55 protein-coding genes (1 of these 55 only partly in view) are annotated in these 57,671 nt (G+C 70.9%); 46 read left to right on the plus strand and 9 right to left on the minus strand.

Translation table 11 applies throughout. The features are described from left to right. From OG730_RS33145 to OG730_RS33210, 14 genes are all read left to right on the plus strand, one after another. Window positions 1-489, plus strand: partial view of a phosphatidylinositol mannoside acyltransferase gene (locus tag OG730_RS33145; RefSeq protein ID WP_327307673.1) — the 3' portion only. 444 nt of this gene lie to the left of the window's left edge; only the last 489 of its 933 coding nucleotides appear in the window; the start codon falls outside the window, past its left edge; the stop codon is at window positions 487-489. Then, window positions 486-1,649: a glycosyltransferase family 4 protein gene (locus tag OG730_RS33150; protein WP_327307674.1), complete on the plus strand. Its 1,164-nt coding sequence runs from the start codon at window positions 486-488 to the stop codon at window positions 1,647-1,649. The genes OG730_RS33145 and OG730_RS33150 overlap by 4 nt, the downstream gene beginning before the upstream one ends. Before the next feature lie 506 nt (window positions 1,650-2,155). Next, on the plus strand, window positions 2,156-2,695 hold the full coding sequence (locus OG730_RS33155) for a LemA family protein (protein ID WP_327307675.1): 540 nt from the start codon (window positions 2,156-2,158) through the stop codon (window positions 2,693-2,695). A 165-nt stretch (window positions 2,696-2,860) separates the two neighbouring features. After that, entirely contained in the window at window positions 2,861-3,778 is a 918-nt protein-coding gene (pdxS, locus tag OG730_RS33160; RefSeq protein WP_030294529.1) for a pyridoxal 5'-phosphate synthase lyase subunit PdxS, read from the plus strand. 7 nt (window positions 3,779-3,785) lie between these two features. After that, window positions 3,786-4,379, plus strand: a complete 594-nt coding sequence (gene pdxT / locus OG730_RS33165) for a pyridoxal 5'-phosphate synthase glutaminase subunit PdxT (protein WP_327307676.1) — start codon at window positions 3,786-3,788, stop codon at window positions 4,377-4,379. 57 nt (window positions 4,380-4,436) lie between these two features. Next, window positions 4,437-5,189, plus strand: coding sequence for a YebC/PmpR family DNA-binding transcriptional regulator (locus tag OG730_RS33170; protein ID WP_266876542.1), 753 nt, complete (start codon window positions 4,437-4,439; stop codon window positions 5,187-5,189). Window positions 5,190-5,321: 132 nt separating this feature from the next. Further along, window positions 5,322-5,858, plus strand: coding sequence for a crossover junction endodeoxyribonuclease RuvC (gene ruvC, locus OG730_RS33175; RefSeq protein WP_327307677.1), 537 nt, complete (start codon window positions 5,322-5,324; stop codon window positions 5,856-5,858). Beyond that, on the plus strand, window positions 5,855-6,487 hold the full coding sequence (gene ruvA / locus OG730_RS33180) for a Holliday junction branch migration protein RuvA (protein ID WP_327307678.1): 633 nt from the start codon (window positions 5,855-5,857) through the stop codon (window positions 6,485-6,487). Before ruvC ends, ruvA begins: the two co-directional genes overlap by 4 nt. Before the next feature lie 72 nt (window positions 6,488-6,559). Further along, complete coding sequence (ruvB, locus tag OG730_RS33185) at window positions 6,560-7,621, plus strand: Holliday junction branch migration DNA helicase RuvB (protein ID WP_327251803.1); 1,062 nt, start codon at window positions 6,560-6,562, stop codon at window positions 7,619-7,621. Window positions 7,622-7,786: 165 nt separating this feature from the next. After that, on the plus strand, window positions 7,787-8,254 hold the full coding sequence (gene yajC, locus OG730_RS33190; RefSeq protein ID WP_327307679.1) for a preprotein translocase subunit YajC: 468 nt from the start codon (window positions 7,787-7,789) through the stop codon (window positions 8,252-8,254). A gap of 153 nt (window positions 8,255-8,407) precedes the next feature. After that, window positions 8,408-10,195: a protein translocase subunit SecD gene (secD, locus tag OG730_RS33195; RefSeq protein WP_327307680.1), complete on the plus strand. Its 1,788-nt coding sequence runs from the start codon at window positions 8,408-8,410 to the stop codon at window positions 10,193-10,195. A 3-nt stretch (window positions 10,196-10,198) separates the two neighbouring features. Next, complete coding sequence (secF, locus tag OG730_RS33200; protein WP_327307681.1) at window positions 10,199-11,251, plus strand: protein translocase subunit SecF; 1,053 nt, start codon at window positions 10,199-10,201, stop codon at window positions 11,249-11,251. Then, complete coding sequence (locus OG730_RS33205; RefSeq protein ID WP_327307682.1) at window positions 11,248-11,802, plus strand: adenine phosphoribosyltransferase; 555 nt, start codon at window positions 11,248-11,250, stop codon at window positions 11,800-11,802. Before secF ends, OG730_RS33205 begins: the two co-directional genes overlap by 4 nt. Before the next feature lie 284 nt (window positions 11,803-12,086). After that, window positions 12,087-14,522 (plus strand): RelA/SpoT family protein, encoded by a 2,436-nt coding sequence (locus tag OG730_RS33210; protein WP_327307683.1) that lies wholly within the window; start codon window positions 12,087-12,089, stop codon window positions 14,520-14,522. 154 nt (window positions 14,523-14,676) lie between these two features. On the opposite strand, the gene OG730_RS33215 is transcribed toward OG730_RS33210, so the two are convergent. Then, on the minus strand, window positions 14,677-15,906 hold the full coding sequence (locus OG730_RS33215; protein ID WP_327307684.1) for a DUF349 domain-containing protein: 1,230 nt from the start codon (window positions 15,904-15,906) through the stop codon (window positions 14,677-14,679). 206 nt (window positions 15,907-16,112) lie between these two features. Continuing rightward, window positions 16,113-16,907 carry a peptidylprolyl isomerase gene (locus OG730_RS33220; RefSeq protein ID WP_327307685.1) on the minus strand — a complete coding sequence of 265 codons (795 nt, stop codon included), beginning with the start codon at window positions 16,905-16,907 and terminating at the stop codon, window positions 16,113-16,115. Window positions 16,908-17,061: 154 nt separating this feature from the next. Between OG730_RS33220 and OG730_RS33225 the strand changes: the two genes are divergently transcribed. Together OG730_RS33225 and hisS are read left to right on the plus strand one after the other, a co-directional pair. Next, window positions 17,062-17,772, plus strand: coding sequence for an MBL fold metallo-hydrolase (locus OG730_RS33225; RefSeq protein ID WP_327307686.1), 711 nt, complete (start codon window positions 17,062-17,064; stop codon window positions 17,770-17,772). Between the two features lie 10 nt (window positions 17,773-17,782). Next, complete coding sequence (gene hisS / locus OG730_RS33230) at window positions 17,783-19,042, plus strand: histidine--tRNA ligase (RefSeq protein WP_327307687.1); 1,260 nt, start codon at window positions 17,783-17,785, stop codon at window positions 19,040-19,042. Window positions 19,043-19,277: 235 nt separating this feature from the next. Here the strand turns inward: hisS and OG730_RS33235 are convergent, their stop codons facing one another. From OG730_RS33235 to OG730_RS33250, 4 genes are read right to left on the minus strand one after another with little or no spacing between them, the layout of a single operon-like run. Continuing rightward, window positions 19,278-19,910 (minus strand): response regulator, encoded by a 633-nt coding sequence (locus OG730_RS33235; RefSeq protein ID WP_327307688.1) that lies wholly within the window; start codon window positions 19,908-19,910, stop codon window positions 19,278-19,280. Between the two features lie 13 nt (window positions 19,911-19,923). Continuing rightward, on the minus strand, window positions 19,924-21,162 hold the full coding sequence (locus tag OG730_RS33240) for a sensor histidine kinase (RefSeq protein ID WP_327307689.1): 1,239 nt from the start codon (window positions 21,160-21,162) through the stop codon (window positions 19,924-19,926). Beyond that, window positions 21,120-21,995, minus strand: coding sequence for an ABC transporter permease (locus tag OG730_RS33245; protein ID WP_327307690.1), 876 nt, complete (start codon window positions 21,993-21,995; stop codon window positions 21,120-21,122). The genes OG730_RS33240 and OG730_RS33245 overlap by 43 nt, the downstream gene beginning before the upstream one ends. Then, window positions 21,992-22,870 carry an ABC transporter ATP-binding protein gene (locus tag OG730_RS33250; protein ID WP_327307691.1) on the minus strand — a complete coding sequence of 293 codons (879 nt, stop codon included), beginning with the start codon at window positions 22,868-22,870 and terminating at the stop codon, window positions 21,992-21,994. The genes OG730_RS33245 and OG730_RS33250 overlap by 4 nt, the downstream gene beginning before the upstream one ends. A 138-nt stretch (window positions 22,871-23,008) precedes the next feature. On the opposite strand from OG730_RS33250, the gene OG730_RS33255 reads away from it, so the two are divergent. From OG730_RS33255 to OG730_RS33265, 3 genes are all read left to right on the plus strand, one after another. Continuing rightward, window positions 23,009-23,629, plus strand: coding sequence for a vitamin K epoxide reductase family protein (locus OG730_RS33255; protein ID WP_327307692.1), 621 nt, complete (start codon window positions 23,009-23,011; stop codon window positions 23,627-23,629). A 53-nt stretch (window positions 23,630-23,682) separates the two neighbouring features. Further along, entirely contained in the window at window positions 23,683-25,038 is a 1,356-nt protein-coding gene (locus OG730_RS33260; protein WP_327307693.1) for a replication-associated recombination protein A, read from the plus strand. An 87-nt stretch (window positions 25,039-25,125) separates the two neighbouring features. Then, on the plus strand, window positions 25,126-25,806 hold the full coding sequence (locus tag OG730_RS33265; RefSeq protein WP_327307695.1) for an HNH endonuclease family protein: 681 nt from the start codon (window positions 25,126-25,128) through the stop codon (window positions 25,804-25,806). A 4-nt stretch (window positions 25,807-25,810) separates the two neighbouring features. Here OG730_RS33265 and OG730_RS33270 read toward each other — a convergent pair whose 3' ends face one another. Then, window positions 25,811-26,479 carry a DUF2470 domain-containing protein gene (locus OG730_RS33270; protein WP_327307696.1) on the minus strand — a complete coding sequence of 223 codons (669 nt, stop codon included), beginning with the start codon at window positions 26,477-26,479 and terminating at the stop codon, window positions 25,811-25,813. A gap of 295 nt (window positions 26,480-26,774) precedes the next feature. Between OG730_RS33270 and rpsD the strand changes: the two genes are divergently transcribed. Then, window positions 26,775-27,386 carry a 30S ribosomal protein S4 gene (gene rpsD, locus OG730_RS33275; protein ID WP_008740451.1) on the plus strand — a complete coding sequence of 204 codons (612 nt, stop codon included), beginning with the start codon at window positions 26,775-26,777 and terminating at the stop codon, window positions 27,384-27,386. A 37-nt stretch (window positions 27,387-27,423) separates the two neighbouring features. Here rpsD and OG730_RS33280 read toward each other — a convergent pair whose 3' ends face one another. Beyond that, window positions 27,424-29,709, minus strand: a complete 2,286-nt coding sequence (locus tag OG730_RS33280) for an ATP-binding protein (protein ID WP_327307697.1) — start codon at window positions 29,707-29,709, stop codon at window positions 27,424-27,426. 169 nt (window positions 29,710-29,878) lie between these two features. Between OG730_RS33280 and OG730_RS33285 the strand changes: the two genes are divergently transcribed. From OG730_RS33285 to nusB, 13 genes are all read left to right on the plus strand, one after another. Further along, window positions 29,879-30,319 (plus strand): DUF948 domain-containing protein, encoded by a 441-nt coding sequence (locus OG730_RS33285; RefSeq protein WP_327307698.1) that lies wholly within the window; start codon window positions 29,879-29,881, stop codon window positions 30,317-30,319. A gap of 8 nt (window positions 30,320-30,327) precedes the next feature. Then, the gene (locus OG730_RS33290) at window positions 30,328-30,675 is read left to right on the plus strand and encodes a DUF6167 family protein (protein ID WP_327307699.1); all 348 of its coding nucleotides are present in this window, start codon (window positions 30,328-30,330) and stop codon (window positions 30,673-30,675) included. Next, window positions 30,675-33,344 (plus strand): alanine--tRNA ligase, encoded by a 2,670-nt coding sequence (gene alaS, locus OG730_RS33295; protein ID WP_327307700.1) that lies wholly within the window; start codon window positions 30,675-30,677, stop codon window positions 33,342-33,344. Before OG730_RS33290 ends, alaS begins: the two co-directional genes overlap by 1 nt. A 2-nt stretch (window positions 33,345-33,346) precedes the next feature. Then, a complete protein-coding gene (gene ruvX / locus OG730_RS33300) occupies window positions 33,347-33,817 on the plus strand; it encodes a Holliday junction resolvase RuvX (RefSeq protein WP_243334308.1) in 471 nt (156 codons plus the stop codon). Between the two features lie 127 nt (window positions 33,818-33,944). Then, window positions 33,945-35,726: an endolytic transglycosylase MltG gene (gene mltG / locus OG730_RS33305; RefSeq protein ID WP_327307701.1), complete on the plus strand. Its 1,782-nt coding sequence runs from the start codon at window positions 33,945-33,947 to the stop codon at window positions 35,724-35,726. A 6-nt stretch (window positions 35,727-35,732) separates the two neighbouring features. Beyond that, on the plus strand, window positions 35,733-36,560 hold the full coding sequence (locus OG730_RS33310) for a shikimate dehydrogenase (RefSeq protein WP_327307702.1): 828 nt from the start codon (window positions 35,733-35,735) through the stop codon (window positions 36,558-36,560). A 179-nt stretch (window positions 36,561-36,739) separates the two neighbouring features. Next, a complete protein-coding gene (aroC, locus tag OG730_RS33315) occupies window positions 36,740-37,924 on the plus strand; it encodes a chorismate synthase (RefSeq protein ID WP_327307703.1) in 1,185 nt (394 codons plus the stop codon). 44 nt (window positions 37,925-37,968) lie between these two features. Continuing rightward, window positions 37,969-38,451, plus strand: coding sequence for a shikimate kinase (locus OG730_RS33320; protein ID WP_327309528.1), 483 nt, complete (start codon window positions 37,969-37,971; stop codon window positions 38,449-38,451). Next, complete coding sequence (aroB, locus tag OG730_RS33325; RefSeq protein WP_327307704.1) at window positions 38,448-39,539, plus strand: 3-dehydroquinate synthase; 1,092 nt, start codon at window positions 38,448-38,450, stop codon at window positions 39,537-39,539. The genes OG730_RS33320 and aroB overlap by 4 nt, the downstream gene beginning before the upstream one ends. Window positions 39,540-39,679: 140 nt before the next feature. Beyond that, window positions 39,680-40,447 (plus strand): AAA family ATPase, encoded by a 768-nt coding sequence (locus OG730_RS33330; protein ID WP_327307705.1) that lies wholly within the window; start codon window positions 39,680-39,682, stop codon window positions 40,445-40,447. A 116-nt stretch (window positions 40,448-40,563) separates the two neighbouring features. Beyond that, entirely contained in the window at window positions 40,564-41,673 is a 1,110-nt protein-coding gene (locus OG730_RS33335) for an aminopeptidase P family protein (protein WP_327307706.1), read from the plus strand. 57 nt (window positions 41,674-41,730) lie between these two features. Continuing rightward, on the plus strand, window positions 41,731-42,297 hold the full coding sequence (efp, locus tag OG730_RS33340; protein ID WP_243334327.1) for an elongation factor P: 567 nt from the start codon (window positions 41,731-41,733) through the stop codon (window positions 42,295-42,297). A gap of 2 nt (window positions 42,298-42,299) precedes the next feature. Next, complete coding sequence (nusB, locus tag OG730_RS33345) at window positions 42,300-42,737, plus strand: transcription antitermination factor NusB (RefSeq protein ID WP_266876512.1); 438 nt, start codon at window positions 42,300-42,302, stop codon at window positions 42,735-42,737. 205 nt (window positions 42,738-42,942) lie between these two features. Here the strand turns inward: nusB and bldD are convergent, their stop codons facing one another. Next, the gene (gene bldD / locus OG730_RS33350; RefSeq protein ID WP_069929708.1) at window positions 42,943-43,443 is read right to left on the minus strand and encodes a transcriptional regulator BldD; all 501 of its coding nucleotides are present in this window, start codon (window positions 43,441-43,443) and stop codon (window positions 42,943-42,945) included. 240 nt (window positions 43,444-43,683) lie between these two features. Between bldD and pyrR the strand changes: the two genes are divergently transcribed. The 13 genes from pyrR to rpoZ all read left to right on the plus strand — a co-directional run bounded on the left by pyrR (window position 43,684) and on the right by rpoZ (window position 57,605). Next, window positions 43,684-44,292, plus strand: a complete 609-nt coding sequence (gene pyrR, locus OG730_RS33355) for a bifunctional pyr operon transcriptional regulator/uracil phosphoribosyltransferase PyrR (RefSeq protein WP_327307708.1) — start codon at window positions 43,684-43,686, stop codon at window positions 44,290-44,292. Between the two features lie 201 nt (window positions 44,293-44,493). Next, window positions 44,494-45,483 carry an aspartate carbamoyltransferase catalytic subunit gene (locus OG730_RS33360; protein WP_327307709.1) on the plus strand — a complete coding sequence of 330 codons (990 nt, stop codon included), beginning with the start codon at window positions 44,494-44,496 and terminating at the stop codon, window positions 45,481-45,483. A 2-nt stretch (window positions 45,484-45,485) separates the two neighbouring features. Then, entirely contained in the window at window positions 45,486-46,772 is a 1,287-nt protein-coding gene (locus OG730_RS33365) for a dihydroorotase (protein WP_327307710.1), read from the plus strand. Next, window positions 46,769-47,353, plus strand: coding sequence for a PH-like domain-containing protein (locus tag OG730_RS33370; RefSeq protein ID WP_327307711.1), 585 nt, complete (start codon window positions 46,769-46,771; stop codon window positions 47,351-47,353). The genes OG730_RS33365 and OG730_RS33370 overlap by 4 nt, the downstream gene beginning before the upstream one ends. After that, the gene (carA, locus tag OG730_RS33375; RefSeq protein WP_327307712.1) at window positions 47,350-48,498 is read left to right on the plus strand and encodes a glutamine-hydrolyzing carbamoyl-phosphate synthase small subunit; all 1,149 of its coding nucleotides are present in this window, start codon (window positions 47,350-47,352) and stop codon (window positions 48,496-48,498) included. Before OG730_RS33370 ends, carA begins: the two co-directional genes overlap by 4 nt. Continuing rightward, a complete protein-coding gene (carB, locus tag OG730_RS33380) occupies window positions 48,491-51,799 on the plus strand; it encodes a carbamoyl-phosphate synthase large subunit (protein ID WP_327307713.1) in 3,309 nt (1,102 codons plus the stop codon). The genes carA and carB overlap by 8 nt, the downstream gene beginning before the upstream one ends. Window positions 51,800-51,878: 79 nt before the next feature. Further along, the gene (locus OG730_RS33385) at window positions 51,879-52,988 is read left to right on the plus strand and encodes a quinone-dependent dihydroorotate dehydrogenase (protein ID WP_327307714.1); all 1,110 of its coding nucleotides are present in this window, start codon (window positions 51,879-51,881) and stop codon (window positions 52,986-52,988) included. Then, window positions 52,985-53,836 (plus strand): orotidine-5'-phosphate decarboxylase, encoded by an 852-nt coding sequence (gene pyrF / locus OG730_RS33390; protein ID WP_327307715.1) that lies wholly within the window; start codon window positions 52,985-52,987, stop codon window positions 53,834-53,836. Before OG730_RS33385 ends, pyrF begins: the two co-directional genes overlap by 4 nt. 390 nt (window positions 53,837-54,226) lie before the next feature. Continuing rightward, entirely contained in the window at window positions 54,227-55,087 is an 861-nt protein-coding gene (locus OG730_RS33395; RefSeq protein WP_327307716.1) for a dihydroorotate dehydrogenase electron transfer subunit, read from the plus strand. Next, a complete protein-coding gene (locus OG730_RS33400; protein ID WP_327307717.1) occupies window positions 55,084-56,058 on the plus strand; it encodes a dihydroorotate dehydrogenase in 975 nt (324 codons plus the stop codon). Before OG730_RS33395 ends, OG730_RS33400 begins: the two co-directional genes overlap by 4 nt. Before the next feature lie 246 nt (window positions 56,059-56,304). Beyond that, window positions 56,305-56,628 carry an integration host factor, actinobacterial type gene (mihF, locus tag OG730_RS33405; protein ID WP_327307718.1) on the plus strand — a complete coding sequence of 108 codons (324 nt, stop codon included), beginning with the start codon at window positions 56,305-56,307 and terminating at the stop codon, window positions 56,626-56,628. Between the two features lie 61 nt (window positions 56,629-56,689). Then, window positions 56,690-57,253 (plus strand): guanylate kinase, encoded by a 564-nt coding sequence (gmk, locus tag OG730_RS33410; protein ID WP_327307719.1) that lies wholly within the window; start codon window positions 56,690-56,692, stop codon window positions 57,251-57,253. 79 nt (window positions 57,254-57,332) lie between these two features. Beyond that, window positions 57,333-57,605 carry a DNA-directed RNA polymerase subunit omega gene (gene rpoZ / locus OG730_RS33415; RefSeq protein WP_004948662.1) on the plus strand — a complete coding sequence of 91 codons (273 nt, stop codon included), beginning with the start codon at window positions 57,333-57,335 and terminating at the stop codon, window positions 57,603-57,605. Window positions 57,606-57,671: the final 66 nt, after the last annotated feature.

Genomic DNA, 57,671 nt, shown 5'->3' on the forward strand with positions numbered 1-57,671 from the left:
CTCAAGCCCGAGACCCTCTACGACCGCTTCGTCGCCTACCGCGAGAGCCTGGGCATGGAGGTGCTCCCGCACAACGGCGGCGCCGCCTTCGGCACGCTCGCGCGGCGGCTGCGCTCCGGCGGGCTCGTCTGCCTGGTCGCGGACCGGGACCTGTCGGCCTCCGGGGTGGAAGTGGACTTCTTCGGCTCCGCGGCCCGCATGCCGGCCGGCCCGGCGCTGCTCGCCCAGCAGACGGGCGCCGTCCTGCTCCCGGCGACCCTGTACTACGGGGACGCGCCGAAGATGTACGGGCGGATCCACTCCCCGGTGGAGGTGCCCGAGAAGGGCACCCGCCAGGAGAAGACGGCCGTCATGACGCAGGCGGTCGCCGACGCCTTCGCGCAGGGCATCGCCGAACACCCGCAGGACTGGCACATGCTCCAGCGGCTGTGGCTGGACGATCTGGACACCAGCGGCCGCGAAGGCCGGCCCGAGGAGCACTCCGCGTGAAGATCGGCATCGTCTGCCCGTACTCCTGGGACGTCCCCGGCGGGGTCCAGTTCCACATCCGGGACCTGGCGGAGCACCTGATCGGCCTCGGCCACCAGGTGTCGGTCCTGGCCCCCGCGGACGACGAGACCCCGCTGCCCCCGTACGTGGTCTCGGCGGGGCGGGCGGTGCCGGTGCCGTACAACGGGTCGGTCGCCCGGCTCAACTTCGGCTTCCTGTCGGCCGCCCGCGTACGGCGCTGGCTGCACGACGGGGTCTTCGACGTGGTCCACATCCACGAGCCGACCTCCCCCTCGCTGGGCCTGCTGACCTGCTGGGCGGCGCAGGGCCCGATCGTGGCCACCTTCCACACCTCCAACCCGCGCTCCCGGGCGATGCTCGCGGCGTACCCGATCCTGCAGCCGGCGCTCGAGAAGATCAGCGCCCGGATCGCGGTGAGCGAGTACGCGCGGCGCACGCTGGTCGAGCACCTGGGCGGGGACGCGGTGGTCATCCCCAACGGCGTGGACGTGGACTTCTTCGCCAAGGCCGAACCGAATCCGGCCTGGTCCGGCCAGACCCTCGGCTTCATCGGCCGCATCGACGAACCCCGCAAGGGGCTGCCCGTCCTCATGGCGGCCTTCCCGGCGATCGTGGCGGCATGCCCGGACGTACGCCTCCTGGTGGCGGGCCGCGGCGACGAGGAGGAGGCGGTCGCCTCCCTGCCCGCCGAACTCCGCTCCAGGGTCGAGTTCCTCGGCATGGTCTCCGACGAGGACAAGGCGCGGCTGCTGCGCAGCGTCGACCTGTACGTGGCCCCGAACACGGGCGGCGAGAGCTTCGGCATCATCCTCGTCGAGGCGCTCTCGGCCGGGGCGGCCGTCCTGGCCGCCGACCTCGACGCCTTCGCGCAGGTCCTGGACCAGGGGGCGGCCGGGGCCCTCTTCTCGAACGAGGACCCCGACTCCCTGGCGGCATCGGCGATCGCGCTCCTGCGCGACCCCGCCCGCCGCGAGGAACTGAGCGCGCGCGGCTCGGCCCACGTACGCCGCTTCGACTGGTCCACGGTGGCGGCGGACATCCTGGCCGTCTACGAAACGGTGACCGACGGCGCGGCGGCGGTCGCGGAGGACGAACGAGTCCCCCTCCGCACCCGCCTGGGCCTCTCCCGCGACACCTAGCCCCTCCGGCCTCCGGCCCGGGTGCGGCCGCGCCGGCCCGCCTGCGCGGGAGCCCGGCTGTGGGTGTGCCGCTGCGCGGGGCGAGGTCCCCTACCCGCCCTTCGCCCGTTCCCCGGGGCTCCGCCCCGGACCCGTTGCCGTGTGCGGCGCCGTTCCCGGGGGCCAGCCCCCGGACCCCCGCTCCTCAAACGCCGGAGGGGCTGGATTTCGGCTGGCCACGGCTGTGCCCGTACGACGCCGGATTGCCCGGAGGGCAATTTCAGCCTCGCCGGCGTTTGAGGCGCGGGTCCGGGCGGAGCCCGGGGAACGGTGGAAGGGCGGGTAGGGGACCCAGCCCCGCAGGGCCAACCCAGCCGCACCCGCCCACCGGGCCCCACACCAGGCGGCGGTGGCGGAAACACCGCCCGGCCACCGCCGGACGGAGTCCGGCGCAGCGGCGCGAAGCCGGTGAGGCCCGCCAGGGCCGAGGCGCGCGAGCGGCGCGTCGAAAGGTAAGGTCGCGGCCCGTGATCGAAACCCTTGTGTGGATTGCCCTCGGCCTCGGCCTCGTCGGGGTTTACCTCAGCTGGACCGCCGGCCGCCTCGACCGTCTGCACTCCCGGATGGACGCCGCCCGCGCCGCCCTCGACGCCCAGCTCGTCCGCCGGGCGTCCGTGGTGCTGGAGGTCGCGACCTCCGGGGTGCTCGACCCCGCCTCCTCCCTCGTCCTGTACGAGGCCGCGCACGCCGCCCGCCAAGCGGAGGAGGAGCACCGCGAGGTCGCCGAGAGCGAGCTCAGCCAGGCCCTGCGCGCCGTCTTCGCCGACGTGGAGCAGGTCGACGCGCTCAAGGCCGCCCCGGGCGGCGCGGAGGCCGCGGAGGAGCTGGCGGCCGCGGTCCGCCGGGTGCCGATGGCACGCCGGTTCCTCAACGACGCCGTCCGCGCGGCCCGCGCCCTGCGCCGGCACCGCAAGGTCCGCTGGTTCCGGCTGGCGGGCCACGCGCCCTTCCCGCTGGCCTTCGAGATGGACGACGAGCCTCCGGTGGATCTGGCCGAGCGGCCGTAACTTGTACCCAATGGCCAAATCGCGAGGAGCCACCGGCTGCACATTGGCCCTTGCCGTGGACTGGTCGAGAGGGTTTCCTCGGTCCAGTACCACCAGGTCGTACGACCAGATCGCCCTGGCGATCGCCAGTAGCGCCTGAATCTTCCTTTCGAGTGAGGTCAATCCGTGAGCACGCTTCCCTCCACCCCGCAGTCCGCCGAGTCGGCGATCGGCACCTCCCGCGTCAAGCGCGGCATGGCCGAGCAGCTCAAGGGCGGCGTGATCATGGATGTGGTCAACGCCGAGCAGGCGAAGATCGCCGAGGACGCCGGCGCCGTGGCCGTCATGGCCCTGGAGCGGGTTCCCGCCGACATCCGCAAGGACGGCGGCGTGGCCCGGATGTCCGACCCGAACATGATCGAAGAGATCATCGAGGCCGTCTCCATCCCGGTCATGGCGAAGTCCCGCATCGGCCACTTCGTCGAGGCCCAGGTGCTCCAGTCCCTCGGCGTCGACTACATCGACGAGTCCGAGGTCCTGACCCCGGCCGACGAGGTCAACCACTCCGACAAGTGGGCGTTCACCACCCCCTTCGTCTGTGGCGCCACCAACCTGGGCGAGGCCCTGCGCCGCATCGCCGAGGGCGCGGCCATGATCCGCTCGAAGGGCGAGGCCGGCACCGGCAACGTCGTCGAGGCCGTTCGCCACCTGCGTCAGATCAAGAACGAGATCGCCCGCCTGCGCGGCTACGACAACAACGAGCTGTTCGCCGCCGCCAAGGAGCTGCGCGCGCCGTACGAGCTGGTCAAGGAAGTCGCCGAGCTCGGCAAGCTCCCGGTCGTGCTGTTCTCCGCCGGTGGCGTCGCCACCCCCGCCGACGCCGCGCTGATGCGCCAGCTCGGTGCCGAGGGCGTCTTCGTCGGCTCCGGCATCTTCAAGTCGGGCGACCCGGCCAAGCGCGCCGCCGCCATCGTGAAGGCCACCACCTTCTACGACGACCCGAAGATCATCGCGGACGCCTCCCGCAACCTGGGCGAGGCCATGGTCGGCATCAACTGCGACACCCTCCCCGAGTCCGAGCGCTACGCCAACCGCGGCTGGTAATCACCTCATGACGAACACCCCCGTAGTTGGTGTCCTGGCACTCCAGGGCGACGTACGGGAACACCTGATCGCCCTGGCCTCGGCTGACGCCGTGGCCAGGCCGGTCCGGCGTCCCGAGGAGCTCGCCGAGGTCGACGCCCTGGTGATCCCCGGCGGCGAGTCCACGACCATGTCGAAGCTCGCCGTGCTGTTCGGCATGCTGGAGCCGCTGCGCGAGCGGGTGCGCGCCGGGATGCCGGTCTACGGCACCTGCGCCGGCATGATCATGCTCGCCGACAAGCTCCTGGACGGCCGTGAGGACCAGGAGACCCTGGGCGGCATCGACATGATCGTGCGCCGCAACGCCTTCGGCCGGCAGAATGAGTCCTTCGAGGCGCAGGTCGACTTCGCCGGCATCGAGGGCGGCCCCGTCGAGGGCGTCTTCATCCGGGCCCCCTGGGTCGAGTCCGTCGGCGGCGCCGCCGAAGTGCTCGCCACGTACGACGGTCACACCGTCGCCGTGCGCCAGGGCAATGTCCTCGCCACCTCGTTCCACCCGGAGCTCACGGGTGACGACCGGGTCCACGCGTACTTCGTCGACATGGTGCGCGCGGGGCTGTAACGGCGTCCCGGTAGGATCTGAGGCGAACATTGTTGGTGACGCGAAGGAGACAGGCAGATGTCCGGCCACTCTAAATGGGCTACGACGAAGCACAAGAAGGCCGTGGTTGACGCCAAGCGCGGCAAGCTCTTCGCGAAGCTGATCAAGAACATCGAGGTCGCGGCCCGTATGGGCGGCGCCGACATCGATGGCAACCCGACCCTCTTCGACGCCATCCAGAAGGCCAAGAAGAGCTCGGTCCCGAACAAGAACATCGACTCCGCGGTCAAGCGCGGCGGCGGCCTCGAGGCCGGCGGCGCCGACTACGAGACGATCATGTACGAGGGCTACGGCCCGAACGGCGTCGCGGTGCTCATCGAGTGCCTCACCGACAACCGCAACCGTGCCGCGTCCGACGTACGGGTCGCCATGACCCGCAACGGCGGTTCGATGGCCGACCCGGGCTCGGTCTCGTACCTGTTCAACCGCAAGGGCGTCGTGCTGCTGCCCAAGGGCGAGCTGTCCGAGGACGACGTGCTGGAGACGGTGCTCGAGGCCGGCGCCGAAGAGGTCAACGACCTCGGCGACCAGTTCGAGATCATCAGCGAGGCCACCGACATGGTCGCGGTCCGTACCGCGCTCCAGGGCGCCGGCATCGACTACGACTCGGCCGACTCCAACTTCCTGCCGACCATGCAGGTCGAGCTGGACGAAGAGGGCGCGCGCAAGATCTTCAAGCTGATCGACGCGCTGGAGGACAGCGACGACGTGCAGAACGTCTTCGCCAACTTCGACGTCTCGGACGAGGTCATGGAGAAGGTCGACGCCTGATCCGGGCGCAGACCGCTCAGAGTGTCGCGCAGCGGGCCGACGGGGACACACCCCGTCGGCCCGCTGCTTTGTCGGTGCCGCCCGATAACCTGCGAAGCTGCACGTACGGGAGATCGAGGGAGGGGGGCTGCGGTGCGCGTACTGGGCGTTGACCCGGGGCTGACCCGGTGCGGTGTCGGCGTGGTCGAGGGGGTGGCGGGCCGTCCCCTGACGATGCTGGGCGTGGGCGTCGTACGGACGCCCGCGGACGCCGAGTTGGGCAACCGGCTCGTCGGCATCGAGCAGGGCATCGAGGAATGGCTCGACGAGTACCGTCCCGAAGTCCTCGCCGTGGAACGGGTGTTCAGCCAGCACAACGTCAGCACGGTGATGGGCACCGCCCAGGCCAGTGCCGTTGCCATGCTGTGCGCCGCGCGCCGCGGGATACCGGTCGCGCTGCACACCCCGAGCGAGGTCAAGGCCGCCGTCACCGGCAGCGGTCGCGCCGACAAGGCGCAGGTCGGAGCCATGGTCACCCGGCTGCTGCGGCTGTCCGCCCCGCCCAAGCCCGCCGACGCCGCGGACGCCCTCGCCCTGGCCATCTGCCACATCTGGCGCGCCCCCGCGCAGAACCGCCTCCAGCAGGCCGTCAACCGGCATGCCAGCGCCCTGAAAGGCCGCACCACATGATCGCCTTCGTCAGCGGCCCGGTCGCCGCGCTCGCCCCCAACCTGGCCGTCATCGAGGTCGGGGGAGTGGGCATGGCCGTGCACTGCACGCCGAACACCCTCGCGGGCCTGCGGACCGGTGAGCCGGCCCGGCTGGCGACGTCCCTGGTCGTACGGGAGGACTCGCTGACGCTGTACGGCTTCGCCGACGACGACGAGCGCCAGGTCTTCGAGCTCCTGCAGACCGCCAGCGGGGTCGGACCGAAGCTCGCGCAGGCGATGCTGGCGGTGCACAGCCCGGACGCGCTCCGCGCAGCCGTCTCGGTGGGGGACGAGAAGGCGCTGATGGCCGTCTCCGGCATCGGGAAGAAGGGCGCGCAGAAGCTCCTGCTGGACCTCAAGGACAAGCTCGGCGCGCCGCTGGGATCGAGCGGCCTGGTCGGCGCGCAGCGCGCGGCGGCCTCCGGCCCGGCGCCCTGGTCGGAGCAGCTCTCCGCCGCCCTGATCGGCCTGGGCTACGCGCCCCGCGACGCGGAGGACGCGGTCTCGGCGGTCACCCCCCAGGCGGAGGCCGCGATCGCCGCCGGCGGCGCGGCCCCGGTTCCGCAGCTTCTGAGGGCGGCCCTCCAGTCCCTGAACCGGGCCCGGTAAACGGGTGCGGAGCCCCGGCATACGGCCCCGCGCACAGACCACCGCACCACCCCGAGAAGGCAGACTTACACCGTGAACTGGGATGACGAGAGCGACGACCGGATCGTCGCGGCCGCGGCGGACGGCGAGGACACCGCCGTCGAGGCGGCCCTGCGGCCCAAGGACCTCGGCGAGTTCGTCGGGCAGGAGAAGGTCCGCCAGCAACTGGACCTCGTCCTGAAGGCGGCCCGTCAGCGCGGTGCCACCGCCGATCACGTGCTGCTGTCGGGTGCCCCGGGCCTGGGGAAGACCACCCTGTCCATGATCATCGCGGCCGAGATGGGCGCGCCCATCCGGATCACCTCCGGCCCCGCCATCCAGCACGCCGGCGACCTCGCGGCCATCCTCTCCTCCCTCCAGGAGGGCGAGGTGCTCTTCCTCGACGAGATCCACCGCATGTCCCGGCCCGCCGAGGAAATGCTCTACATGGCCATGGAGGACTTCCGCGTCGACGTGATCGTCGGCAAGGGCCCGGGAGCCACCGCCATCCCGCTGGAGCTGCCCCCGTTCACCCTCGTCGGGGCCACGACCCGGGCCGGTCTGCTCCCGCCCCCGCTGCGGGACCGGTTCGGCTTCACCGGCCACATGGAGTTCTACGCCCCCGAGGAGCTGGAGCGCGTCATCCACCGCTCCGCGCGGCTCCTCGACGTGGAGATCGACACCGCCGGCGCCGCCGAGATCGCCGGCCGCTCGCGCGGAACCCCCCGCATCGCCAACCGGCTGCTGCGCCGCGTCCGCGACTACGCCCAGGTCAGGGCCGACGGCGTGATCAACCGCGAGGTCGCCGGCACCGCCCTGAAGGTCTACGAGGTCGACGAGCGCGGGCTCGACCGGCTGGACCGGGCCGTCCTGGAGGCGCTCCTGAAGCTCTTCGGCGGGGGACCCGTCGGCCTGTCGACGCTCGCCGTCGCCGTCGGCGAGGAGCGGGAGACCGTGGAGGAGGTGGCCGAGCCGTTCCTCGTACGGGAAGGGCTCCTGGCCAGGACCCCGCGGGGGCGGGTCGCGACCCCGGCCGCATGGGCTCACCTGGGACTTGTCCCGCCACAGCAGGGCGGGAACGGATCAAGCGGACAACAGGGCCTCTTCGGGACCTGACGGCGCGGAGGTTCGCCCCCTCAGGAACTGCGGTGACATGCTGGGCGTTGTTCCATCGGTGCGGACTCGCCTAGACTCCGCCGATGCCGACCCTTACGGTCGGCGTACCCACCCCCCGTACAAAGGCCGTGCGCTCGTGCGGTCGATGCGAAGGACCTGCGTCCCGTGAATCTCACCTCCCTCCTTCCGTTCGTGCTGATCATCGGGGCGATGTTCCTGCTGACCCGCAGCCAGAAGAAGAAGCAGCAGCAGGCCGTGCGGATGCGCGACCAGCTGACCGCCGGCACCGGCGTCCGCACCATCGGCGGCATGTACGCCACGGTGAAGGAGATCGGCGAAGACACCGTCACGCTCGAGGTGGCCCCCGGCGTCCACGCGATCTACGCGAAGAACTCCATCGGGGCCGTACTGGAGGACGCGGAGTACAACCGCATCGTCCACGGCATCACCGATGATCTGACGATCGACACGCCGGTCGTCCCGGATGACGCGTCCTCCCTGACCGGAGACGAGGCTCCCAAGCTCGACCTGGGCAAGAAGGACGAGCCCAAGGCCGACGAGCCCGCGGCGGACGAGCCCAAGGACGAAGAGCCCAAGGACGGCAAGAGCGACGGCGAGGCCGGCGCGAAGTAGCGCTGGGCCGGGGACCGAGCGGGGCGCCTGACCGGCAGCCCCTTCGGTCCCCGCCAGTGACCCTTCTGCGGGGGGCAGGGGTCCCCACACACATTTCGTGGCCGTCCACGCGCTGACCCGGCGCCGGACGGTTGGACAGGGAGATACGACAAGGTGGCAGCACCGAAGAAGGGCCGGCGGCCCACGGGGGCTCAGGGGAGGCCGGGGCGTTCCCTGGCCATCATCCTGATCGCGATGGTGGCGCTCACCGCGGGGATGTTCCTCTCGAAGCAGACGACGCCGCGACTCGGCATCGACCTCGCGGGCGGTACGAGCATCACGCTCAAGGCCAAGAGCGAGCCCGGCAAGCCGGACGCGATCAACGAGACCAACATGAACACGGCGGTCGGCATCATCGAGCGCCGCGTCAACGGTCTCGGTGTGTCGGAGGCCGAGGTTCAGACCCAGGGCCGCGACCACATCATCGTGAACATCCCCAAGGGGACGAACGAGCAGCAGGCGCGCGAGCAGGTCGGTACCACCGCCCAGCTCTACTTCCGCCCCGTGCTCGCCGTCACCGAGGGTGCCCCGGCACCTCCGGAGGCCAGCCAGAGCGGCTCCCCGAGCGCCGCCCCGAGCGGCTCCGGCAGCCCGTCCGCCAGTGCGGCCACCCCGTCGTCCAGCGCCACTTCCCAGGGCCGTGCGGTCAGTGAGGCCCTCAAGGCCCCGAACGCCCCCTCTCCCTCGCCCTCGGCGAGCGAGTCGAAGAAGGCAGACGACAAGGCGACCCCGTCCACGTCGCCGTCCGCGACGTCCGCCGACCAGGCCGCCGCGGCGGCCCTGCAGGCGAAGTTCGCCGCGCTGGACTGCACCGACGAGGCGCAGCGCGCCGCCGTCAGCAAGAACATCAAGCCCGAGGACCCGACGCTCGCCTGCGGCAAGCGCGGCGACGCCTGGTACAAGTGGGTGCTCGGCCCGGCCCAGGTCGACGGCAAGGACGTGAAGGACGCCAAGGGGCAGATCGACCAGCAGCGCGGCATCTGGATCGTCACGATGCAGTTCACCGACAAGGGCGCCGACAAGTTCGCCAAGATCACCGGTGAGCTCGCGGCCAAGCAGTCCCCGCAGAACCAGTTCGCCATCGTGCTCGACGGCCAGGTCATCTCCGACCCGTCCGTCAGCCAGGCGCTGACCGGCGGCAACGCCGAGATCTCCGGCAGCTTCGACCAGAAGTCCGCCATGGACCTGGGCAACATGCTCTCGTACGGCGCCCTGCCGCTGTCCTTCCAGGAGGACAGCGTCACCACCGTCACCGCCGCGCTCGGCGGCGAGCAGCTGAAGGCCGGCCTCATCGCCGGTGCCATCGGCCTCGCCCTCGTGGTGATCTACCTGCTGGCGTACTACCGGGGCCTGGCGTTCGTCGCCATCATCAGCCTCATCGTCTCCGGCATCCTCACCTACACGATCATGGTGCTGCTCGGTAAGGGCATCGGCTTCGCGCTGAACCTGCCCGCGGTCTGTGGTGCGATCGTCGCGATCGGCATCACCGCCGACTCCTTCATCGTGTACTTCGAACGCATCCGGGACGAGATCCGCGAGGGCCGCACCCTGCGTCCGGCCGTCGAGCGCGCCTGGCCGCGCGCCCGTCGCACGATCCTGGTCTCCGACTTCGTGTCGTTCCTGGCCGCCGCGGTCCTGTTCATCGTCACCGTCGGCAAGGTGCAGGGCTTCGCCTTCACCCTGGGTCTGACCACCCTGCTCGACGTCGTCGTGGTGTTCCTCTTCACCAAGCCCGTCATGACGCTGCTGGCCCGTACGAACTTCTTCGCCAGCGGTCACCCGTGGTCCGGGCTGGACCCGAAGCGACTGGGCGCGAAGCCGCCGCTGCGACGCTCGCGTCGTACCGGCTCCGGCGCGTCCGCCGCGACCGTCTCCGTTCCCGTCGACGCAAAGGAGGCGTGAGAGATGTCGAAGCTCGGAGATCTCGGCGCCAAGCTGTACCGGGGTGAGGTCGGCTACGACTTCGTCGGCAAGCGCTTCGTCTGGTACGGCGTTTCCATCCTGATCACCATCACGGCGATCGTGGCCGTGGCCGTCTCGGGCCTGAACATGGGCATCGAGTTCAAGGGCGGTGCCGTCTTCACCACCCCGAAGACCTCCGTCACGGAGCAGCAGGCCCGCGAGGACGCGGAGAAGGCCTCCGGTCACGACGCGATCGTCCAGAAGCTCGGCACCGGCGGCCTGCGCATCCAGATCTCGGAACTGGACACCGCGGCCGCGGCCGACGTGAAGGCCAAGCTCGCCACCGACCTCAAGGTCGACGCGGCCGAGATCAACGCGGACCTGGTCGGCCCCAGCTGGGGCGAGCAGATCGCCAACAAGGCCTGGACCGGCCTCGGCGTCTTCATGGTCCTCGTGGTGATCTACCTGGCCATCGCCTTCGAGTGGCGGATGGCGGTGGCGGCGCTCATCGCGCTGATCCACGACCTCACGATCACCGTCGGCGTGTACGCGCTGGTCGGCTTCGAGGTCACCCCGGGTACGGTCATCGGTCTGCTGACCATCCTCGGTTACTCCCTCTACGACACCGTCGTCGTCTTCGACGGTCTCAAGGAGGGCTCGAAGGACATCACCAAGCAGACCCGCTACACGTACAGCGAGGTCGCCAACCGCAGCATCAACGGCACCCTGGTCCGTTCGATCAACACCACCGTCGTGGCGCTGCTCCCGGTCGGGGCGCTGCTCTTCATCGGTGGCGGCCTCCTCGACGCCGGCATGCTGAACGACATCTCGCTGTCGCTGTTCGTCGGCCTCGCGGCGGGTGCCTACTCGTCGATCTTCATCGCGACCCCGCTGGTCGTGGACCTGAAGGAGCGCGAGCCGGCGATGAAGGCCCTGAAGAAGCGGGTGCTCGCGAAGCGGGCGTCGGCGGAGGCCAGGGGCGAGTCGCCCGAGGACGCCGGGTCCGAAGAGGCGCCGGAGGTAGTGGCGCAGGGCCGGTCGGGACGGCGCCGGTGACCGCGGAGCTGCCCTCCGGCGTACGGGACCTGCTGCTCAGCCGGATCACCGACGTCGAGGACTACCCGAAGCCGGGCGTGATGTTCAAGGACATCACCCCGCTGCTGGCCGACCCGAAGGCGTTCGGCGCCCTCACGGACGCGCTGGTGGCCCTGGCCGGGCAGTACGGGGCGACGAAGATCGTCGGGCTGGAGGCGCGGGGATTCATCCTGGCGGCTCCGGTGGCCGTGCAGGCGGGCATCGGCTTCGTGCCGGTCCGCAAGGCCGGCAAGCTGCCCGGGGCGACGCTCCTGCAGTCCTACGACCTGGAGTACGGGTCGGCGGAGATCGAGATCCACGCGGAGGCGCTGTGCGCCGACGACCGGGTCATGGTCATCGACGACGTGCTGGCCACCGGTGGTACCGCCGCGGCCTCGCTGGAGCTGATCCGGCGGGCCGGGGCGGAGGTCGCCGGGGTCGCGGTCCTGATGGAGCTCTCGTTCCTGCCGGGGCGTGAGCGGCTGCTGCCCGTGCTGGGCGATGCGCCGCTGGACGCGCTGATCGTGGTCTGACCTCGCTGTTTCACGAAGCGGGCGTGCACCGGGACATCCCGGAGCGCGCCCGCTTCGGCGTGTGCGGGCCGCTGAGCGGCTGTCTGTCCCCTACCCGCCCTTCCACCGTTCCCTGGGGCTCCGCCCCAGACCCCGGTCCTCAAACGCCGGACGGGCTGAAATCGCCCTGCGGGCCATCCAGCCCACGCCGGGTCGCGGTGGACTCGGGGAACAGGGTGGCGCAACCCTCGCTACGATGGGTTACCCGGACCGGACACGGGCACCGGAACCGCTGAGGAGCGCTCTTGCCAGACGAGGTCCAGCCAATCTCCGCCGCGCAGCCCGACCCGGAGGCCGAGCAGCCGGCCGCGGCCGCCGCCGCCACGCCCCCGCCGGCTCCGCCGGCACTGCCGGTCAAGCCCGCGTCCGCGAAGTCGGCCGGGTCCTCCAACCGGGTGCGCGCCCGGCTGGCCCGCCTCGGTGGGCAGCGCTCCAACCCGTACAACCCGGTCCTGGAACCGCTGCTCCGCATAGTCCGCAGCAACGACCCCAAGATCGAGACGGCCACGCTGCGCCAGATCGAGCAGGCGTACCAGGTCGCCGAGCGCTGGCACCGCGGTCAGAAGCGCAAGAGCGGCGACCCGTACATCACCCACCCGCTCGCGGTGACCACGATCCTCGCCGAGCTGGGCATGGACCCGGCCACGCTGATGGCGGGGCTGCTCCACGACACGGTGGAGGACACCGAGTACGGGCTGGAGGACCTGCGGCGCGACTTCGGCGACGCGGTGACCCTGCTCGTCGACGGGGTCACCAAGCTCGACCGGGTCAAGTTCGGCGAGGCCGCCCAGGCCGAGACCGTCCGCAAGATGGTCGTGGCCATGGCCAAGGACCCCCGGGTCCTGGTGATCAAGCTCGCCGACCGGCTGCACAACATGCGCACCATGCGCTACCTCAAGCGGGAGAAGCAGGAGAAGAAGGCCCGCGAGACCCTTGAGATCTACGCCCCGCTGGCGCACCGGCTGGGCATGAACACCATCAAGTGGGAGCTGGAGGACCTCGCCTTCGCGATCCTCTACCCCAAGATGTACGACGAGATCGTGCGGCTGGTGGCCGAAAGGGCACCCAAGCGGGACGAGTACCTCACCGTCGTCACCGACGAGGTGATGGCCGACCTGCGGGCCGCCCGCATCAAGGCCACCGTCACCGGGCGCCCCAAGCACTACTACAGCGTCTACCAGAAGATGATCGTCCGCGGCCGCGACTTCGCCGAGATCTACGACCTGGTCGGCATCCGGGTCCTCGTCGACACCGTCCGGGACTGCTACGCCGCCCTCGGCACCGTGCACGCGCGATGGAACCCGGTCCCCGGCCGGTTCAAGGACTACATCGCGATGCCGAAGTTCAACATGTACCAGTCGCTCCACACGACGGTCATCGGACCCAGCGGCAAGCCCGTCGAGCTCCAGATCCGCACCTTCGACATGCACCGCCGCGCCGAGTACGGCATCGCCGCGCACTGGAAGTACAAGCAGCAGACCGTCGCGGGCACCTCGAAGGTGCGCACCGACGTGCCGCAGGCCGCCAAGGGCAGCGCGGGCCACGACACCGTCAACGACATGGCCTGGCTGCGGCAGCTGCTGGACTGGCAGAAGGAGACCGAGGACCCGAGCGAGTTCCTCGACTCGCTGCGCTTCGACCTCTCGCGCAACGAGGTCTTCGTCTTCACGCCCAAGGGCGATGTCATCGCCCTGCCGGCCGGCGCCACCCCCGTGGACTTCGCGTACGCCGTCCACACCGAGGTCGGCCACCGGACCATAGGAGCGCGGGTCAACGGGCGGCTCGTACCGCTCGAATCGACCCTCGACAACGGAGACCTGGTCGAGGTCTTCACCTCCAAGGCCGAGGGCGCCGGCCCGTCCCGCGACTGGCTGGGCTTCGTCAAGTCCCCCCGGGCCCGGAACAAGATCCGCGCGTGGTTCTCCAAGGAGCGCCGCGACGAGGCCATCGAGCACGGCAAGGACGCCATCGCGCGGGCCATGCGCAAGCAGAACCTGCCGATCCAGCGCATCCTGACCGGGGACTCCCTCGTCACCCTCGCGCACGAGATGCGCTACCCCGACATCTCCTCGCTCTACGCGGCGATCGGCGAAGGCCACGTCACCGCGCAGAACGTCGTGCAGAAGCTGGTCCAGGCCCTCGGCGGCGAGGACGCGGCCAACGAGGACATCGAGGACACCATCCCGCCGGCCCGCGGCCGCAGCACGCGCCGCGGAAACGCCGACCCGGGCGTGGTGGTCAAGGGCGTCGAGGACGTGTGGGTCAAGCTGGCCCGCTGCTGCACCCCCGTGCCCGGCGACCCGATCGTCGGCTTCGTCACGCGCGGCAGCGGCGTATCGGTCCACCGTGCCGACTGCGTGAACGTGGACTCGCTCTCCCAGGAGCCCGAGCGGATGCTGGAGGTCGAGTGGGCGCCCACTCAGTCCTCCGTCTTCCTGGTCGCCATCCAGGTCGAGGCCCTCGACCGGTCCCGGCTGCTGTCCGACGTCACCCGGGTCCTGTCGGACCAGCACGTGAACATCCTGTCGGCGGCCGTGCAGACCTCCCGCGACCGGGTGGCCACCTCCCGGTTCACCTTCGAGATGGGCGACCCGAAGCACCTGGGCCACGTCCTGAAGGCCGTACGGGGCGTCGAGGGCGTCTACGACGTCTACCGCGTGACCTCGGCCCGCAGGCCGTAACACCCCCCTTTGCGCCTAAACCGGCGCCGCTCTCGCGGAGGTGGTCGCTCGCCGTGGGGGTTACTCAATTGATGGCTGAGGTGCCTGTAACCAAAGAAGGGCCCTGGTACGCGAAACGCGTACCAGGGCCCTTCTGAGCGGGCCGGGCCGGGAATCAGCCGCCGAACTCCTCCAGGCCCTTCAGCGCCTGGTCCAGCAGGGCCTGACGGCCCTCCAGCTCCCGGGACAGCTTGTCGGCCCTGGAGTTGTTGCCCTGCGCGCGCGCCGTGTCGATCTGGCCGCGCAGCTTGTCGACCGCCGCCTGCAGCTGACCCGTCAGACCGGCCGCGCGCGCCCGCGCCTCCGGGTTCGTACGGCGCCACTCGCCTTCCTCGGCCTCCTGGATGGCCCGCTCGACGGTGTGCATCCGGCCCTCGACCTTGGGACGCGCGTCCCGCGGTACGTGGCCGATGGCCTCCCAGCGCTCGTTCAGGGAGCGGAACGCGGCACGGGCCGCCTTCAGGTCCGTGATCGGGACGAGCTTCTCGGCCTCGTCGGCCAGCTCCTCCTTCAGCTTCAGGTTCTCCACCTGCTCGGCGTCGCGCTCCGCGAAGACCTCGCTGCGCGCCGCGAAGAACACGTCCTGGGCGCCGCGGAAACGGTTCCACAGGTCGTCCTCGGACTCGCGCTGCGCGCGGCCCGCGGCCTTCCAGCTCTCCATCAGCTCGCGGTAGCGCGCGGCCGTCGGGCCGAAGTCGGTCGACTTCGACAGCGACTCGGCCTCCGCGACCAGCTTCTCCTTGACCTTGCGGGCGTCCTCGCGCTGCGCGTCCAGCGAGGCGAAGTGGGCCTTGCGGCGCTTGGAGAAGGCGGAGCGGGCGTGCGAGAAGCGGTGCCACAGCTCGTCGTCCGACTTGCGGTCGAGGCGGGGCAGACCCTTCCAGATGTCCACCAGCGCCCGCAGCCGCTCGCCGGCGCTGCGCCACTGGTCGCTCTGCGCCAGCTCCTCGGCCTCGGCCACCAGCGCGTCCTTGGCCGTACGGGCCTCGTCCGTCTGCTTGGCCTTCTGGACCTTGCGCTCCTCGCGGCGCGAGTCCACGGTCGACACCAGCTTGTCCAGCCGGACGCGCAGGGCGTCGAGGTCGCCGACGGCGTGGTGCTCGTCCACCTGCGTGCGCAGGTGGTCGATGGCCGTCTGGGCGTCCTTGGCGGCCAGATCGGTGGTCCGCACCCGTCGTTCGAGGAGGCCGATCTCGACCACCAGGCCCTCGTACTTGCGCTCGAAGTAGGCCAGGGCCTCCTCCGGGGTGCCGGCCTGCCACGAGCCGACGACCTTCTCGCCATCGGCAGTACGCACGTACACGGTGCCGGTCTCGTCGACTCGGCCCCACGGGTCGCTGCTCACAGCGCCTCCTCCACCTGATGCCTTGCGAGGGGTTCACCCCCTGGGCATCGTCCACAGTTTCCTGGGGCGGGCCGCGCCCGCCCTGCACAACGCCAACATAGGCGACCGCCGGGCCGGCTGTCCGCATCCAGCACGACGCAATATCGACGTACGGGCGTCAGAAGCGCCGTCGCGGATACAGCCCGGGCCCGGGGCGCCCGGTCCGGTCAGTTCTGGGTGACGGTGCCCTTCTCGATGGTCACGGGGGTCTTGGGGGCGCCGTCCTGGCCGCCGTCGGCCGTACCGGCCTTGGCCACCTCTTCGAGCACCTTCAGACCGGCCGCGTCGATCTTGCCGAAGGGGGTGTACGTGGGGGCGAGCGGGCTGTCCTTGTAGACCAGGAAGAACTGGCTGCCGCCCGTGCCGGGCTGGCCGGTGTTGGCCATCGCCACCGTGCCCGCCGGGTAGATGACCTGACCCGTCGCGTTGGGCTTGCCCAGCGAGTCGAGGTTCTCGTCGGCGATGGTGTAGCCGGGGCCGCCCCTGCCGGTGCCCTCCGGGTCACCGCACTGCAGGACGAAGATCCCGCCCGACGTCAGTCGGTGGCACTTGGTGTTGTCGAAGAACTTCTTGTCGGCGAGCGACTTGAACGAGTTGACCGTCTGCGGGGTCTTCGCCGCGTCCATCTCGAACTTGACGTCGCCCGCGCTGGTCTTCAGGTCGAAGGTGTACTTCGCCTTGGCGTCGATCGCCATCGCCGGGGAGGGGGACTGCTGCGGAGTGGGCGCGGCCGAGGCCGAGGCGGAGGGGGTCGCGGCCGGGTCGGCGGCTTCGTCCTTCTTGTCCTTGTCGAACACACCGCCGGCCACGAGGCCGACCAGCGCCGCGACGACCACGGCCACCGCCGCACCGATCACGGCGAGCCGCTTGCGCGACTTCTGCCGCGCTTCGGCACGCCGCTGCTGCTGGCGTTCGTACTTTTCCCTGGCGAGCTGGCGCCGCCGCTGATCGCTCGTGACCACCGGGTCGTCTCCTTGTGCGTATCTGGTACCACTGTCCGGGCTGGGTTAGGCCGTACCGTATATGGGTTCGCTGTGTAATGAGCGGCGCCGGTAGGCTCTGAGCAGCAGCATTCCGATCTGCAAGCCTCCCGCCGGACGACGATTGAGGACGAACGTGCTGATTGCCGGATTCCCCGCCGGGGCCTGGGGGACCAATTGCTACGTGGTCGCCCCCGCCGCCGGTGAGGAGTGCGTCATCATCGACCCGGGCCACCAGGCCACCCAGGGTGTCGAGGAGACGCTGAAGAAGCATCGGCTCAAGCCCGTCGCGGTCGTCCTGACCCATGGCCACATCGATCATGTGGCCTCGGTGGTCCCGGTGTGCGGAGCACACGACGTACCGGCCTGGATCCACCCCGAGGACCGCTTCATGATGAGCGACCCGGAGAAGGCCCTGGGCCGTTCCCTCGGAGCCCAGCTCATGGGCGAGCTCACGGTGGGGGAGCCCTCCGACGTCAAGGAGCTGACCGACGGAGCGAAGCTCGCCCTCGCTGGCATGGAGCTGACTGTGTCGCACGCCCCCGGCCATACCAGGGGGTCGGTGACCTTCGGGATGCCCGGGGCGGCGGACATCCCGCCGCTGCTGTTCTCGGGCGACCTGCTCTTCGCCGGCTCCATCGGGCGCACCGACTTCCCCGGCGGCAGCCACGCCGACCTGCTCGAATCGCTGGCCCGCGTGTGCCTGCCGCTCGACGACGCGACCGTGGTGCTGCCCGGACACAACGAGCACACGACCATTGGCCGTGAGCGAGCCACCAACCCGTACCTGCGGCAGGTGGCCGCCGGCCTGGGAGACGGTTTCACGTCTCCACGACGAGGAATGTGACGAGAGTTTCGTGAGTACTTTTCAGGCCCCCAAGGGCACGTACGACCTGCTGCCGCCCCGCTCCGCCACCTTCCTGGCGGTCCGCGAGGCGATCTCCGCGCCCCTGAAGAACTCCGGCTACGGGTACGTGGAGACCCCCGGCTTCGAGAACGTCGAGCTGTTCTCGCGCGGCGTCGGCGAGTCCACCGACATCGTCAGCAAGGAGATGTACACCCTCACCACGAAGGGCGGCGACCAGCTCGCGCTGCGCCCCGAGGGCACCGCCTCCGTGCTCCGCGCCGCCCTGCAGGGCAACCTGCACAAGCTCGGCGGCCTGCCCGTCAAGCTCTGGTACTCCGGCTCCTACTACCGCTACGAGCGGGCTCAGGCGGGCCGCTACCGACACTTCTCCCAGGTCGGCGCCGAGGCCATCGGAGCCGAGGACCCGGCGCTGGACGCCGAGCTGATCATCCTGGCCGACCAGGCGTACCGCTCGCTGGGCCTGCGCGACTTCCGCATCCTGCTGAACTCGCTCGGCGACAAGGAGTGCCGCCCGGTGTACCGGGAGGCCCTCCAGTCCTTCCTGCGCGGGCTCGACCTCGACGCGGAGACCGTGCGCCGGGCCGAGATCAACCCGCTGCGGGTGCTCGACGACAAGCGGGCCGACGTACAGAAGCAGCTGGTCGGCGCCCCGGCGCTGCGCGACTACCTCTGCGACGCCTGCAAGGCGTACCACGAGGAGGTGCGGGCGCTGGTGACGGCGGCCGGGGTCGTCTTCGAGGACGACGAGAAGCTCGTGCGCGGCCTGGACTACTACACCCGCACCACCTTCGAGTTCGTCCACGACGGTCTGGGCTCCCAGTCCGCGGTGGGCGGCGGCGGCCGCTACGACGGCCTCTCCGAGATGATCGGCGGGCCGGCGCTGCCTTCGGTGGGCTGGGCGCTGGGCGTGGACCGCACGGTGCTGGCGCTCGAAGCGGAGGGGGTCGAACTGGACATCCCGTCCGCGACCTCCGTCTTCGCGATCGCGCTGGGCGCGGCCAAGCCGGTGCTGTTCGGTCTGGTGACCGAGCTGCGCCGGGCCGGTGTCGCGGCGGACATCTCCTACGGGGGCAAGGGCCTCAAGGGTGCGATGAAGGACGCGAACCGCAGCGGGGCCCGCTTCGCGGTGGTCGCGGGGGACCGCGACCTCGAAGAGGGCGTGGTCCAGCTGAAGGACATGCAGTCCGGCGAGCAGACGCCGGTGGCACTGGCCGACGTGGTCGCCACGGTCCAGGCACGCCTGGCCTGACGGACGCTGCCGCCTGCTGGGGCGGGGCCGGGGGGAGCCGCTTCGCGGAACTCTCCCCGCCCCGCCCTTTCGCCGTTTCCCGGGGCTCCGCCCCGGACCCCGCGCCTCAAACGCCGGCGGGGCTGGAATTCGCTCCGCGAATCCAGCCCGCGCGGCGTTTGAGCGCACCGGGCGCGCAGCGCTCGGTTTCGGGAAGGGGCGGGGTGGGGGGGAAGGACCCGCGCAGCGGCTGCCGCTAGAGCAAGCCGTGCCGCATGGCCGTGGTGACGGCGGCCGTGCGGTCCGTGACCTCCAGCTTTCCGAAGATGCGCAGCATGTGCGTCTTGACCGTGGACTCCGCCACGAACAGGCGGCGGCCGATGTCCGCGTTCGTCGCGCCCTCCGCGACCAGGCGGAGCACCGCCACCTCCCGGTCGGAGAGCCGCGGCACCGACGGGCGGGTGCGGAGCTGGTCGACCAGGCGGCCCGCCACCGTCGGGGCCAGGACCGTCTCGCCGCGCACCGCCGCCCGGATCGCGGCCGCCAGCTCCGCCCGCGCCATGTCCTTCAGCAGGTAGCCCGCCGCCCCCGCCTCCACGGCCCGCAGGATGTCCCGGTCCTCCTCGTACGTGGTCAGCACCACCACCCGTACCGGCAGCCGGGCCGCCGTGATGCGGGCGATGGATTCCACCCCGTCGCCGCCCGGCATCCGCAGGTCCATCAGGATCAGGTCCAGGCCGCCCCCGCGGACCAGCTCCGCGGCCAGCGCTTCCGCCTGCGGGCCGTTCGAGGCCTCCGCGACGACCTCCAGGTCCGGTTCGGCGCCGAGCATGCCGCGCAGCCCCTCCCGTACCACCGGGTGGTCGTCGGCCAGCAGGATGCGGATCATGTCGTACGGCTCCTCAGCGGATCGGGAGGGTGACGGTGACGGTGGTACCGGCCGAGGGCGCGCTGTCGACCGTCGCGGCGCCGCCCACCTCCGCCGCGCGGGCGAACAGGCCCCGCAGTCCGTAGCCCGGTGCGGGGGCCGCCGGGTCGAAGCCCCGCCCGGTGTCCCGGACCGTGAGGGTCAGCTCCGAGCCGCCGTAGGCGAGGGACACCGTGCAAGGCGTCCGCGGTCCGGCGTGCTTGGCGGCGTTCGACAGGGATTCCTGACAGGACCGCAGGGCCACGACTTCGAGTACCGCGGCCAGCGGCCGGACCTCCCCGGTCACCGAGACCTCCGCCGGCGGATCCTGCCGGGCCGCGAGCCGCCGTACCGCGTCGGGCAGCGAGCCGCCGTCGAGATCCGCGGGCGCGCCGCCCGCCACCAGGGCGCGGGCCTCGGCCAGGTTCTGCCGGGCGGTGGCCGCCATCAGATCCAGGTGGCGCCGGGCCCCCTCCGGATCGGTGTCCAGCTCCGACTGCACGGCCTGGACGAGCATCAGCAGACTGGTGAAGCCCTGGGCGAGGGTGTCGTGGATCTCGCGGGACATGCGTTCCCTTTCCGCGTGGGCGCCGCGTTCGGCGGAGAGCCGGGCCACCTCCTCCCGGCTGGCGTCGAGCTCCGCGATGAGGGAGGCCCGGTCCTCGCTCTGCTCGATGATCCGGACGGTCCAGGCACCGAAGAAGGCGGAGAAGACGAAGGTGACGAGCGCGCTGATCACGCTCACGAAGACGTGGCTCCCCTCCGGCCGCCACAACAGCGCCCAGCCGGCCACCGGCAGCAGCGACACCAGGGCCACCGCACCGATCGCGCGCCGCAGGGGCAGCAGCATGAAGCACTGCGGGGCGAGGGCGAAGGTGAGCAGTCGGGTCTCGCCCGCCAGGGAGGCGGCAGGCAGGAAGAGGACCAGCGCCACGCCCAGGTAGCGGGCGGACGAGCGCGGTTCGGCGCCGGGCACCCGCACGAGCAGCGGGCGTCCGGAGACGAGGAACCAGGGGACCAGGAGGGCGAGCAGACCCACGGCGAGGACCCGGTAGGGCAGCGCCGGGAAGTCCGCGCCGAGGACGAATACCGCGGTGGCGACCCACACGACCGCGAAATAGAGGATCCACGGCCCGAACGCGCGGTCCCAGACGTGGGACTCGCGCGCTCCGGCCGCCGTGGCGAAGGCGGTCAGCCGTCGCGCCGGCTCTTCCACTTGAAGGTCAGCAGGCACAGCACCAGCCCCCCGAGCACCCAGGCGCCCAGGACCAGGGCGACCCGCCCATACTCCCAGCCGCCGGCCTGTTCGAGAACGGCCGCCGACTCCGGCAGGAACACCCCGCGCAGCCCCTGGCACATCCACTTGAGCGGGAACAGCGCCCCGATGTTCAGCAGCCAGTCCGGGATCTGGTGGACCGGGATGAAGACCCCCGAGATGAACTGCAGGATCAGGAACGGCAGGACCACGACCGAGCTGGCGCTCTTGCCGGACTTGGGCAGGCTGCTGATGGCGATGCCGAGCAGGGCGCAGCCGGCCAGGCCCAGGACGAAGATCCAGGCGAAGGTCAGCCACTTGGAGGCGGACGTCGGCAGATCGAGGTCGAACAGGGCGGAGCCGACCAGCAGCAGGATCGCGGTCTCGGCGAGACCGGTGGCCAGCACCATCCACACCTTGCCGAGGAAGTACGCCGCCGGCGGCATCGGGGTCCCGCGCAGCCGGCGCAGTACCTTCTCGTCGCGTTCGACGGCGATCGAGATGCCGAGCGACTGGAAACTGGTGGACATGATGCCCGCGGCGACCATGCCGGCCGCGTACATCTGGGAGGCCGTGACCCCGGTGCCCTCCATGCCCTCGCTGAAGATCGAGGCGAAGAGCGCGAGGAAGACGATGGGGAAGGCGAAGGTGAAGATCACCGCGTCGCGCTGGCGGGCGAACTGCCGGATCTCCAGCGCCCCGCGGCTCAGGCCGAGCGACCAGGCGCGGGGCAGCGCCCCGGCCCCGCCGGTGCTCCCGCCCGGGCCCGTACGCGCGCCCGCGCCCTTGTCCGTACCGGTCCGCGTGCTCATCGGGACTCCTCCTGCGGGGTCGTGTTCCGGTCGAGCGGGCCTGTGAGGCGCAGGTACACGTCCTCCAGGGTGGGGCGGGTGATCCTCAGGTCCGGGACCTCGCCATCGAAGCGGGCCGCCAGTTCGGCGACCGTACGGGTGGGCGTCTCGGTGGAGGCGCTGCGCGCACTGCCGTCCCGGTCGGTCCACTCGACGGTGGCGCCGGTCCCGTGGCGGGCGCGCAGCGCGGCCGGCTCGCCCTCGGCCACGACCTTGCCGCGGGCGATCACCGCGAGCCGGTCGGCGAGGGCCTCGGCCTCCTCCAGGTAGTGGGTGGTGAGCACGATGGTGGTGCCCGAGTCGGACAGCAGCCGGATCAGGTCCCAGAACTGCCGCCGCGCCACCGGGTCGAAGCCGGTCGTGGGCTCGTCCAGGAGCAGCAGTTCGGGGTCGCCGATGACCCCGAGCGCCACGTCGAGGCGGCGCCGCTGACCGCCGGAGAGGCTCTTGATCCGGTGGCCGCGCTTCTCCTCCAGGCCGACCAGGGCGATCACCTCCGCCGGATCGCGCGGGGCCGGGTAGTAGCGGGCGAAGTGTTCGACCGTCTCCCGGACCGTCAGTTCGGCGGGCGCCGACTCGTCCTGCCAGACGATGCCGACGCGGGAGCGCCAGGCCCGGCCGGCGGTCGCGGGGTCCGCGCCGAGGACGAGCACCTCGCCGCCGTCCCGCTCCCGGTGCCCCTGGAGTATTTCCACCGTGGTGCTCTTGCCGGCGCCGTTGGGCCCCAGGAGGCCGAAGACCTCGCCGCGCCGGATCGTCAGGTCCAGTCCGTCCACCGCGGTGACTTCGCCGTACTGCTTGCGGAGCCCCCGTACTTCCACCGCGTTCTGTGTCATGGCTCCCATGGTGGGGCGGAAGCCCGGCGACCGGTCCCCCCGTGCGTACCTCCTCCTGTCCGTCGAACGGTGGACAGCGCGGTCGGGTACGGCACAATGGCCGGTGCTTGTTGACCTTGCAGATGTGGAGCGGGCCGGATGACGACACGAGGGACCGACACGGACACCGCCGGGACGCGGACGGCCGTCGGCGGCAGCCGGGCGCTGGCCCTGCTGCTGGTGATCACGGGAGCGGCGGGGCTGCTCGCCGCCTGGGTCATCACGATCGACAAGTTCAAGCTGCTGGAGGACCCGGACTTCGTACCGGGCTGCAGCCTCAACCCGATCGTCTCCTGCGGCAACATCATGAAGAGCGACCAGGCGGCCGTCTTCGGCTTCCCGAACCCGATGCTGGGGCTGGTCGCCTACGGCATGGTCGTCTGCGTCGGCATGAGCCTGCTCGCACGGGCGCGCTTCCCGCGCTGGTACTGGCTCACCCTGAACGCCGGGATGCTCTTCGGCGTCGGCTTCTGCACCTGGCTGATGTACCAGTCGCTCTACAGCATCAACTCCCTGTGCCTGTGGTGCTGCCTGGCCTGGGTCGCCACCATCGTCATGTTCTGGTACGTCACCTCGCACAACGTCCGCAACCGCCTGCTGCCGGCCCCCGGCTGGCTGCGCGCCTTCTTCGACGAGTTCACCTGGGTGCTGCCCGTCCTGCACATCGGGATCATCGGCATGCTGATCCTGACCCGCTGGTGGGACTTCTGGACCTCCTGAGCCCGCCCGGCCGGGCGGGCGGGAGTGTCGGTGGCCTCGCATAGGCTTCCGGTGTGGAACCAGATCTCTTCACCGCCGCCGCCGAAGACCGCCAGGCGAAGGACCCCTCCAGTTCTCCGCTCGCCGTCCGGATGCGCCCGCGCACCCTGGACGAGGTCGTCGGTCAGCAGCACCTGCTGAAGCCCGGCTCCCCGCTGCGGCGGCTCGTCGGGGACGGTGCGGGCGGTCCCGCCGGCGCCTCCTCGGTGATCCTCTGGGGCCCGCCCGGCATCGGGAAGACCACGCTCGCGTACGTGGTGAGCCAGGCGACGAAGAAGCGGTTCGTCGAGCTGTCCGCGATCACCGCCGGCGTGAAGGAAGTACGGGCCGTCATCGAGGGCGCCAAGCGGGCGGCCGGCGGGTACGGCAAGGACACCGTCCTCTTCCTCGACGAGATCCACCGCTTCAGCAAGGCGCAGCAGGACTCGCTGCTGCCCGCCGTGGAGAACCGCTGGGTCACGCTGATCGCCGCGACCACGGAGAACCCGTACTTCTCGATCATCTCCCCGCTGCTGTCTCGCTCGCTGCTGCTGACGCTGGAACCGCTGACGGACGAGGACCTGAGCGCCCTGATGCACCGGGCGCTGACGGAGGAGCGCGGCCTCGGCGGCGCGGTCACCCTGTCGGCGGACGCGGAGGCGCACCTGCTGCGGATCGCGGGCGGGGACGCGCGGCGCGCCCTGACGGCCCTCGAAGCGGGCGCGGGCTCGGCGATCGCCAAGGGCGAGGCGGAGATCAGCCTCCAGACGGTGGAGGAGGCCGTCGACCGGGCCGCGGTCAAGTACGACCGGGACGGCGACCAGCACTACGACGTGGCGAGCGCGCTGATCAAGTCGATCCGGGGCTCGGACGTGGACGCGGCGCTGCACTACCTGGCCCGCATGATCGAAGCGGGGGAGGACCCCCGGTTCATCGCGCGCCGGCTGATGATCTCGGCGAGCGAGGACATCGGGCTGGCCGACCCGACGGCCCTGCCGCTCGCGGTGGCGGCCGCCCAGGCGGTGGCGATGATCGGCTTCCCGGAGGCCTCGCTCACGCTGTCGCACGTGACGATCGCACTGGCGCTGGCCCCCAAGTCCAACACCGCGACGACCGCGATCGGCGCGGCGCTGGCCGATGTCCGGGCTGGCCTGGCGGGTACCGTCCCGGCGCACCTCCGGGACGGCCACTACAAGGGGGCGGCGAAGCTGGGGCACGCGGTGGGGTACGTGTACCCGCACGACGTGCCGGGAGCGATCGCCGCGCAGCAGTACGCCCCGGACGAGGTGCACGGCAAGCGCTACTACGAGCCGACCCGGTACGGGGCCGAAGCCCGCTACGCGGACGTGGTGGAAAAGGTCCGCGAGCGGCTCCGGGGCGCCGGGTCCTGACCCGCGCGGCGGCGTCGTGTCGGCGCCGCGGGGCGGGGAGGCGGGGCCTAGGCTCCGGACATGGGACGCCGGGCTCCACTCATCGCCGTGACGGCAGTACTGCTGCTCGGCGGGTGCCACCACGAGGATGCCGAGACGGCTCGTGCCAGCGCCGCGGCACTGCTCGCCCAGGTCCCCCTCGCGAGCGCCGGGTTCCCGCCGGCCGCCCCCGTCGCCAAGGCCGAGCTGGGCGGGCTCACGGTCGAGTGGGGCAAGAACTGGGAGACGTACAAGCGCGAGAACTTCGGCAAGTACTGGTCCGACGAGACCGACGCCATCGGCGGTCGCAACGGGTGCGACACCCGCGACGACGTCCTGCGCAGGGACCTCCGGGAGCTCCGCGAGGGCGACAGGAACCCCTGCGTCGTCCTCTCCGGAGTGCTGAAGGACCCGTACACGGGGAAGGAGCTCCCCTATACCTACCGCCGCGCCTCGCAGATCCAGACCGACCACGTCGTCGCACTCGGCGCCGCCTGGCGCGGGGGCGCGTACGCCTGGACCCCGCAGCGGCGCCTGGAGTACGCCAACGACCTGGACGTGCTGCTCGCCGTGGACAAGCAGACGAACTACGACAAGAGCAGCAAGACCGCGGACAAGTGGAAGCCGCCCCAGCGGGGCTACTGGTGCGAGTACGCGCGGCGGTACACCGGGATCAAGGCGAAGTACGGGCTCTCCGTGACCCCGCCGGAGAAGCAGGCGCTGCAGGAGATGCTCGGCACCTGCCCGTAGTCGCTCAGCCGGCGAAGAGCGTGCTCATCGCGCGGCGCAGGCCGCAGACGTCGGTCACCGGCTCCGGGAAGTCGAAGCGGGCGTCGAAGGCGGTGGCGCCGCGGATGAAGCGCACCCGCAGGCCCAGCCGGTCCAGCGCGAGGGGGATCGCCGTCAGGTCCGCCGTGTCCCGGGCGCCCAGCAGGCCGCACAGATCACCCATCCGGTCGCCGTGCGAGGAGGCCAGGTGCTGGAGGAGCTCCGTCTCGTGGGCCACCATCGGGTCGGGCTCGGCCGCCGCCAGCAGGTCCGGGTCCACGTGCTGGGCGCCCCACAGGTCGTCCACCGAGATCTCGCCGACCTCCAGGCGCAGCAGCATCCACGCGGGCCGGCCGGCGGACGGGGCGTCGAGCGACTCGGTCAGTCCGAGGAGCTCGCCGACCGGGTGCCGCTCGGCGAGGAGCGCCGCGCAGGCCGCCCGTTCGTCGGCCCCGCGCACCGGGGTGAGCCACCCGGCGAGCCAGGCGCGGCCTCGGATACGATGGGGCACGGACACCGGCGCCACATCCGTGATCTCGATCACGGCGGTGAGGTCGTCGTCCTGGGCGTGAGCGGCTGCCCTGGCAGCCGCGGATTCCCCTGATACCAGGAGAATCACGTCCCCGTCCGGGGTGACGGTCCGTGCGGCCGGCATCCCTGTCCCGAGCTCCTCCCGGTCATAAGACCCCTTCTGGTCGAAACCACATGGGAGCGTGAGGGATACTGAGGCGTTGGACTCTACGAGGGTTCGTACGCGTTCGGCTCCGGTGAGCTGCCGAACGCCTTCCCTGGGACGCGGCTGACCTTGCCTATCGTCGCCGAAAGCAGATCCTGTTTCGTTTGGATCTGAACTTCGGTGCGCACTGGGCAGGGGGATCCCATGTGGTCGAGACATTACGTCCTCCTCGCTAAGGTAAGCCTCACCTAACTTACATGGAGGTAGGTTCCACGTGAACCAGAAGCGACCCAAGGTCAAGAAGTCGCGTGCCCTCGGCATTGCGCTGACCCCGAAGGCCGTCAAGTACTTCGAGGCCCGCCCCTACCCGCCGGGCGAGCACGGCCGTGGCCGCAAGCAGAACTCGGACTACAAGGTTCGTCTGCTGGAGAAGCAGCGTCTGCGCGCTCAGTACGACATCTCTGAGCGTCAGATGGCCCGCGCGTACGACCGCGCCAAGAAGGCCGAAGGCAAGACGGGCGAGGCGCTGGTCGTCGAGCTCGAGCGTCGCCTCGACGCCCTGGTCCTGCGTTCGGGCATCGCCCGCACCATCTACCAGGCTCGCCAGATGGTCGTTCACGGCCACATCGAGGTCAACGGCGACAAGGTCGACAAGCCGTCGTTCCGCGTCCGTCCGGACGACGTCATCACGGTGCGCGAGCGCAGCCGCGAGAAGGTTCCGTTCCAGGTTGCCCGTGAGGGTGGCTACGCAGGCGAGGGCGAAACCCCGCGTTACCTGCAGGTCAACCTGAAGGCCCTGGCCTTCCGCCTGGACCGCGACCCGAACCGCAAGGAAATCCCGGTCATCTGCGACGAGCAGCTCGTCGTCGAGTACTACGCCCGCTGATTTAGCAGTACCAGCGGACGTAGCCTCACAGGCTGGTTCAGCCCGCCGGTTCCCCTTCGGGGGAGCCGGCGGGTTTCCTGCTTTTCGCCCCCGCCGCCCCCGGGTGCGCCATCGGCCGCTCGGCGCGCTCGGTCCGCTCCGCGGCGCCGCGCGGCCTCGGCAGCGGGCCCGCCGGCACGGGCGCCGGCTCCGGTCCCCGCAGGGCGCGCTCGATCAGGGCCTCCAGCGGCAGGGTCCGGCCGTGCCGGGCGCAGGACGCGTACCGCTCGGCGCCCAGGAGTTCGCCCGCCCGCTCCTGGCACATCAGCCGCGGGGCGTTGAAGTACCCCGAGCCGAACAGCCGCATCCCCACCCCGTCCCACAGGGGCTCCGCCGCGCCCTGCAGGACCGCGGCCTCCGCCGGATGACCCTCGGCCACCGTGACCAGCGCCAGCAGTTCCACCGCCAGTACCAGCCCCACCAGGTCGCGGAACGTGTGGTTGATGGCCACGCACTCGGCCAGCAGCCGCCGCGCCTCGGCCGTGCCCCCGGCGTCCAGCGCCGCGTACGCCAGGACGTACAGGGCGTACGCCTTCGTCCAGCGCTCCCCGCGCTCCTCGCAGATGTCCCGCACCTCCCGGCACAGGGAGAGCGCGCCCGCCAGCTCACCCTGGAAGGCCAGCGCCATCGCCAGCTCCACCTGGCACATCAGGACGTTGCTGTTGAGCTCCCCGGCCTCCCGGTAGCGCTCCAGCGCCGAGCCCAGCAGTTCCCCGGCCCGGCCCATGTCGTCCGAGATCAGGGCCAGGCAGCCCATCCGGTGCACGGCGTACGCCCCCGCCACCGGGTTCTCGCCGCGCGCGGCCCCGTCCCGGCACTCGTACAGCGCGCTCATCGAGGCCACCGAGTCGCCCTGCAGGGCCGCGACGTACCCGAGCACCCACAGCGCCTTCAGCCGGGAGCTCTCGTACTCCACCCCCGTCGAGCCGGCGAGCCCGAAGTCGCCCTCCAGCGTCCGGTCCAGCCAGTGCCGCCCCTCGGTGAGCCGGCCGCAGCCGGCCCAGAAGAACCACAGGGTGCCCGCCAGGTACTGGCCGAGGTGGACCTCCTCCGGCTCGTCCAGGCAGCACTCCAGCGCGAGCCGCAGGTTCGGCAGTTCCGCCTCCACCAGCGCGGCCACCTCCTCCTGGCGCGGGCTGAACCAGTCCAGCTCGCACCAGGTCGCCAGGCCCATGTACCAGTCCCGGTGCCGGCGCCGCAGCCGCCGGGCGTCACCCAGTGACTCCAGCCAGCCCGCCCCGTAGATCCGTACGCTCTCCAGCATCCGGTACCGGACCCCGGCCGCCGTCTCCTCCCGGACCAGCAGGGACTGCCCCAACAGCTCCCCGACCAGATCCAGCACCGAATCCACCGGCAGGTCCGGGCCCGCGCACACGTACTCGGCGGCGTCCAGGTCGAACTGCCCGGCGAACACCGAGAGCCGCGCCCACAGCAGCCGCTCCCCGGTCGTGCACAGCTCGTGGCTCCAGCCGATCGCCGTGCGCAGCGCCCGGTGCCGGGGCAGCGCCCCGCGCGAGCCGCCCGTCAGCAGGGCGAAGCGGTCCTCCAGCCGGGACAGCACCTGCTCCGGCGACAGCGTGCGCAGCCGGCCCGCCGCCAGCTCCAGCGCCAGCGGCAGGCCGTCGAGGCGGGCGCACAGCTCGGCCAGCACCGCCCGGTTGGACTCCGTCACGGTGAAGGCCGGATCGGCCGCGGAGGTCCGCTCGAGCAGCAGCGCCAGGGCCTCTTCCGGATCCAGCGGAGCCAGCGGCCAGGACAGCTCCCCGTCGAGGGTCAGCGGCCGCCGGCCGGCGGCGAGCACGCGCAGGCCGGGGGACCGGCGCAGGAGGTCCCGTACCAGGTCGGCGGTCTCGTCGACCAGCTGCTCGAAGCCGTCCAGGACCAGCAGCAGCCGCCGCTCGGCCAGGTGTTCGGCGAGGACCGTCCGGAGCGGCCGGGTGGTCTGATCGGTCAGCCCGAGCGCCTCGGCGAGCGTCAGCTCCAGCAGCGCCGGATCCCGTACGGAGGCCAGCTCGGCCAGCCACACCCCGTCGCAGTAGCGTTCCTGCGCCGCCTCGGCGGACCCGCCCGCACCGACCGGACCGGCCGCCGCGTCGGAGGCCGCCCGGGCCGCCGCCAGTACCAGGCGGGTCTTGCCCACGCCGCCCGCGCCGGTCACCGTGACCAGCCGCGACGCGTCCAGCAGACGTTCCAGCTCGGAAAGCTCCCCGCCCCGCCCGACAAAGCCGCTCAGGTCCGAGGGAAGGTTGCCCGGCGTCCTTCGTGGAATGGGTCTTTGTCGCATGGGACACGGAGCGTACTGGTCCGCATGCGCTGCGTACAAGGCGGGTCTGATCCGGCCGCACCACGCGCGCGCCGCCCGGGAATTCCGGTACTGCGGCGGATCTCCGGCGCGATAGGGTCGGAGGACGACTTTTTCGCTTGGTGATCAATCTGTAGAGAGCGGTGTGAACGTGTCCGGTGGAGAGGTGGCCGGGATCCTCGTGGCGGTCTTCTGGGCCATCCTGGTCTCCTTCCTCGCCGTGGTGCTGGTGAGGCTGGCCCAGGTGCTCAGGGCGACCACCAAGCTGGTGGCCGACGTGACCGAGCAGGCCGTCCCGCTGCTCGCGGAGGCCTCCACCACCGTCCGCTCCGCCCGCACCCAGCTCGACCGGGTCGACGCCATCGCGAGCGACGTACAGGAAGTCACCTCCAACGCCTCCGCGCTGTCCTCCACCGTGGCCTCCACCTTCGGCGGCCCGCTCGTCAAGGTCGCGGCCTTCGGCTACGGCGTCCGCAAGGCGCTGGGCAAGGGCGGCGCGAGCGCGCAGGACGCGCCGGGCAAGACCTCCCGGCGGACCGTGATCGTCGGCCGTACGGTGCCGTCGGCCCGGCGCCGGAAGCAGAAGGGCTGAGATCTCCGATGTTCCGCCGAGCCTTCTGGTTCACCACCGGCGCGGCCGCCGGCGTGTGGGCCACCACCAAGGTCAACCGGCAGCTCAAGAAGCTGACGCCGGAGAGCCTCGCCGCCCAGGCCGCCGACAAGGCGATCGAGGCGGGACACCGCCTCAAGGACTTCGCCCTCGACGTCAAGTCGGGGATGTCGCAGCGCGAGGACGAGCTGAACGACGCACTGGGACTCCACCAGGATCCCGACCTGCCCGCCAACGTCACCGCCCTTCCCGGGCCGCGCCGGCTGCGGGCCATCGAGCACGACCAGACCAAGAACCGTTTTTCGAAGGTTACGTACAACCGGAATGAGGACCACTGATGGAGTCGGCTGAAATCCGCCGCCGCTGGCTGAGCTTCTTCGAGGAGCGCGGTCACACCGTTGTCCCTTCGGCGTCGCTCATCGCGGACGACCCGACTCTGCTGCTGGTGCCCGCGGGCATGGTGCCGTTCAAGCCGTACTTCCTCGGCGAGGTCAAGCCGCCCGCGTCCACGCTCACCAGCGTGCAGAAGTGCGTCCGTACGCCGGACATCGAAGAGGTCGGCAAGACCACCCGCCACGGCACGTTCTTCCAGATGTGCGGCAACTTCTCCTTCGGGGACTACTTCAAGGAAGGCGCCATCAAGTACGCCTGGGAGCTGCTCACCAGCTCCGTGGCGGACGGTGGCTACGGCCTGGAGCCCGAGAAGCTCTGGATCACGGTCTACCTCGACGACGACGAGGCCGAGGCCATCTGGCGCGACAAGGTCGGCGTCCCGCAGGAGCGCATCCAGCGCCTGGGCAAGAAGGACAACTTCTGGTCCATGGGCGTCCCGGGCCCCTGCGGTCCCTGCTCGGAGATCAACTACGACCGCGGCCCCGAGTTCGGCGTCGAGGGCGGCCCCGCCGTCAACGACGAGCGCTACGTGGAGATCTGGAACCTGGTCTTCATGCAGTACGAGCGCGGCGCCGGCGACGGGAAGGAAGACTTCCCGATCCTCGGTGACCTGCCGTCGAAGAACATCGACACCGGTCTCGGCCTCGAACGCCTCGCCATGATCCTGCAGGGCGTACAGAACATGTACGAGACCGACACCCTGCGCGTGGTCATGGACAAGGCCACCGAGCTGACCGGCGTGCAGTACGGCGCCGCCCAGGGCACGGACGTCTCGCTGCGCGTGGTCGCCGACCACATCCGCACCTCCGCCATGCTCATCGGCGACGGCGTCACCCCCGGCAACGAGGGCCGCGGCTACGTGCTGCGCCGCATCATGCGCCGCGCCATCCGCAACATGCGCCTCATGGGCGCCACCGGCCCGGTCGTCCAGGACCTGGTCAACGTGGTCATCGAGACCATGGGGCAGCAGTACCCGGAGCTCGTGACCGACCGCAAGCGCATCGAGACCGTCGCGCTCGCCGAAGAGGCCGCCTTCCTCAAGGCCATCAAGGGCGGCACGAACATCCTCGACACCGCCGTGACCGAGACCAAGGCCGCCGGCGGCACGGTCCTGGCCGGCGACAAGGCGTTCCTGCTCCACGACACCTGGGGCTTCCCGATCGACCTCACCCTGGAGATGGCCGCCGAGCAGGGCCTCGCCGTGGACGAGCCCGGCTTCCGCCGCCTGATGCAGGAGCAGCGCGACCGCGCCAAGGCCGACGCCAGGGCCAAGAAGACCGGCCACGCGGACATGTCCGCCTACCGGGAGATCGCCGACGGCTCCGGCGCCACCGAGTTCACCGGCTACGCCACCAACCAGGGCGAGTCCACCATCGTCGGCCTGCTGGTCAACGGCGTCTCCGCGCCCGCCGCCTCCGAGGGCGACGAGGTCGAGGTCGTCCTCGACCGCACCCCCTTCTACGCCGAGGGCGGCGGCCAGCTCGCCGACCAGGGCCGCATCAAGCTCGACTCGGGCGCCGTCATCGTCGTCCGCGACGTGCAGCAGCCGGTCCCGGGCGTCTCCGTGCACAAGGGCTCCGTCCAGGTCGGCGAGGTGACGGTGGGCGCCTCCGCGTACGCCGCCATCGACATCCAGCGCCGCCGGGCCATCGCCCGCGCCCACTCGGCCACGCACCTGACCCACCAGGCCCTGCGCGACGCCCTCGGCCCGACGGCCGCCCAGGCCGGTTCCGAGAACTCGCCCGGCCGCTTCCGCTTCGACTTCGGCTCGCCGAACGCCGTGCCCGGCTCGGTCCTCACCGACGTCGAGCACAAGATCAACGACGTGCTCTCCCGCGAGCTCGAGGTCACCGCCGAGATCATGAGCATCGACGAGGCCAAGAAGCAGGGCGCCATCGCCGAGTTCGGCGAGAAGTACGGCGAGCGCGTGCGCGTCGTGACCATCGGCGACTTCTCCAAGGAGCTGTGCGGCGGCACGCACGTCGGCAACACCGCCCAGCTCGGCCTGGTGAAGCTGCTCGGAGAGTCCTCCATCGGCTCCGGCGTGCGCCGCGTCGAGGCCCTCGTCGGCGTGGACGCCTACAACTTCCTCGCCAAGGAGCACACGGTCGTCGCCCAGCTCCAGGAGCTGGTCAAGGGCCGCGCCGAGGAGCTCCCGGAGAAGGTCGCCTCCATGCTCGGCAAGCTGAAGGACGCCGAGAAGGAGATCGAGAAGTTCCGCGCGGAGAAGGTCCTCCAGGCCGCCGCCGGTCTCGCCGCGGGCGCCCAGGACATCAAGGGCGTGGCCCTCGTCGTGGGCACCGTCCCGGACGGCACCGGCGCCGACGACCTGCGCAAGCTGGTCCTCGACGTCCGTGGTCGCATCCCGGGCGACCGCCCGGCCGTCGTCGCCCTGTTCACCACGGCGAACGACCGCCCGCTGACCGTCATCGCCACCAACGAGGCCGCCCGCGAGCGCGGTCTCAAGGCCGGCGACCTGGTCCGTACAGCCGCCAAGACCCTCGGTGGCGGCGGTGGCGGCAAGCCGGACGTGGCCCAGGGCGGTGGCCAGAACCCGGCCGCCATCCCCGAGGCCATCGCCGCGGTCGAGCGCCTCGTCGTAGAGACGGCCTGAAGATGACACTGCGCCGCGGCCGCCGTCTGGCCATCGATGTCGGTGACGCCCGGATCGGGGTCGCCTCGTGCGACCCCGACGGGGTGCTGGCCACACCGGTGGAAACCGTTCCGGGCCGGGACATCCCCTTCGCCCACCGGCGGCTGCGGCAGCTCGTCGCGGAGTACGAGCCCATCGAGGTGGTGGTCGGTCTGCCCCGCTCGCTCAGCGGGCGGGAAGGGCCGGCCGCGGCCAAGTGCCGCGCCTTCGCCACGGAACTCGCCAAGGGCATCAAGCCCGTGACGGTGCGTCTGGTGGACGAGCGGATGACCACGGTCACCGCCGCCCAGGGGCTGCGGGCCTCGGGGAAGAACGCCAAGAAGAGCCGGTCGGTCATCGACCAGGCGGCCGCCGTGGTGATCCTTCAGAACGCTCTGGAGACCGAACGGGTATCAGGTAATCCGCCCGGTGAGTGCGTCGAAGTGGTTGTCTGATCGCGATACGGTAACGTTCCGCGCGATGTGACGGCATTCGAACAGCCGTCGCCCATCAGAAGAGGCGGAACCGTGAGTCGCGTCAGACGGAGTCGCGGCCAACGCCCTGCGGCGCGCTAGGGGATCGATGACTGAGTATGGCCGGGGCCCTGGCCCCGAACCGTGGCACCCCGAGGACCCGCAGTACGGGGACCAGGGGTGGACCGGGCACGAGGCCCAGCAGGGTCAGATGCCCTATGTCGCAGGCCCGCAGCAGTACCAGCAGGAGCCTCAGCCCCAGCAGGCCTACTACCCGCAGCAGCAGGGTCAGTACCCCCAGGGCCAGCAGATGCCGTACCAGCAGCAACAGCAGCAACAAGAGCAGCAGCACTACCAGCAGCAGCAGGTGCAGTATCCCCAGCACCCGCAGCAGCACCCCGAGTACCCGCAGCACCAGCAGCAACAGCAGACGTACGGGGGCCAGGGCCAGGGTCAGGTCTGGGACACGGGCCAGAACCAGGTATGGGACACCGGCCAGGGCCAGTACGCCGCGGTCCCGCAGGCCGCAGACCCCTACGCGGGCGCGGATCCGTACGCGCAGCAGCAGTCGAGCGGCTACCCCGGCGAGGCGCCCGACCTCTACGGCACCCCCGAGGCCTTCCCGCCGCCGCGGCCCCCGGGCATGCGGCACCTGCAGACCGAGGAGCCCTGGCAGGAAGAAGAGGACGCCGCGGCGGACTCCTTCCTCGCGGGCGGCGGTGACGCCGGGGACGACGACGACGGTGACGGCGACGACGGCGGGCGCGGCGGCCGCCGGTCGGGCCGATCCGGCGGCAAACCGAAGAAGCGCAGCGGCATGGCCTGCCTCATCGCGGCCGTGGTCATCATCGGCGTGCTCGGCGGTGGCGGCTACTACGGCTACGACTACCTGAAGAGCAAGTTCGGCGCGGCCGAGGACTTCGCGGGCGAAGGCATCGACGAGACCGTCGACGTGGAGATCCCCAAGGGCGCGGGGCTGGGCCAGATGGGCCGCATCCTGAAGGAAGCGGGCGTGGTCAAGAGCGCCCAGGCCTTCGTGGACGCCGCGGGCAACAATCCCAAGGGCCAGTCGATCCAGCCCGGCATCTATCCGCTCAAGAAGAAGATGTCGGCCGCGGCCGCGGTCACGGTCATGACCGACCCCTCCAAGCTGCACGTGCTCACGATCTCCGAGGGCATGCGCAACAGCACGGTCTACGACGCGATCGACAAGAAGCTCGAGAAGGCGCCGGGCACCACCAAGGGCATCGCCCTCAAGCAGGCCAAGAGCCTCGGCCTGCCGGCGTGGGCGAACAACGACAAGAACATCATCGATCCCCTCGAGGGCTTCCTCTACCCGATGCGCTACGACCTGAGCAAGGACAGCACCCCCGAGTCCCTGCTCAAGCAGATGGTCAAGAACGCGACGGACAAGTACACGGAGCTCGGGGTCGAGGGCAAGGCCAAGGAACTGGGCCTGAGCAACCCGCTCCAGGTGATCACGGTCGCCAGTCTCGTCAACGCCGAGGGCAAGAACCACGACGACTTCCGGAAGATGTCGGAGGTGGTCTACAACCGCCTCAAGAAGACCAACGACGTCACCAACCAGAAGATCGAGTTCGACTCGACGTACAACTACGTCAAGAACCAGAGCGAGATCAACTTCAACCTCACGGAGGCCAAGGCCTTCGTCAACCCGTACAACACGCACAACGTCAAGGGGCTGCCGCCCGGCCCGATCGGGAACCCCGGTCTGGACGCGCTGACCGCTACGCTCAGCCCGGACCACGGAGGCTGGATGTTCTTCGTGTCGGTCGACGGCAACACGACGACCTTCACCAAGACGTACGACGAGCACCTCAAGCTCGTCGCCGAGTTCCAGGAACGGCAGAAGCAGAAGAACGGCGGGTAGCAGGACATGTCACGGATACGGGCCGCGGTGCTGGGTTCTCCCATCGAGCACTCCCTCTCACCGGTGCTGCACCGCGCCGCGTACCAGGAGCTCGGCCTCGGGGACCGGTCGTACGACCGCTTCGAGATCGACGAGGCCGCGCTCCCCGGCTTCATGGCACGGCTCGGCCCCGAGTGGGCCGGGCTGTCGCTGACCATGCCGCTCAAGCGGGCGATCATCCCGCTGCTCGACGGGATCAGCGACACGGCCGCCTCCGTGGAGACGGTCAACACCGTCGTCTTCACCGAGGACGGCCGCAAGGTCGGGGACAACACCGACATCCCCGGCCTGCTCGCCGCGCTCGACGAGCAGGGCGTCCAGAAGGTGGAGTCCGCCGCCGTCCTTGGCGCGGGCGCCACCGCCTCCTCGGCGCTCGCCGCGCTGGCCCGGATCTGCACCGGCGAGGTGACCGCCTACGTGCGCTCCGAGGCCCGGGCCGCGGAAATGCGCGCGTGGGGCGAGCGGCTCGGCGTGGAGGTCCGTACGGCCGACTGGTCGCGGGCGGCCGAGGCGCTGGACGCGCCGCTGGTCATCGCCACCACCCCGGCCGGCGCCACCGACGAGCTGGCCGCCTCCGTGCCCGCCGCTCCGGGCACCCTCTTCGACGTCCTGTACGACCCCTGGCCCACGCCCCTGGCCGGGGCCTGGACGCACGGCGGCGGCAAGCTCCTCGGCGGCCTCGACCTCCTGGTCCACCAGGCGGTCCTCCAGGTCGAGCTGATGACCGGCTGTCCCATCGCTCCGCTCGCGGCCATGCGCGCCGCGGGCGAGGCGGCCCTGCGGGCCCGCCACTGAGCGGAAGCGGAATGCTTCCTAGATCCACATGTCGCCCCGGGCCGAGGTGCGCCGCCGTCCGATAGCTGGACCGGAGGGCGGTGTACGGGCCCGGACATGGGAGGATCGGGGCAAGGCGGGTCAGGGCCGCGCACCCGATCGCGCCATCGATGAATCAGGCGCGAGCACGAGGAGCATCGTTGAGCAGGTTGCGTTGGCTGACGGCCGGAGAATCCCACGGCCCGGCTCTGGTGGCGACGCTGGAGGGGCTTCCCGCCGGCGTTCCGGTCACCACGGAGCTGGTGGCCGAACACCTGGCCCGGCGCCGGCTCGGCTACGGCCGTGGTGCCCGGATGAAGTTCGAGCAGGACGAGATCACCTTCCTCGGCGGTGTCCGGCACGGTCTGTCGCAGGGTTCTCCGGTGGCCGTGATGATCGGGAACACGGAGTGGCCGAAGTGGGAGACCGTCATGTCGGCGGACCCGGTGGATCCCTCGTTGCTCAAGGAGACCGGCCGTAACGCGGCGCTGACCCGGCCGCGGCCGGGTCACGCCGACCTGGCGGGCATGCAGAAGTACGGCTTCTCGGAGGCCCGGCCGATCCTGGAGCGCGCCAGCGCGCGTGAGACCGCGGCGCGTGTGGCTCTGGGTGCGATCGCGCGGTCCTTCATCAAGGAGGTCGCGGGCATCGAGATCGTTTCCCACGTGGTGGAGCTGGCGGCCGCGAAGGCCCCGTACGGCGTGTACCCGACGCCCGCCGATGTCGAGAAGCTCGACGCGGATCCGGTGCGCTGCCTGGACGCGGACGCGTCGAAGCAGATGGTCGCGGAGATCGATCAGGCCCACAAGGACGGTGACACCCTCGGTGGCGTCGTCGAGGTTCTGGCTTACGGGGTGCCCGTGGGTCTGGGCTCGCACGTGCACTGGGACCGCCGCCTGGACGCGCGTCTGGCGGCGGCGCTCATGGGCATCCAGGCCATCAAGGGCGTCGAGGTCGGTGACGGCTTCGACCTGGCCCGTGTGCCCGGCTCGCAGGCGCACGACGAGATCGTGTCCACGCCCGAGGGCCTCAAGCGCACCACCGGCCGCTCCGGCGGCACTGAGGGCGGTCTGACCACCGGTGAACTGCTGCGCGTGCGTGCCGCGATGAAGCCGATCGCGACCGTGCCGAAGGCCCTCGCGACGGTGGACGTGGCCACCGGCGAGGCGACCGTGGCGCACCACCAGCGCTCGGACGTGTGCGCCGTGCCGGCCGCGGGCATCGTGGCGGAGGCCATGGTCGCTCTGGTGCTGGCCGACGCGGTCGTGGAGAAGTTCGGTGGCGACTCGGTTCCCGAGACCCGCCGCAACGTGCGGTCGTACCTCGACAACCTGCAGATCCGGTGACCGGCGACCGTGCGACCGGACCCCTGGTGGTCCTCGTCGGCCCCATGGGGTCCGGCAAGTCCACCGTGGGCGAGCTGATCGCCCAGCGGCTCGGAGTCGCCTACCGGGACACCGACGCCGACATCGTCGCGGCCCAGGGCCGGGAGATCTCCGACATCTTCATCGACGAGGGCGAGCCCCACTTCCGTGAGCTGGAGCGGGCGGCGGTCGCCGCCGCCGTCGCCGGCCACGAGGGGGTCCTCGCCCTGGGCGGCGGCGCCGTCCTCGACGAGAAGACGCGCGAACTGCTGGCCGGGCTGCCCGTCGCCTACCTCTCGATGGACGTCGAGGAAGCCGTCAAGCGCGTGGGCCTCGGCGCCGCGCGCCCGCTGCTCGCCGTCAACCCGCGCCGCCAGTGGCGCGATCTGATGGAGGCCCGGCGCCCCCTGTACACCGAAGTCGCGCGCGTCGTGGTGGCCACGGACGCCCGCACCCCCGAAGAGGTCGCCCAGGCGGTCCTCGACGCTCTGGAGTTGAAGAACGCATGACAGACCAGGTGACGCGGATCCAGGTCGGCGCGAGCGCCGGGCACGACGCGTACGAGGTGCTGGTGGGCCGGCAGCTGCTCGGCGAGCTCGGCTCCCTGATCGGTACGAAGGCCCAGCGGGTCGCCGTCATCCACCCCGAGGCCCTCGCCTCGACCGGTGAGGCGCTGCGGGACGACCTCGCCGCGCAGGGGTACGAGGCCGTCGCCATCCAGGTGCCGAACGCCGAAGAGGCCAAGACGGCCGAGGTGGCGGCGTACTGCTGGAAGGCGCTGGGCCAGTCCGGCTTCACCCGCAGCGACGTCGTCGTCGGCGTCGGCGGGGGATCCACCACGGACCTCGCGGGCTTCGTCGCGGCCTCCTGGCTGCGCGGGGTGCGCTGGATCGCCGTCCCGACCACCATCCTGGCGATGGTGGACGCGGCCGTCGGCGGCAAGACCGGCATCAACACCGCCGAGGGCAAGAACCTCGTCGGCGCCTTCCACCCGCCGGCCGGTGTGCTCTGCGACCTGGCGGCGCTGGACTCGCTGCCGGTCAACGACTACGTCAGCGGTCTCGCCGAGATCATCAAGGCCGGATTCATCTCCGACCCGGTGATCCTCGACCTGATCGAGGCGGACCCCGAGGCGGCGCGCACGCCGGCCGGCCCGCACACGGCCGAGCTGATCTGCCGCTCCATCCAGGTCAAGGCCGACGTGGTCTCCAGCGACCTCAAGGAGTCGGGCCTGCGGGAGATCCTCAACTACGGGCACACCCTCGCGCACGCCATCGAGAAGAACGAGCGCTACAAGTGGCGCCACGGCGCGGCCGTCTCGATCGGCATGGTCTTCGCCGCCGAACTCGGCCGGCTCGCGGGCCGGCTCGACGACGCGACGGCCGACCGGCACAAGGCCGTCCTGGCTTCGGTGGGGCTTCCGCTGACCTACCGCGGCGACCAGTGGCCCAAGCTGCTGGAGACCATGAAGCTCGACAAGAAGTCCCGGGGCGACCTGCTGCGCTTCATCGTCCTGGACGGGCTGGCCAAGCCGACCGTGCTGGAGGGTCCCGACCCGGCCGTCCTGGTGGCGGCCTTCGGCGAGGTCACGGCCTGAACCGGGTTCGGGCCGGTGCGAACCGGCCCGAACCGGCCGGGGCCGGGCCACCTCGCGACCGCCGGGTGACCCGGCGGGCCTCCGGGGTCATATAACGTTCTCGTATCAGTCGTGGTGGAACGAGACGGAGTGGCAGCGGAATGCACCAAGGAGTGGGAGGCGGGGGCTGGGAGCCGCCGGGGAGTCGACACCCGGCGGCGCCCGCGCAGCCGCCGGCAGCGCCGGCGGCGGGCTGGCCCGCGTCTTCCATGCCGCCCGCACCTTCCACGCCCGCGGCGCCCCCGGCCCTGCCGAGTCCGCCGGACGGGTTCACCGGGCACGTCCCGCTGCCGCCCGCCGCCCCCGGCACCGGCGGCGCCACCCTCGCGGTCCTGCTGATCGGCCCCGCGGGTGCCGGCAAGACCACGGTGGCCCGCCACTGGGCCGGCACCCGGCCCGTCCCCACCGCGCACATCAGCCTGGACGACGTACGGGAATGGGTGTGCTCCGGCTTCGCGGACCCGCAGGCCGGCTGGAACGACCACTCCGAGGCGCAGTACCGCCTTGCCCGCCGCACCTGCGGCTTCGCCGCCCGGAACTTCCTGGCCAACGGGATCTCGTGCATCCTCGACGACGCCGTGTTCCCGGACCGGCCGGTGGTGGGTCTCGGCGGCTGGAAGCGGCACGTGGGGCCCGCGCTGCTGCCGGTCGTGCTGCTGCCCGGCCTGGAGATCGTCCTGGAGCGCAACGCCGCCCGCTCGGGGAACCGGCGCCTCTCCGACGAGGAGGTCGCGCGGATCCACGGCCGCATGGCCGGCTGGTACGGCTCCGGCCTGCCGATCATCGACAACTCCCACCTCGACGTCGAGGGCACCGCCCGCGCCCTGGACGAGACCCTGGCCCGCGTCATTGCGCAGCCCGCCTACTGAATCGCCCGCGGAACCGGCCCGCCGAATCCCCGCCCGCGGTCCGGTCGGTCCGGCCCGGCCCCCGTACGGCTGCGCTCACCAGGCCGGATGCGCGCAGCGCTCGTAGGCTCGGAGACATGTCAGACGTGTACGCGGCCCGCCGGGGCCTGCTTCGCGACCGCTGTGCGGCCGCCGGAAACGCCGCCGCACTCATCACGCGTCCGGCGAACGTCCGTTACCTCTCCGGGGCGTCGCCGCTGGGCGCGGTCCTGCTGGTGGGCCCGGGCGGTGAGGACATGCTGTTCTGTGCCGGACAGCCCACCGGGGAGGCCGACGAGGGACGGCTCGACGAGCACCTGCGGCTCTCGGTACTGGCCGGACCCGGCGCGGATCCCGCCGTCGCGGCGGCCGACGCGGCCTCCCTCGCCCGCGCCGATTCCCTCGCCGTCGAGGAACACCACCTCACCGTCGGCCGGCACCGCGCCCTGAGCTCGGTGGCGCCCGGGCTGCGCCTGGCGGACCTGGGGACCGCCGTGGAACAACAGCGCCTCGTCAAGGACGAGGAGGAGATCGCCTGCCTGCGGATCGCCGCCGAGATCGCCGACCAGGCCCTCGGGGAGCTGCTGGAATCGATCCTGGTGGGCCGCACCGAACGGCACCTCGCCCTGGAGCTGGAACGCCGCCTCGTGGACCACGGCGCCGACGGACCGGCCTTCCCGACCTCCGTCGGCACCGGGCCGTATTCCGGCCGCTCCCGGCACCGGCCTTCGGACAGGCGGGTCGAGGAGGGTGATTTCCTCTCCGTCTGTCTCGGCGCGAACTACCGGGGCTACCGCTGCGAGATCGGCCGCACCTTCGTGATCGGCACGACCCCGGCGGACTGGCAGATCGAGCTCTACGACCTGGTCTTCGCCGCTCAGCGGGCGGGCCGGGAGGCCCTGCTGCCCGGGGCCGCGTACCGCGATGTGGATCACGCGGCCCGCTCCGTCCTCGACTCCGCAGGTCACGGCGAGGCCCTCGCGGCGTGGACCGGACACGGAGTCGGTCTCGAAATCGACGAGGACCCGCAGCTTGCACCTACGGCCATGGGTAAACTGGACGCTTGCGTGCCGGTCACCGTCGAACCGGGGGTTCACCTCCCTGGCCGGGGTGGTGTCCGGATCGATGACACGCTCGTCGTACGCCCCGAGGCGGACGGCGGTCCCGAGCTACTCACCATTACGACCAAGGAGCTGCTCGCGCTCTAGCCCGTCGCCGGGCTGTGCGCGCACCCGTGGTCTTCCAGTGCAGGAGATTCCCACACCGTGGCTTCCACGAACGACCTCAAGAACGGCATGGTGCTGAAGCTCGACGGGGGCCAGCTCTGGTCCGTCGTCGAGTTCCAGCACGTCAAGCCCGGCAAGGGCCCGGCCTTCGTGCGCACCAAGCTGAAGAGCGTCATGTCCGGCAAGGTCGTCGACAAGACGTTCAACGCCGGCACCAAGGTCGAGACGGCCACCATCGACCGCCGCGACATGCAGTTCTCCTACATGGACGGCGAGTACTTCGTCTTCATGGACATGGAGGACTTCGACCAGCTGATGGTCGACAAGAAGGCCGTCGGTGACGCCGCCAACTTCCTGATCGAGGGCTTCACCGCCTCCGTGGCCCGCCACGAGGGCGAGGTGCTCTACGTCGAGCTCCCGGCCGCCGTCGAGCTGACCATCGAGCACACGGACCCGGGCGTCCAGGGCGACCGCTCCACCGGTGGCACCAAGCCGGCGACGCTGGAGACGGGCCACGAGATCCAGGTCCCGCTCTTCATCAACACCGGCGAGAAGATCAAGGTCGACACCCGCACCAGCGACTACCTCGGCCGGGTGAACAGCTAACCGTGGCTGCCCGGAGCAACGCGCGCAAGCGCGCTTTCCAGATCCTGTTCGAGGCCGACCAGCGCGGGGTCTCCGTGCGCGAGGTCCTCGCGGACTGGGTCCGCCACTCGCGGTCGGACACCGACCGTCAGCCCGCGGTGAACGAGTTCACCATGGAACTCGTCGAGGGGTACGCCGACAAGGTGGACCGCATCGACGATCTGATCGCCACCTACGCCGTGGACTGGGACCTCGACCGCATGCCGGTCGTGGACCGGAACATCGTGCGTCTCGGTGCCTACGAGCTGATCTGGGTCGACGGCACCCCGGACGCCGTGGCCATCGACGAGGCCGTCGAGCTGGCCAAGGAGTTCTCCACGGACGAGTCGCCCTCGTTCGTGAACGGGCTGCTCGGCCGCTTCAAGGACCTCAAGCCGAAGCTGCGCCGCAGCGAGAGCTGACCGGCGCCGCCGGTACGGCGTGAACGGAGGGCCCGCAGCGCACGCGCGCTGCGGGCCCTCCGTCGTACGCCCCCAAGGCGCCGGTCCAAGGTGCCGGTCCAAGGCGCCGTCGGGCCGCTGTGCGGGCATGAAAAAACCGGTGGGTGCCGGGAGCCTGTCGGCTCCCGGCACCCACCGGTAAACGTTTCTGCTGAGGCGTGGGGGACTAGATGTCCTCGTGCGCCACCGCACGACGCGCGTCCGCGTCCAGTACGCCCCAGCTGATGAGCTGCTCGGTCAGGACCGAGGGCGACTGGTCGTAGATGACGGCGAGGGTGCGCAGGTCGTCCTGGCGGATCGAGAGCACCTTGCCGTTGTAGTCGCCGCGCTGGCTCTGGATGGTCGCCGCGTAACGCTGCAGCGGGCCGGCCTTCTCGGCGGGGACGTGGGCGAGGCGCTCCAGGTCCAGGCGCAGCTTCGGCGGCGGCTCGGCCGCTCCGCCGGGGGTGGTACCGGGCAGCAGTTCCTGCACGGGCACCCCGTAGAAGTCCGCCAGCTCGGCAAGACGCTGGACGGTCACGGCGCGGTCTCCGCGCTCGTAAGAACCGACCACCACGGCCTTCCACCGGCCCTGGGACTTCTCCTCGACACCATGGAGGGAAAGGCCCTGCTGGGTGCGGATGGCGCGGAGCTTGGCCCCGAGCTGTTTGGCGTATTCGCTGGACATAACGCTCCCGGACGCTGTGACGACATGACCACGTGCGGCTCCGCCGCGCGGCTGGTAACTCACTGTGAGGTTACGCAGCGTTACTTGGATGCGTCAAGCCGAATGCTCTCCGACGCCCACGTAAGAGGGGTCCTGGGCTGCCCCGATGTCGGGTCGAGGGAATCCCCCTGGTACCGTGGAACGCGTAGATCCGACGTCCTTTAAGGTCCGTCCCGTGAGGCGGAGAAGGAGGTCCTTTTCATGGACACCCAGCACGACCGGCACGACCAGCAGGATCAGAAAACAGCCGCGGATGTCATGCGCCCCGTTCTCGAAGCGCAGGACATCGCCCGTGTTCTGACCCGCATCGCCCACGAGATCGTCGAACGCGCCAAGGGCGCCGACGACGTGGTGCTCCTCGGCATTCCCACCCGCGGTGTCTTCCTCGCCCGCCGGCTGGCCGCCAAGCTCGAAGAGATCACCGGCACGAAGATCCCGGTCGGCTCCCTCGACATCACCATGTACCGCGACGACCTGCGGATGAAGCCGGCCCGCGCCATCGGCCGCACCGAGATTCCCGGCGACGACATCGACGGCCGCCTGGTCGTCCTCGTCGACGACGTTCTCTTCTCCGGCCGCACCATCCGCGCCGCCCTCGACGCCCTCGGCGACCTCGGCCGCCCCCGCGCCGTGCAGCTGGCGGTCCTCGTCGACCGCGGCCACCGCGAACTGCCGATCCGCGCCGACTACGTCGGCAAGAACCTCCCCACGTCGCTGCGGGAGAACGTCCAGGTCCAGGTCCAGGAGGAGGACGGCCGCGACGCCGTGCTGCTCGGCCAGCGGACCGACCGGGCAGCCGTCGGGCAGTAGCGTCGCCGGCCGCCGGGCCCCTCGGGGTCCGCGCCGGAGTCCGCCCTGCCCGCACCCCCAGCCAGCCCGTCTGCCCTCCTCATGGCTTCGACCTCCTCACGGCTTTGAACTCACCACGGCTTTGACCTCACCACGGCTTTGAACTCAACACGGCTTTGAACTCAACACGGCTTTGAACTCAACGACTTACGGAGCACCCGGATGAAGCGCCACCTCATCTCGGCCGCCGATCTCACGCGCGACGACGCCGTCCTGATCCTCGACACCGCCGAGGAGATGGCCCGAGTCGCGGACCGGCCGATCAAGAAGCTGCCCACCCTGCGCGGCCGCACGATCTGCAACCTCTTCTTCGAGGACTCGACCCGTACCCGGATCTCCTTCGAGGCCGCCGAGAAGCGCCTCTCCGCCGATGTCATCAACTTCGCGGCCAAGGGTTCCAGCGTCTCCAAGGGCGAGTCCCTCAAGGACACCGCCCAGACCCTGGAGGCCATGGGCGTCGACGCGGTCGTCATCCGCCACCACGCCTCCGGCGCCCCGTACCGCCTCGCCACCTCCGGCTGGATCGACGCCCCGGTGATCAACGCGGGCGACGGCACCCACGAGCACCCCACCCAGGCCCTGCTCGACGCCTTCACCATGCGCCGCCGCCTGGTCGGCAAGGACGCCGGGCTCGGCAAGGACCTGAACGGCCGCCGGATCACCATCGTCGGCGACGTCCTGCACAGCCGGGTCGCCCGCTCCAACGTCCAGCTGCTCCACACCCTCGGCGCCGAGGTCACCCTGGTGGCCCCGCCCACCCTGGTCCCGGTCGGCGTCGAGGCCTGGCCGTGCGAGATCTCGTACAGCCTGGACGCGGTACTGCCGAAGTCCGACGCCGTCATGATGCTGCGGGTGCAGCGCGAGCGGATGAACGCCGCCTTCTTCCCGACCGAGCGCGAGTACTCCCGCCGCTACGGCCTGGACGGCGCCAGGATGGCCCGCATGCCCGAGCACGCCATCGTCATGCACCCCGGCCCGATGGTCCGCGGTATGGAGATCACCGCCGAGGTCGCCGACTCGGAGCGCTGCACGGTCATCGAGCAGGTCACCAACGGCGTCTCGATCCGCATGGCCGTCCTGTACCTGCTGCTCGGAGGCTCCGAGCCCGCCGTCACCACCACCAGCACGCCCCGCACCGAGGAGAGCAAGTAAAGATGAGCAAGATCCTTATCCGTGGCGCGAAGGTACTCGGTGGCGACGTCCAGGACGTCCTGATCGACGGCGAGACCATCGCCGCCGTGGGCACCGGCCTCGACGCCGGCGACGCAGTCGTCATCGAGGCCGCGGGCCAGGTCCTCCTCCCCGGCCTCGTCGACCTCCACACCCACCTGCGCGAGCCCGGCCGCGAGGACTCCGAGACCGTCCTCACCGGCACCCGCGCCGCCGCCTCCGGCGGCTACACCGCCGTCTTCGCCATGGCCAACACCTTCCCCGTCGCCGACACCGCGGGCGTCGTCGAGCAGGTGTGGCGCCTGGGCAAGGAGTCCGGCTACTGCGACGTCCAGCCCATCGGCGCCGTCACCGTCGGCCTGGAGGGCAAGCAGCTCTCCGAGCTCGGCGCCATGCACGAGTCCGCCGCCCGCGTCACCGTCTTCTCCGACGACGGCAAGTGCGTGGACGACGCGGTCATCATGCGCCGCGCCCTGGAGTACGTGAAGGCCTTCGGCGGCGTCGTCGCCCAGCACGCCCAGGAGCCCCGCCTCACCGAGGGCGCCCAGATGAACGAGGGCATCGTCTCCGCCGAGCTCGGCCTCGGCGGCTGGCCGGCCGTCGCCGAGGAATCGGTGATCGCCCGCGACGTGCTGCTCGCCGAGCACGTCGGCTCCCGCGTCCACATCTGCCACCTCTCCACCGCCGGATCCGTCGAGATCATCCGCTGGGCCAAGTCCCGCGGCATCGACGTCACCGCCGAGGTCACCCCGCACCACCTGCTCCTCACCGACGAGCTCGTGCGCTCGTACAACCCGGTCTACAAGGTCAACCCGCCGCTGCGCACCGAGCGCGACGTGCTGGCCCTGCGCGAGGCGCTCGCCGACGGCACGATCGACATCGTCGCCACCGACCACGCCCCGCACCCGCACGAGGACAAGGACTGCGAGTGGGCCGCCGCCGCCATGGGCATGGTGGGCCTGGAGACCGCGCTCTCCGTCGTCCAGCAGACGATGGTGGAGACCGGACTGCTCGACTGGGCGGGCGTCGCCGAACGCATGTCCTTCGCCCCGGCGCGCATCGGCGGTCTTCCGAACCACGGACGCCCCGTCTCGGCAGGTGAACCCGCGAACCTGACCTTGGTCGATACCTCGTACCGTGGTGTCGTGGACCCCGCACACTTCGCCTCCCGCAGCCGCAACACGCCTTACGAGGGCCGTGAGCTGCCGGGGCGCGTCACTCACACCTTCCTGCGGGGCCGGGCAACGGTCGTGGACGGGACACTGGCGTGACACCTGCAGTAATCCAACTGGCCGCCGAGGCCGCCGAACGACAGTCGGCGGAGGTGACGGACTGGGGCGCCCGCATCGCGTGGGTGATCGGTCTGCTCGTCTTCATCGCCTTCGTGTACTGGCTGATGCGGCAGGGCTGGAAATGGCGCGGCACCCTGCAGAGCGATCTGCCGGAGCTGCCCGCCGCCCCCGGCGGTCTCCCCGAGCACCGGCTGGCCCTGACCGGCCGGTACCACGGGTCCACCACCGCCGGGCAGTGGCTCGACCGGATCGTCTCCCACGGACTGGGCGTCCGCAGCCGGGTCGAGCTCACGCTCACCGACGCGGGCCTCGACGTGGTCCGTCCGGGTGCCACCGACTTCTTCGTACCGGCCGCGCAGCTGCGCGGCGCCCGCCTCGACAAGGGAATCGCGGGCAAGGTACTCACCGAAGGCGGTCTCCTCGTCGTCACATGGGCGCACGGCGACAGGCTGATCGACTCCGGATTCCGCTCCGACCGCGCGGCCGAACACGCCGCTTGGGTCGAAGCGATCAACGACATGAACCACTCAATCACCACGACGGAAGGCGCCGAACGATGACGACCTCCACCAGGGGAGCAGCCAAAGCTCCCGCCGTACTCGTCCTGGAGGACGGTCGGATCTTCCGCGGCCGCGCCTACGGCGCTGTGGGGGAGACCTTCGGCGAGGCCGTGTTCTCCACCGGCATGACCGGCTACCAGGAGACCCTCACCGACCCGTCGTACCACCGGCAGGTCGTCGTGATGACCGCCCCGCACGTGGGCAACACCGGCGTCAACGACGAGGACCCGGAGTCCTCCCGCATCTGGGTCGCCGGGTACGTCGTACGCGACCCCGCCCGCGTCCCCTCCAACTGGCGCTCCGTGCGCTCGCTGGACGAGGAGCTCGTCAAGCAGGGCGTCGTCGGGATCTCCGGCATCGACACCCGCGCCCTGACCCGCCACCTGCGCGAGCGCGGCGCCATGCGCGTCGGCATCTTCTCGGGCGAGGCCTGGGACGGCGTCCGCGACGAGGCGCTGCTGGCCAAGGTCCAGGCCGCCCCGCAGATGAAGGGCGCCGACCTCTCCGCCGAGGTCTCCACCAAGGAGACGTACGTCGTCCCCGCGATCGGGACCAAGAAGTTCACCGTCGCCGCCGTGGACCTCGGCATCAAGGGCATGACCCCGCACCGGATGGCCGAGCGCGGCATCGAGGTCCACGTGCTCCCCGCCACCGCCACCGTCGAGGACGTGTACGCGGTCGCCCCCGACGGCGTGTTCTTCTCCAACGGCCCGGGCGACCCGGCCACCGCCGACCACGCGGTCTCCGTCATGCAGGGCGTCCTCGCCCGCAAGACCCCGCTCTTCGGCATCTGCTTCGGCAACCAGATCCTGGGCCGCGCGCTCGGCTTCGGCACCTACAAGCTGAAGTACGGCCACCGCGGCATCAACCAGCCGGTGCAGGACCGCACCACCGGCAAGGTCGAGATCACCGCGCACAACCACGGCTTCGCCGTGGACGCGCCCCTCGACAAGGTCTCGGAGACCGCCTACGGCCGCGCCGAGGTCTCCCACGTCTGCCTCAACGACAACGTCGTGGAAGGCCTCCAGCTGCTCGACCAGCCGGCCTTCTCCGTCCAGTACCACCCCGAGGCGGCCGCCGGCCCGCACGACGCCGCGTACCTCTTCGACCGCTTCGTACACCTGATGGAGGCCGAGCGTGCCTAAGCGCACCGATATCCAGTCCGTCCTGGTCATCGGCTCCGGCCCGATCGTCATCGGCCAGGCCGCCGAGTTCGACTACTCCGGGACCCAGGCCTGCCGCATCCTCAAGGCCGAGGGCCTGCGGGTGATCCTGGTGAACTCCAACCCCGCCACGATCATGACCGACCCGGAGATCGCCGACGCCACGTACGTCGAGCCGATCACCCCCGAGTTCGTCGAGAAGATCATCGCGAAGGAGCGCCCGGACGCGCTGCTCCCGACCCTCGGCGGCCAGACCGCGCTGAACACCGCCATCTCCATGCACGAGCAGGGTGTGCTGGAGAAGTACAACGTCGAGCTCATCGGCGCCAACGTCGAGGCGATCAACAAGGGCGAGGACCGCGATCTCTTCAAGGGCGTCGTCGAAGCCGTCCGCGCCAAGATCGGCTACGGCGAGTCCGCCCGCTCGGTCATCTGCCACACGATGGACGACATCATCCAGGGCGTCGACACCCTCGGCGGCTACCCCGTCGTCGTGCGCCCCTCCTTCACCATGGGCGGCGCCGGCTCCGGCTTCGCCCACGACGAGGAAGAGCTGCGCCGCATCGCCGGCCAGGGCCTCATGCTCTCCCCGACCACCGAGGTGCTCCTGGAGGAGTCCATCCTCGGCTGGAAGGAGTACGAGCTGGAGCTGATGCGCGACACCAAGGACAACGTCGTCGTCGTCTGTTCCATCGAGAACTTCGACCCGATGGGCGTCCACACCGGCGACTCCATCACCGTCGCCCCGGCGATGACGCTCACCGACCGCGAGTACCAGCGGCTGCGCGACATCGGCATCGCGATCATCCGCGAGGTCGGCGTCGACACCGGCGGCTGCAACATCCAGTTCGCGATCGACCCGGTCGACGGCCGCGTCATCGTCATCGAGATGAACCCGCGCGTGTCCCGTTCGTCCGCGCTCGCGTCGAAGGCCACCGGCTTCCCGATCGCCAAGATCGCCGCGAAGCTGGCCATCGGCTACACGCTCGACGAGGTCCCCAACGACATCACCGAGAAGACGCCGGCCTCCTTCGAGCCGTCCCTCGACTACGTCGTCGTCAAGGCCCCGCGCTTCGCCTTCGAGAAGTTCCCGCTGGCCGACGCCACCCTCACCACCACCATGAAGTCGGTGGGCGAGGCCATGGCCATCGGCCGCAACTTCACCGAGGCCCTCCAGAAGGCCCTGCGCTCGCTGGAGAAGAAGGGCTCGCAGTTCACCTTCGTCGGCCCCACCGGCGACAAGGAAGAGCTCCTGGCCACCGCGGTCCGCCCGACCGACGGCCGCATCAACACCGTCATGCAGGCCATCCGCGCCGGTGCCACCCAGGAAGAGGTCTTCGAGTACACGAAGATCGACCCCTGGTTCGTCGACCAGCTCTTCCTCATCAAGGAGATCGCGGACGAGCTGGCCGCCGCCGACAAGCTCCACCCCGAGCTGCTCGCCGAGGCCAAGCGCCACGGATTCTCCGACAGTCAGATCGCCGAGATCCGCGGCCTGCGCGAGGACGTCGTCCGCGAGGTCCGCCACGCGCTGGGCGTCCGCCCGGTCTACAAGACGGTCGACACCTGCGCCGCCGAGTTCGCCGCGAAGACCCCGTACTTCTACTCGTCCTACGACGAGGAGTCCGAGGTCGCCCCGCGCGAGAAGCCCGCGGTCATCATCCTGGGCTCCGGCCCGAACCGCATCGGCCAGGGCATCGAGTTCGACTACTCCTGCGTCCACGCCTCCTTCGCCCTCAGCGACGCCGGCTACGAGACCGTGATGGTCAACTGCAACCCGGAGACCGTCTCCACCGACTACGACACCTCCGACCGCCTGTACTTCGAGCCGCTGACGCTCGAAGACGTGCTGGAGATCGTCCACGCCGAGTCCCTCGCCGGCCCGATCGCGGGCGTCATCGTCCAGCTCGGCGGCCAGACCCCCCTCGGTCTCGCCCAGGCCCTCAAGGACAACGGCGTCCCCGTCGTCGGCACCCCGCCGGAGGCCATCCACGCCGCCGAGGACCGAGGCGCCTTCGGCCAGGTCCTCGCCGAGGCCGGCCTGCCCGCCCCCAAGCACGGCACCGCCACCACCTTCGCCGGCGCCAAGGCCATCGCCGACGAGATCGGCTACCCCGTCCTCGTACGCCCCTCGTACGTGCTCGGCGGCCGCGGCATGGAGATCGTCTACGACGAGGACCGGCTGTCCTCGTACATCGCCGAGTCCACCGAGATCTCGCCGACCCGCCCCGTGCTGGTCGACCGGTTCCTCGACGACGCGATCGAGATCGACGTGGACGCCCTCTACGACGGCACCGAGCTCTACCTCGGCGGCGTCATGGAGCACATCGAGGAAGCCGGCATCCACTCCGGCGACTCGGCCTGCGCCCTGCCCCCGATCACCCTCGGCGGCTACGACATCAAGCGGCTGCGCGCCTCCACCGAGGCCATCGCCAAGGGCGTCGGCGTCCGCGGCCTGATCAACATCCAGTTCGCGATGGCGGGTGACATCCTCTACGTCCTGGAGGCCAACCCGCGCGCCTCCCGGACCGTCCCCTTCACCTCGAAGGCGACCGCCGTCCCGCTCGCGAAGGCCGCCGCCCGCATCTCGCTCGGCACCACCATCGCCGAGCTCCGCGAAGAGGGCATGCTCCCGAAGACCGGCGACGGCGGCACCCTGCCGCTCGACGCGCCGATCTCCGTCAAGGAGGCCGTCATGCCGTGGTCGCGCTTCCGCGACATCCACGGCCGCGGCGTCGACACCGTGCTGGGCCCGGAGATGCGCTCCACCGGCGAGGTCATGGGCATCGACTCGGTCTTCGGCACGGCGTACGCCAAGTCGCAGGCCGGCGCCTACGGCCCGCTGCCCACCAAGGGCCGCGCCTTCATCTCGGTCGCCAACCGCGACAAGCGCACGATGATCTTCCCGGCGCGCGAGCTCGTCGCCCACGGCTTCGAGCTGATGGCCACCTCCGGCACCGCCGAGGTCCTGCGCCGCAACGGCATCAACGCCACCGTCGTGCGCAAGCTCAGCGAGGGCGAGGGCCCGGGCGGCGAGAAGACCATCGTCCAGCTCATCCACGACGGCCAGGTCGACCTGATCGTCAACACCCCGTACGGCACCGGTGGCCGCCTCGACGGCTACGAGATCCGTACGGCCGCCGTGGCGCGCGGAGTCCCGTGCCTCACCACGGTCCAGGCCCTCGCCGCGGCCGTCCAGGGCATCGACGCGCTCAACCGCGGCGACGTCGGCGTCCGCTCGCTCCAGGAGCACGCGGAGCGGCTGACGGCGGCCCGCGACTAGTAGCCCGTACGAAAGGGGGGCATCGGCGACAGCGACCGGTGTCCCCCCTTTCATGAGCGCCAAAGGGATATTTCGGACGATGTACAAACTGTTCTTCAACCTCGTCTTCAAGCGGATGGACGCGGAGCAGGCCCACTACATGGCCTTCCGCTGGATCCGCCTCGCGGCCCGCACCCCGGTGCTGCGCACCTTCGTGGCCGCCTACCTGGCCCCCCGGTACGCGTCCCTGCGCACCGAGGCCCTCGGACTGCGGATGCACGGCCCCTTCGGGCTCGCGGCCGGCTTCGACAAGAACGCCGTCGCCATCGACGGGATGTCGATGCTCGGCTTCGACCACATCGAGATCGGCACCGTCACCGCCGAGGCCCAGCCCGGCAATCCGAAGAAGCGGCTGTTCCGGCTGGTCCCGGACCGTGCGCTGATCAACCGCATGGGCTTCAACAACGAGGGCTCGGAGGCCGTCGCGGACCGCCTGGCGGCCCGTAACCCCGTCTTCAAGACGGTCGTCGGCGTCAACATCGGCAAGACGAAGGTCGTCCCCGAGGAGGAGGCCGTCGCCGACTACGTCGCCTCCACCGAGCGGCTCGCCCGGCACGCGGACTACCTCGTCGTCAACGTCTCCTCCCCGAACACCCCGGGCCTGCGCAACCTCCAGGCCACCGAGTCGCTGCGCCCGCTGCTGAGCGCCGTGCGCGAGGCGGCCGACCGCGCCGTCACCGACCGGCGGGTCCCGCTGCTCGTCAAGATCGCCCCGGACCTCGCGGACGAGGACGTGGACGCGGTCGCCGACCTTGCCCTGGAGCTGGGCCTCGACGGCATCATCGCGACGAACACGACGATCGCCCGCGAGGGCCTCGGCCTGAAGTCCGACCCGTCGCTGGTCAAGGAGACCGGCGGCCTGTCCGGAGCACCGGTCAAGGAGCGCTCCCTGGAGGTCCTGCGCCGGCTGTACGCCCGCGTGGGCGACCACCTGGTCCTGGTCGGCGTCGGCGGCATCGAGAACGCCGAGGACGCCTGGCAGCGGATCCTGGCGGGCGCGAGCCTGGTGCAGGGCTACAGCGCCTTCATCTACGAGGGCCCCTGCTACGCCCGCGCCATCCACAAGGGCCTGGCCGCGCGCCTGGCCGCCAGCCCGTACGCGACGCTCGCCGAAGCGGTGGGCGCGGAAACCCGAAAGGCCGCCCTGTGACCTCTGCGACTCCTGTCATCCCCTTCGGTACGCGGCTGCGCGAGGCGATGGACACCCGCGGGCCGCTGTGCGTCGGCATCGACCCGCACGCCGCCCTGCTGGCCTCCTGGGGCCTGAACGACGACATCGCGGGCCTGGAGAAGTTCTCCCGCACGGTGGTCGAGGCGCTGGCCGACTCGGTCGCGGTCTTCAAGCCGCAGGCGGCGTTCTTCGAGCGGTTCGGCTCGCGGGGGATCGCGGTGCTGGAGCGGACGGTGGCCGACGCGCGGTCGGCGGGCACGCTGGTCGTCATGGACGCCAAGCGGGGTGACATCGGCTCGACGATGGCCGCGTACGCGGAGACCTTCCTCTCGCCCTCGTCCCCGCTGTTCTCCGACGCGCTGACGGTTTCCCCGTACCTGGGCTACGGCTCGCTGAAGCCGGCCGTCGACCTGGCACGGGAGTCGGGAGCCGGCCTGTTCGTGCTGGCCCTGACCTCCAACCCGGAGGGGGCGGAGGTCCAGCGGGCGGTGCGGTCGGACGGCCGCACGATCGGGGCGACGATGCTGGCGCACCTGGCGGAGGAGAACGCCGGGGCCTCCCCGATGGGCTCCTTCGGAGCCGTGGTCGGGGCGACGCTGGGGGACCTGTCCTCCTTCGACCTGGACATCAACGGGCCGCTGCTGGCCCCCGGCATCGGTGCGCAGGGCGCCACCGCGGCGGACCTCCCGGCGGTGTTCGGCGCGGCCGTCCGCAATGTCGTCCCGAACGTGTCGCGGGGCGTGCTGAAGCACGGGCCGGACGCGACTGCGCTCCGCGCTTCTGCGCAGGCCTTCGCGGACGAGATCCGCGCGGCCGTAGCGGTGTAGCCCTGCGGGGCCGTCCCCGACCCGCCCTTCCACCGTTCCCCGGGCTCCGCCCGGACCCGTTCCCGGGGGCCAGCCCCCGGACCCCCGCTCCTCAAACGCCGGAGGGGCTGGATGTTTTCAGCCGTCCGGCGTTTGAGGACCGGGGTCTGGGGCCGAGCCCCAGGGGGTCCGGGGCGCAGCCCCGGGGAACGGTGGAAGGGCGGGTAGGGGACTTCTGCCCCGCGCAGCGGCAAGGGGCGCTGCGGGGACTGCCGCCCCGCGCAGCGGGATGGGGGCGGGTCGGGGCGTAGGGCCCGGAGGGTCGGGGCTTCGGACCGGTGCCGGAGGGGGCGGGCCCGGGCGATCATGGGGTGGGGGGTTACGGCCCCTATCCCGGACGGAGCGCCCCGCGTGCCCCCAGTACAGACCGCCGCCACGATCCGGCGCATCGACCCCGTCGGGGCCTACCACCACCTCGTCCTCGACGCCCCCGGCGTCACGGGCGTGCGCCCCGGCCACTTCGGTGCCCTCGCCATCGGCGGCCGGGACAGCAGCGCACTGCTCCGCCGCGCGTTCTCCATCCACCGCGCCGACCCGGCGACCCGCGCCGTCGAGTTCGTCTTCGCCGAGGCCGGCCGCGGGACCAGGGCACTGGCCGCGCACCGCCCCGGCGACACCGTGGACCTCATCGCCCCCCTCGGCACCCCCTTCCCGCTCCCCGACGGCCCGGTCGGCGCGGTCCTCGTCGCGGGCGGCTACGGCAGCGCCCCGATGTTCGCCCTCGCCGAGGAGATCCTCGGCCGCGGCGGCCGGGTCGCCTTCGTGCTCGGCGCGTCCACCGCCGACCGGCTGTTCGGGGTCGAGCGGGCCAAGGCCCTCGCCGAGCACGTGTACGTGGTCACCGAGGACGGTTCCGCCGGCCGCCGGGGCCGGGTCACGGGACCCCTGCTCGAGGCCGTCAACGGGATCGGCGCCACCGAGGTCCACTCCTGCGGCCCGATGGGCATGCTCAAGGCCGTCACGGAGATCGCCACCGCCGCCGGAGCCGCCAGCCACACCGCCGTCGAGGAGGCCATGGCCTGCGGGATCGGGATCTGCATGAGCTGCGTCCTACCCGTCACCGGCCCCGACGGCGTCACCCGTTTCCTTCGCTCCTGCACATCCGGCCCCGTTTTCGACGGCACCACCGTCCGCTGGGACGACGCCGGAACCCTGCCCGAGGACCTCGAAGGCGCGGCCGCCATGACCCCGAAGGCGAGCGCCGACCGGTGAATCCCCCGAGCCCCCTCACCCCGGAAGACGTGGACATGTCCGCGCCCCTCGGCGCTCACGTCACCCTCCCGAACCCCGTCTCCACCGCCTCCGGCTGCGCCGGCTACGGCCGTGAGCTGCACCGGTTCACCCCCCTCCACGAGCTCGGCACGATCACCACCAAGACCGTGATGCCGTACGTCCGCTCCGGCCGCGCCACGCCGCGGATGGCCGAGACCCCGAGCGGGATGCTGAACTCCATCGGGCTCCAGGGCTCCGGCATCGACCACTTCGTCGAGCACGAGCTCCCCTGGCTGGCCGAGCGCGGGGCACGGGTGCTCGTATCGGTCGCGGGGGAGCGTACGGAGGAGTTCGCCGAGGCGGCCGCCCGGCTGACGGGGCGGCCCGGCGTGGTCGGCATCGAGGCCAACATCTCCTGCCCCAACGTCGCGAACCGCGGTCTCGTCTTCGCCTGTGACGCCGACGCCTCCTTCGAAGTGGTCAAGGCGGTCAAGGCGGCGGCCGACCCCGCACTGCCCGTCTACGCCAAGCTGACCCCCGATGTGACACGGATCACGGACATCGCGGCGGCCTGTACGGAGGCGGGTGCCGACGGGCTCTCGATGATCAACACCGTCCTCGGGATGACCATCGACACCGGCACCATGCGCCCGGCCCTCGCCGGGGTCACCGGAGGCCTCTCCGGCCCGGCGATCCGGCCCGTTGCCGTCCGCTGCGTCTTCCAGGTCCACGGAGCGATGCTGGCGGGCGCCGTCCGGCGGGTCCCCGTCCTCGGGATGGGCGGGATCGCCTCCGGCCGGGACGCGCTCGAATTCGTCCTCGCCGGCGCCTCGGGGGTGGCGGTCGGGACCGCCCTGTTCAACGATCCGTCCGCGCCCCTGAGGATCCGCGAAGACCTGCGCGCGGCGCTCGCCGCACGCGGGATCGGAGCGTTCGAGGACGCCGTCGGGCTCGCTCATCGCACTCGCTGACGAAATTCGAACGTCTTTCACCGGACAAATCCGGGGTGGTTTGTCCGTGATGTACGGTTCAGTGGAGGCTGACCAGGACTTTTCGTCCGTTCTCGCTGACTGGAGCGGTCATGGCCGCTAGTCTCCGAGCAGAGTGAACGAGCAGCGATCGAGCACCACCGCTGTTCGGAGGCTCGCCCTGGTGTGATGCCTTCCGGCATTTCACTGGTCCGTATCCGACAGTTCGACATCCGAGGTGACGTAGGCGTGGCTCTTCCGCCCCTTACCCCTGAACAGCGCGCAGCAGCGCTCGAAAAGGCCGCCGCGGCTCGCCGGGAGCGGGCCGAGGTGAAGAATCGACTCAAGCACTCCGGCGCCTCCCTGCACGACGTCATCAAGCTGGGGCAGGAGAACGACGTCATCGGCAAGATGAAGGTTTCCGCTCTCCTGGAGTCCCTGCCCGGCGTTGGCAAGGTGCGCGCCAAGCAGCTCATGGAGCGCCTCGGCATCTCCGAATCCCGGCGTGTCCGAGGTCTCGGTTCCAACCAGATCGCCTCTCTGGAGCGCGAGTTCGGCGGCAGCGCCGCCTAAGGCGTCGTCCGAAGTTCTCCCGGCGTTCTCAGGCAGTCCCGAGAAGCTGGATAATCGCTCTATGGCAGCAGAGGTTCGTCCGCGGCTGACCGTGCTCTCCGGCCCCTCGGGGGTCGGCAAGAGCACGGTCGTCGCGCATATGCGCAAGGTTCACCCCGAGGTCTGGCTCTCGGTGTCGGCCACCACCCGCAAGCCGCGGCCCGGTGAGCGACACGGAGTCCACTACTTCTTCGTCAACGACGACGAGTTCGACAAGCTGATCGCCAATGGCGAGCTGCTGGAGTGGGCCGAGTTCGCGGGCAACCGCTACGGCACACCGCGCGGCGCAGTGCTGGAACGCCTGGAGAACGGCGAGCCGGTCCTGCTGGAGATCGATCTCCAGGGCGCACGGCTCGTACGCGAGTCCATGTCCGAGGCACAGCTGGTCTTCCTCGCTCCTCCGAGCTGGGACGAACTGGTCCGCCGGCTCACCGGCCGGGGCACCGAAACGGCGGAGGTCGTGGAGCGCCGGCTCGGCGCCGCCAAGATCGAACTTGCTGCCGAATCCGAGTTCGACAGCACCCTGGTCAACACCTCGGTCGAGGACGTCGCGCGCGAGCTGCTAGCCTTGATGAATGTCGTCTGATCGCTGACCGGTGTTCAACCGGTCCGGACGGTCCGAAATCGACACTTCTAGGTATTACCCCATCTTCGGAAGGTAGAGCGTGTCCTCTTCCATTACTGCGCCCGAGGGCATCATCAACCCGCCGATCGACGAGCTGCTCGAGGCCACGGACTCGAAGTACAGCCTCGTGATCTACGCGGCCAAGCGTGCCCGTCAGATCAACGCGTACTACTCGCAGCTCGGTGAGGGCCTGCTCGAGTACGTCGGCCCGCTGGTGGACACCCACGTCCACGAGAAGCCGCTTTCGATCGCGCTGCGCGAGATCAACGCGGGTCTGCTGACCTCCGAGGCCATCGAGGCCCCGGCTCAGTAAGACACGAGTGTCCTTTCACCACAGGCCCGGCAGAACATCTGCCGGGCCTGTGGTGTGTCATAGAGG

The sequence above is a fragment of the Streptomyces sp. NBC_01298 genome (assembly GCF_035978755.1).
GTDB lineage: Bacteria > Actinomycetota > Actinomycetes > Streptomycetales > Streptomycetaceae > Streptomyces.

What these genes read in the sequence shown, in the direction of transcription:
- pdxT (WP_327307676.1), top strand. Translation starts at nt 3,786, where the DNA reads ATGACGAACACCCCCGTAGTTGGTGTCCTGGCACTCCAGGGCGACGTA.
- OG730_RS33170 (WP_266876542.1), top strand. Translation starts at nt 4,437, where the DNA reads ATGTCCGGCCACTCTAAATGGGCTACGACGAAGCACAAGAAGGCCGTG.
- ruvA (WP_327307678.1), top strand. Translation starts at nt 5,855, where the DNA reads ATGATCGCCTTCGTCAGCGGCCCGGTCGCCGCGCTCGCCCCCAACCTG.
- secF (WP_327307681.1), top strand. Translation starts at nt 10,199, where the DNA reads ATGTCGAAGCTCGGAGATCTCGGCGCCAAGCTGTACCGGGGTGAGGTC.
- OG730_RS33235 (WP_327307688.1), bottom strand. Translation starts at nt 19,910, where the DNA reads ATGATCCGCATCCTGCTGGCCGACGACCACCCGGTGGTACGGGAGGGG.
- OG730_RS33245 (WP_327307690.1), bottom strand. Translation starts at nt 21,995, where the DNA reads ATGAGCACGCGGACCGGTACGGACAAGGGCGCGGGCGCGCGTACGGGC.
- OG730_RS33250 (WP_327307691.1), bottom strand. Translation starts at nt 22,870, where the DNA reads ATGACACAGAACGCGGTGGAAGTACGGGGGCTCCGCAAGCAGTACGGC.
- OG730_RS33255 (WP_327307692.1), top strand. Translation starts at nt 23,009, where the DNA reads ATGACGACACGAGGGACCGACACGGACACCGCCGGGACGCGGACGGCC.
- OG730_RS33270 (WP_327307696.1), bottom strand. Translation starts at nt 26,479, where the DNA reads ATGCCGGCCGCACGGACCGTCACCCCGGACGGGGACGTGATTCTCCTG.
- OG730_RS33280 (WP_327307697.1), bottom strand. Translation starts at nt 29,709, where the DNA reads ATGCGACAAAGACCCATTCCACGAAGGACGCCGGGCAACCTTCCCTCG.
- OG730_RS33290 (WP_327307699.1), top strand. Translation starts at nt 30,328, where the DNA reads ATGTTCCGCCGAGCCTTCTGGTTCACCACCGGCGCGGCCGCCGGCGTG.
- alaS (WP_327307700.1), top strand. Translation starts at nt 30,675, where the DNA reads ATGGAGTCGGCTGAAATCCGCCGCCGCTGGCTGAGCTTCTTCGAGGAG.
- ruvX (WP_243334308.1), top strand. Translation starts at nt 33,347, where the DNA reads ATGACACTGCGCCGCGGCCGCCGTCTGGCCATCGATGTCGGTGACGCC.
- mltG (WP_327307701.1), top strand. Translation starts at nt 33,945, where the DNA reads ATGACTGAGTATGGCCGGGGCCCTGGCCCCGAACCGTGGCACCCCGAG.
- OG730_RS33310 (WP_327307702.1), top strand. Translation starts at nt 35,733, where the DNA reads ATGTCACGGATACGGGCCGCGGTGCTGGGTTCTCCCATCGAGCACTCC.
- OG730_RS33320 (WP_327309528.1), top strand. Translation starts at nt 37,969, where the DNA reads ATGGGGTCCGGCAAGTCCACCGTGGGCGAGCTGATCGCCCAGCGGCTC.
- aroB (WP_327307704.1), top strand. Translation starts at nt 38,448, where the DNA reads ATGACAGACCAGGTGACGCGGATCCAGGTCGGCGCGAGCGCCGGGCAC.
- OG730_RS33330 (WP_327307705.1), top strand. Translation starts at nt 39,680, where the DNA reads ATGCACCAAGGAGTGGGAGGCGGGGGCTGGGAGCCGCCGGGGAGTCGA.
- OG730_RS33335 (WP_327307706.1), top strand. Translation starts at nt 40,564, where the DNA reads ATGTCAGACGTGTACGCGGCCCGCCGGGGCCTGCTTCGCGACCGCTGT.
- bldD (WP_069929708.1), bottom strand. Translation starts at nt 43,443, where the DNA reads ATGTCCAGCGAATACGCCAAACAGCTCGGGGCCAAGCTCCGCGCCATC.
- pyrR (WP_327307708.1), top strand. Translation starts at nt 43,684, where the DNA reads ATGGACACCCAGCACGACCGGCACGACCAGCAGGATCAGAAAACAGCC.
- OG730_RS33360 (WP_327307709.1), top strand. Translation starts at nt 44,494, where the DNA reads ATGAAGCGCCACCTCATCTCGGCCGCCGATCTCACGCGCGACGACGCC.
- OG730_RS33365 (WP_327307710.1), top strand. Translation starts at nt 45,486, where the DNA reads ATGAGCAAGATCCTTATCCGTGGCGCGAAGGTACTCGGTGGCGACGTC.
- carA (WP_327307712.1), top strand. Translation starts at nt 47,350, where the DNA reads ATGACGACCTCCACCAGGGGAGCAGCCAAAGCTCCCGCCGTACTCGTC.
- OG730_RS33385 (WP_327307714.1), top strand. Translation starts at nt 51,879, where the DNA reads ATGTACAAACTGTTCTTCAACCTCGTCTTCAAGCGGATGGACGCGGAG.
- gmk (WP_327307719.1), top strand. Translation starts at nt 56,690, where the DNA reads ATGGCAGCAGAGGTTCGTCCGCGGCTGACCGTGCTCTCCGGCCCCTCG.